The organism is Microcoleus sp. K1-B1, from assembly GCF_036704705.1.
In the GTDB taxonomy this organism is placed as follows: domain Bacteria; phylum Cyanobacteriota; class Cyanobacteriia; order Cyanobacteriales; family Microcoleaceae; genus Microcoleus.
The window spans coordinates 15,133-67,178 of sequence record NZ_JAUBSH010000035.1; the positions used below are offsets into that span (position 1 = coordinate 15,133).

At 45.6% G+C, this 52,046-nt stretch carries 40 protein-coding genes and 1 pseudogene; 21 read left to right on the top strand and 20 right to left on the bottom strand.

Annotation, left to right across the window (positions count from 1 at the left end; translation table 11 throughout):
* The 4 genes from QUA83_RS14985 to QUA83_RS15000 all read left to right on the top strand — a co-directional run.
* The coding region (locus QUA83_RS14985; protein WP_333293914.1) for a S8 family serine peptidase at positions 1–3,975 on the top strand (3,975 nt) is incomplete at its 5' end.
* Between the two features lie 325 nt (positions 3,976–4,300).
* Complete coding sequence (locus QUA83_RS14990; RefSeq protein ID WP_333293916.1) at positions 4,301–5,662, top strand: cytochrome 450; 1,362 nt, start codon at positions 4,301–4,303, stop codon at positions 5,660–5,662.
* Between the two features lie 42 nt (positions 5,663–5,704).
* Positions 5,705–6,466, top strand: coding sequence for a hypothetical protein (locus tag QUA83_RS14995; RefSeq protein ID WP_333293917.1), 762 nt, complete (start codon positions 5,705–5,707; stop codon positions 6,464–6,466).
* A 613-nt stretch (positions 6,467–7,079) separates the two neighbouring features.
* Positions 7,080–8,237, top strand: coding sequence for a matrixin family metalloprotease (locus QUA83_RS15000; protein WP_333293918.1), 1,158 nt, complete (start codon positions 7,080–7,082; stop codon positions 8,235–8,237).
* 561 nt (positions 8,238–8,798) lie between these two features.
* Here the strand turns inward: QUA83_RS15000 and QUA83_RS15005 are convergent.
* Together QUA83_RS15005 and QUA83_RS15010 are read right to left on the bottom strand one after the other, a co-directional pair.
* Positions 8,799–13,952, bottom strand: a complete 5,154-nt coding sequence (locus QUA83_RS15005) for an SdrD B-like domain-containing protein (RefSeq protein ID WP_333293919.1) — start codon at positions 13,950–13,952, stop codon at positions 8,799–8,801.
* A 350-nt stretch (positions 13,953–14,302) separates the two neighbouring features.
* Positions 14,303–14,446 carry a hypothetical protein gene (locus tag QUA83_RS15010; RefSeq protein ID WP_333293920.1) on the bottom strand — a complete coding sequence of 48 codons (144 nt, stop codon included), beginning with the start codon at positions 14,444–14,446 and terminating at the stop codon, positions 14,303–14,305.
* Between the two features lie 38 nt (positions 14,447–14,484).
* Between QUA83_RS15010 and mtnA the strand changes: the two genes are divergently transcribed.
* The 3 genes from mtnA to QUA83_RS15025 are packed head-to-tail and all read left to right on the top strand — an operon-like array spanning position 14,485 to position 16,930.
* Positions 14,485–15,546 (top strand): S-methyl-5-thioribose-1-phosphate isomerase, encoded by a 1,062-nt coding sequence (mtnA, locus tag QUA83_RS15015; RefSeq protein ID WP_333293922.1) that lies wholly within the window; start codon positions 14,485–14,487, stop codon positions 15,544–15,546.
* A 37-nt stretch (positions 15,547–15,583) separates the two neighbouring features.
* On the top strand, positions 15,584–16,069 hold the full coding sequence (locus QUA83_RS15020; RefSeq protein ID WP_333293924.1) for a type IV pilin-like G/H family protein: 486 nt from the start codon (positions 15,584–15,586) through the stop codon (positions 16,067–16,069).
* A gap of 3 nt (positions 16,070–16,072) precedes the next feature.
* Entirely contained in the window at positions 16,073–16,930 is an 858-nt protein-coding gene (locus QUA83_RS15025) for a rhodanese-like domain-containing protein (RefSeq protein WP_333293925.1), read from the top strand.
* A gap of 114 nt (positions 16,931–17,044) precedes the next feature.
* Here the strand turns inward: QUA83_RS15025 and QUA83_RS15030 are convergent, their stop codons facing one another.
* Positions 17,045–17,392, bottom strand: coding sequence for a hypothetical protein (locus QUA83_RS15030; RefSeq protein WP_015174783.1), 348 nt, complete (start codon positions 17,390–17,392; stop codon positions 17,045–17,047).
* A 241-nt stretch (positions 17,393–17,633) separates the two neighbouring features.
* On the opposite strand from QUA83_RS15030, the gene QUA83_RS15035 reads away from it, so the two are divergent.
* Positions 17,634–18,554, top strand: a complete 921-nt coding sequence (locus QUA83_RS15035; protein WP_333293926.1) for a cation diffusion facilitator family transporter — start codon at positions 17,634–17,636, stop codon at positions 18,552–18,554.
* Positions 18,555–18,986: 432 nt separating this feature from the next.
* Here QUA83_RS15035 and QUA83_RS15040 read toward each other — a convergent pair whose 3' ends face one another.
* Positions 18,987–19,127 (bottom strand): hypothetical protein, encoded by a 141-nt coding sequence (locus QUA83_RS15040; protein ID WP_333293927.1) that lies wholly within the window; start codon positions 19,125–19,127, stop codon positions 18,987–18,989.
* Positions 19,097–22,981 (bottom strand): NACHT C-terminal alpha/beta 1 domain-containing protein, encoded by a 3,885-nt coding sequence (locus QUA83_RS15045; protein ID WP_333293928.1) that lies wholly within the window; start codon positions 22,979–22,981, stop codon positions 19,097–19,099. The genes QUA83_RS15040 and QUA83_RS15045 overlap by 31 nt, the downstream gene beginning before the upstream one ends.
* Before the next feature lie 349 nt (positions 22,982–23,330).
* On the opposite strand from QUA83_RS15045, the gene QUA83_RS15050 reads away from it, so the two are divergent.
* Positions 23,331–23,603, top strand: a complete 273-nt coding sequence (locus QUA83_RS15050; RefSeq protein ID WP_333293929.1) for a hypothetical protein — start codon at positions 23,331–23,333, stop codon at positions 23,601–23,603.
* 21 nt (positions 23,604–23,624) lie between these two features.
* On the top strand, positions 23,625–24,158 hold the full coding sequence (locus QUA83_RS15055) for a DUF2726 domain-containing protein (RefSeq protein ID WP_333293930.1): 534 nt from the start codon (positions 23,625–23,627) through the stop codon (positions 24,156–24,158).
* Between the two features lie 96 nt (positions 24,159–24,254).
* Here QUA83_RS15055 and QUA83_RS15060 read toward each other — a convergent pair.
* Positions 24,255–24,386: pseudogene (locus tag QUA83_RS15060) on the bottom strand (GMP synthase (glutamine-hydrolyzing)); the annotation flags it as partial.
* Between the two features lie 389 nt (positions 24,387–24,775).
* Here QUA83_RS15060 and QUA83_RS15065 point away from each other — a divergent pair.
* Positions 24,776–26,239 (top strand): ABC transporter substrate-binding protein/permease, encoded by a 1,464-nt coding sequence (locus tag QUA83_RS15065; protein WP_333293931.1) that lies wholly within the window; start codon positions 24,776–24,778, stop codon positions 26,237–26,239.
* Positions 26,205–26,954, top strand: coding sequence for an amino acid ABC transporter ATP-binding protein (locus tag QUA83_RS15070; RefSeq protein WP_333293932.1), 750 nt, complete (start codon positions 26,205–26,207; stop codon positions 26,952–26,954). The genes QUA83_RS15065 and QUA83_RS15070 overlap by 35 nt, the downstream gene beginning before the upstream one ends.
* 122 nt (positions 26,955–27,076) lie before the next feature.
* On the opposite strand, the gene QUA83_RS15075 is transcribed toward QUA83_RS15070, so the two are convergent.
* On the bottom strand, positions 27,077–28,123 hold the full coding sequence (locus QUA83_RS15075) for a UPF0104 family protein (protein WP_333293934.1): 1,047 nt from the start codon (positions 28,121–28,123) through the stop codon (positions 27,077–27,079).
* A 255-nt stretch (positions 28,124–28,378) separates the two neighbouring features.
* Between QUA83_RS15075 and QUA83_RS15080 the strand changes: the two genes are divergently transcribed.
* The gene (locus QUA83_RS15080; RefSeq protein ID WP_333293936.1) at positions 28,379–30,424 is read left to right on the top strand and encodes a S8 family serine peptidase; all 2,046 of its coding nucleotides are present in this window, start codon (positions 28,379–28,381) and stop codon (positions 30,422–30,424) included.
* Positions 30,425–30,562: 138 nt separating this feature from the next.
* Here QUA83_RS15080 and QUA83_RS15085 read toward each other — a convergent pair whose 3' ends face one another.
* The 4 genes from QUA83_RS15085 to QUA83_RS15100 all read right to left on the bottom strand — a co-directional run bounded on the left by QUA83_RS15085 (position 30,563) and on the right by QUA83_RS15100 (position 36,990).
* Positions 30,563–31,042 (bottom strand): hypothetical protein, encoded by a 480-nt coding sequence (locus QUA83_RS15085; RefSeq protein WP_333243723.1) that lies wholly within the window; start codon positions 31,040–31,042, stop codon positions 30,563–30,565.
* 173 nt (positions 31,043–31,215) lie between these two features.
* Positions 31,216–32,886: a glycosyltransferase family 39 protein gene (locus tag QUA83_RS15090; RefSeq protein ID WP_333293938.1), complete on the bottom strand. Its 1,671-nt coding sequence runs from the start codon at positions 32,884–32,886 to the stop codon at positions 31,216–31,218.
* 125 nt (positions 32,887–33,011) lie between these two features.
* Positions 33,012–35,987 carry an L-glutamate gamma-semialdehyde dehydrogenase gene (gene pruA, locus QUA83_RS15095; protein ID WP_333293940.1) on the bottom strand — a complete coding sequence of 992 codons (2,976 nt, stop codon included), beginning with the start codon at positions 35,985–35,987 and terminating at the stop codon, positions 33,012–33,014.
* An 85-nt stretch (positions 35,988–36,072) separates the two neighbouring features.
* Positions 36,073–36,990 (bottom strand): hypothetical protein, encoded by a 918-nt coding sequence (locus tag QUA83_RS15100; RefSeq protein ID WP_333293941.1) that lies wholly within the window; start codon positions 36,988–36,990, stop codon positions 36,073–36,075.
* A 508-nt stretch (positions 36,991–37,498) separates the two neighbouring features.
* Between QUA83_RS15100 and QUA83_RS15105 the strand changes: the two genes are divergently transcribed.
* On the top strand, positions 37,499–37,672 hold the full coding sequence (locus QUA83_RS15105) for a hypothetical protein (RefSeq protein ID WP_333293942.1): 174 nt from the start codon (positions 37,499–37,501) through the stop codon (positions 37,670–37,672).
* Here the strand turns inward: QUA83_RS15105 and QUA83_RS15110 are convergent.
* The 3 genes from QUA83_RS15110 to QUA83_RS15120 form a co-directional block, all read right to left on the bottom strand.
* Complete coding sequence (locus QUA83_RS15110) at positions 37,662–40,394, bottom strand: protein-arginine deiminase family protein (protein WP_333293943.1); 2,733 nt, start codon at positions 40,392–40,394, stop codon at positions 37,662–37,664. The two genes, QUA83_RS15105 and QUA83_RS15110, sit on opposite strands and share 11 nt — an antisense overlap.
* Positions 40,395–40,496: 102 nt before the next feature.
* Positions 40,497–40,838 (bottom strand): DUF5615 family PIN-like protein, encoded by a 342-nt coding sequence (locus QUA83_RS15115; RefSeq protein ID WP_333293944.1) that lies wholly within the window; start codon positions 40,836–40,838, stop codon positions 40,497–40,499.
* A gap of 3 nt (positions 40,839–40,841) precedes the next feature.
* Complete coding sequence (locus QUA83_RS15120; protein ID WP_333293945.1) at positions 40,842–41,189, bottom strand: DUF433 domain-containing protein; 348 nt, start codon at positions 41,187–41,189, stop codon at positions 40,842–40,844.
* 417 nt (positions 41,190–41,606) lie between these two features.
* On the opposite strand from QUA83_RS15120, the gene QUA83_RS15125 reads away from it, so the two are divergent.
* The 3 genes from QUA83_RS15125 to QUA83_RS15135 all read left to right on the top strand — a co-directional run bounded on the left by QUA83_RS15125 (position 41,607) and on the right by QUA83_RS15135 (position 43,292).
* Positions 41,607–42,338, top strand: a complete 732-nt coding sequence (locus QUA83_RS15125) for a GUN4 domain-containing protein (RefSeq protein WP_333293946.1) — start codon at positions 41,607–41,609, stop codon at positions 42,336–42,338.
* A 134-nt stretch (positions 42,339–42,472) separates the two neighbouring features.
* Positions 42,473–42,673 (top strand): type II toxin-antitoxin system HicB family antitoxin, encoded by a 201-nt coding sequence (locus QUA83_RS15130; RefSeq protein ID WP_333293947.1) that lies wholly within the window; start codon positions 42,473–42,475, stop codon positions 42,671–42,673.
* 316 nt (positions 42,674–42,989) lie between these two features.
* The gene (locus tag QUA83_RS15135) at positions 42,990–43,292 is read left to right on the top strand and encodes a hypothetical protein (RefSeq protein ID WP_333293948.1); all 303 of its coding nucleotides are present in this window, start codon (positions 42,990–42,992) and stop codon (positions 43,290–43,292) included.
* Between the two features lie 20 nt (positions 43,293–43,312).
* Here QUA83_RS15135 and QUA83_RS15140 read toward each other — a convergent pair whose 3' ends face one another.
* On the bottom strand, positions 43,313–44,008 hold the full coding sequence (locus QUA83_RS15140) for a hypothetical protein (RefSeq protein WP_333293949.1): 696 nt from the start codon (positions 44,006–44,008) through the stop codon (positions 43,313–43,315).
* Positions 44,009–44,269: 261 nt separating this feature from the next.
* On the opposite strand from QUA83_RS15140, the gene QUA83_RS15145 reads away from it, so the two are divergent.
* On the top strand, positions 44,270–44,422 hold the full coding sequence (locus QUA83_RS15145) for a hypothetical protein (protein WP_333293950.1): 153 nt from the start codon (positions 44,270–44,272) through the stop codon (positions 44,420–44,422).
* Between the two features lie 59 nt (positions 44,423–44,481).
* Here QUA83_RS15145 and QUA83_RS15150 read toward each other — a convergent pair whose 3' ends face one another.
* Together QUA83_RS15150 and QUA83_RS15155 are read right to left on the bottom strand one after the other, a co-directional pair.
* On the bottom strand, positions 44,482–45,072 hold the full coding sequence (locus QUA83_RS15150; protein ID WP_333293951.1) for a PIN domain-containing protein: 591 nt from the start codon (positions 45,070–45,072) through the stop codon (positions 44,482–44,484).
* Positions 45,050–45,529: a helix-turn-helix domain-containing protein gene (locus QUA83_RS15155; RefSeq protein WP_333293953.1), complete on the bottom strand. Its 480-nt coding sequence runs from the start codon at positions 45,527–45,529 to the stop codon at positions 45,050–45,052. Before QUA83_RS15155 ends, QUA83_RS15150 begins: the two co-directional genes overlap by 23 nt.
* Before the next feature lie 62 nt (positions 45,530–45,591).
* Here QUA83_RS15155 and QUA83_RS15160 point away from each other — a divergent pair, with 62 nt between their 5' ends.
* Complete coding sequence (locus QUA83_RS15160; protein ID WP_333293955.1) at positions 45,592–45,954, top strand: tetratricopeptide repeat protein; 363 nt, start codon at positions 45,592–45,594, stop codon at positions 45,952–45,954.
* A gap of 208 nt (positions 45,955–46,162) precedes the next feature.
* Here QUA83_RS15160 and QUA83_RS15165 read toward each other — a convergent pair whose 3' ends face one another.
* From QUA83_RS15165 to QUA83_RS15175, 3 genes are all read right to left on the bottom strand, one after another.
* Entirely contained in the window at positions 46,163–47,575 is a 1,413-nt protein-coding gene (locus QUA83_RS15165) for an NAD(P)(+) transhydrogenase (Re/Si-specific) subunit beta (protein ID WP_333293956.1), read from the bottom strand.
* Complete coding sequence (locus QUA83_RS15170; RefSeq protein ID WP_106150865.1) at positions 47,572–47,865, bottom strand: NAD(P) transhydrogenase subunit alpha; 294 nt, start codon at positions 47,863–47,865, stop codon at positions 47,572–47,574. The genes QUA83_RS15165 and QUA83_RS15170 overlap by 4 nt, the downstream gene beginning before the upstream one ends.
* A 288-nt stretch (positions 47,866–48,153) precedes the next feature.
* A complete protein-coding gene (locus QUA83_RS15175; RefSeq protein WP_333293958.1) occupies positions 48,154–49,302 on the bottom strand; it encodes a Re/Si-specific NAD(P)(+) transhydrogenase subunit alpha in 1,149 nt (382 codons plus the stop codon).
* Positions 49,303–49,746: 444 nt separating this feature from the next.
* Here QUA83_RS15175 and QUA83_RS15180 point away from each other — a divergent pair, with 444 nt between their 5' ends.
* Together QUA83_RS15180 and QUA83_RS15185 are read left to right on the top strand one after the other, a co-directional pair.
* On the top strand, positions 49,747–50,259 hold the full coding sequence (locus tag QUA83_RS15180; RefSeq protein WP_333293959.1) for a DUF2808 domain-containing protein: 513 nt from the start codon (positions 49,747–49,749) through the stop codon (positions 50,257–50,259).
* A gap of 341 nt (positions 50,260–50,600) precedes the next feature.
* On the top strand, positions 50,601–51,872 hold the full coding sequence (locus tag QUA83_RS15185) for an MFS transporter (protein ID WP_333293960.1): 1,272 nt from the start codon (positions 50,601–50,603) through the stop codon (positions 51,870–51,872).
* The last annotated feature ends 174 nt before the right edge of the window (positions 51,873–52,046 follow it).

The window sequence follows — 52,046 nt, forward strand, 5'->3', positions numbered from 1 at the left end:
ACTCCCACACCTCCAACTCCCACACCTCCAACTCCCACACCTCCAACTCCCACACCTCCAACTCCCACACCTCCAACTCCCACACCTCCAACCCCAACACCTCCAACCCCAACACCTCCAATACCTCCAACACCTCCAACACCTCCAACACCAACACCAACCCCAACCCCAACCCCAACACCAACACCAACACCAACACCAACACCTGCTGGAATTACCGTTAATCCTGTAAGTGGATTAATCACGACAGAATCAGGGGGAACAGCAACATTTGATGTCACACTCAACAGCCAACCTACTGCGGATGTCAAAATAGATTTAGAAAGTTCCAATACAACAGAAGGAACAGTTTCTACACCCTCGCTGACTTTCAATTCTGGTAACTGGAATGCAGCGCAAACGGTGACGGTAACGGGTGTTAACGACAATGTTGCTGACGGCAATAAACCTTACACGATTGTTACTGCCCCTGCTGTTAGTACGGACAACAATTATAACGGCTTAAATGCAGCCGATGTCGCTGTTACCAATAATATCCCAGCCATAGACTTAGCTCCAAACACTGCAAGTACAGCCAAGGAAATCAATGCTGCTTCTAGTTTCAGAAATTACCCCGATGCAGTGAGTAGTAACGATCCCGATTACTACGAATTCACTTTAGGTGCTCAAAATGACTTCAATTTGTCAGTCAGTGGAGTCAATCAAGATGTCAAAATAGAATTGCTTGACAGCAGTCAAAATGTCATTTCAACTGCACAAGATTCTGGCCCAGCCTCCAAGTCAATTAACCGCATTTTGGAACACGGCACTTACAATGTGCGAGTTTCTTCAGTTAATAGTGTAGAAACTCCCTACAATTTAAACTTGTCGGTTATACCTCGTCTTCCAGGTGTTACAACTACAGGATATGAAGGCCCTGCATTCACAGCTTTGCAGCCAGTTGCAACTACCCAAAACTCTTCGGGGAGCAGCAATAACAATGTCTTTTATTCCCCGTCCGAAAACAATTTTCTGTCTTCAGTGCTTTCTAGTTTTAGTGGTGGCAACAACAATGACCTAGCATATTCTTATGGTTTTGACGCCAGCGGCAACGACCCCTATCCCGAGCATAAGCGCGATGCAAGTGTATCCAGTAAACTGATCAATCTGGACAAATTCCGCGCCGCACCGCGTTTTTCCGGTATTGACGGCAGCGGTTTCTCTGTAGCGATATTAGATACTGGCATCAACTTAGATCACCAATTCTTTGGCCCTGATACTGACTCTAACGGCATCGCCGATCGCATCGTTTATAACTACGATTTTGCCGACGGCGACGCAGATGCAAGCGACCAAGACGGACATGGATCGAACATTGCTAGCATTATTGCCTCCCAAGACCCAACCTATACAGGGATGGCACCTGGGGCTAATATTATCGACCTAAAGGTGAGAAAGGATCCTCCAGCTAATGTAGGAGACGAAATTAATAAGTTTCCGTTTGTAGAACAAGCTTTGCAGTGGGTATTGGAAAATGCAGATGCTCAAAACATTGTCAGCGTTAATATGGCATTCGGCAGCGGTGAAAGTTATTCCAGCGCTATTTCACTCTACGGAATTGGAGATGAACTGGCAGAATTGGCGGCGAAGAATATCATTGTTGTCTCTTCATCCGGCAACCGTTACTACCAGTACCAGTACGAGAATCCTCCAGGTGTCAACTACCCTTCAGCCGATCCGAATTCTCTATCGGTCAGCGCGGTATATAACTCCAACATTGGTAGTTTTCAGTATCGAGATTATTTTGGCGATGCGATCGCAAATACCACTGCTGCCGATCGCATAGCTCCATTTTCTCAGCGTAACGGGGCATTAACCACAGTGTTTGCTCCGGGGGCACCCATCACCGGGGCTGGGGCTGGCCTACCTGGCGAGTTCACAACCCCCTCTGGCGCTCCCATAAACATTTATCACGGTAGCAGTCAAGCTACAGCCCACATTGGGGGCATTGCAGTGTTAGCCCAACAGTTAGCACAGCAAGAATTAGGCCGCCGACTGACACCAACCGAGTTCGCCAATCTTTTGAAAGCAACCGGTGTCACCATCAATGACGGCGACGACGAAGACGACAATGTTACCTATTATACCAATTTTGATTACAAGCGCGTCGATGTGATGGCTTTGGCCCAAGCTATTATCGGCAATCGGCCGCCAGAAGAGAAAATTCACCTGGGCAGTACGTACACTGCTCTCAATCAAGTAGTTCCTAACGTCTACACAGACCCGGATGGCGACCTACTCACCTACACGCTAACCCTGACTGACGACAGCTCATTACAGAGCAATCCGAACAGCAGTTGGCTTGGATTGTCGTTTAACTCTGCCGCAAACACCATCCAGTTCACCGGAACTCCCCCAAGCAACTGGGGAGACTTCTACGCTAAGTTAACAGCAACAGACCCTGATGGTGCGTGTGCCAGCCAGATCATCCACATAGTGAACAGAGGAGATGGCTGGGTCATCGACGGTTACATTTCTGGGGCGACAGTCTTCCTAGACGCCAACAAAAACGGCATCAAAGATACCAACGAACCATCCACCATTACCGATGCCAGCGGTAAATATAATCTCAATATTTCCTTCGAGACTTTCGACACCAACAAAAACGGCGAAATCGACCCATCAGAAGGTAATTTAGTTGCTACTGGAGGCACGGACACCGCCACCGGCTTGCCCCTAGAAACGCCAGTCACCGCACCACCAGATTCTACTGTTGTCACTCTCTTAACCAGCTTAGTTGCCGACTTAATCGACAAAGGAGTTGCACCCGAAGCAGCACAATCTCTGGTCAAATCTGCTCTGGCGATTCCCGCTGAATTTGACCTGACTAGCTTCGACCCCATAGAAGCCACCAACAACAATGTACCGGGCGGTGTCCAAGTCTTAGCAGAAATGGTGAAAGTCCAAAACTTCATCACTCAAACTAGCGCTTTGATCGACGGTGCTTCCAGCGCAGCCAATACCGATATTGTCAAGGCTGTTGTCAGTGCAATTACGACTTCAATTCAATCGGGTACAGTTTTAAACCTGAGTTCTTCAGCAGCTTTAGAACCAATAATTCAGCAAGCAGCAACTCAAATTCAGCAAATTGACTCGAATTTCAACAGTCAACAAGTCACCCAAATTATCTCGCAAGTTGCGACTGTAATGGCAACAGCAAATCAGCGCATTGATTCGGCTGTCTCCAACCCAACAGGAACATCCATTCCTGAAGCAGTAGCCCGCGTCCAACAAGTAACTTTGGGCGCAACAACTCAAGACTTCAAAGCAGTCGGTGCGGGAACTAAGACAATTTCCCAGGTAGTTACTGACAATACTGGTGCTGCTTTAGATAGCAAAATTCAAGCTGTGACATTACCTGCTGGGATTGCAACTCCTATCGTCAGCGGCGACGCGGATTTGGGCAGCAATTCTCCCAATGCAATTCTCGGTACAAATGGCGACGATATCCTGACTGGCGACGGCGAAAATAATGTTTTGATGGGAATGAGGGGCAATGATTCCCTCGACGGCGGCCTCGGAAATGACAGTCTTTTCGGCGGCAAAGGTAGCGATACTTTGCTCGGAAGTAGCGGTGATGATGCCTTGTTTGGCAATCGCGGTGCTGACATTTTGAACGGCGGGGATGGCAGCGATATTCTGCTGGGAGGTAACGGTGATGATTTGCTGACTGGCGGCTTGGGAAGTGATAGTTTGACAGGAGGTGATGGCAACGATCGCTTCTTGCTATCTCCCAATTCGGATATCGATATTATCTTGGATTTTGAAGACGGAAAAGATTTGCTTTCTCTAGGCAACAATCTTACTTTCTCCCAACTGTCCTTTACTCAAGAAAACAGTACAACTTTCATCCGTTCCTCAGTAAACGGAGAAATTTTAGCTGCTCTCAATGGGGTATCCTCTACTCTAATTAATGTCGCCGATTTTGTTGGCTAAATTTAATAGCAAGTAGTCGCACATAACTACGGTTTATGTGCGGCTCTCAGAGAGTGGGGATAATACTTTAGATACAGAAAGTAGATATACTTACCAGCAATCGTTAAAAAGTCCACTCAATCTCCGGGACAAGGCTAGACTAGGACGCAGACATATTCAGTAAAACTATATCTATATTGCCACTGTGTTCACAAATAAAGATGGCTATAGTTATACTTACTGATTTGGACAATTAAGTGGGATTCAATACCCGCTCAATACCGGCTCAATACCCTCTTGCTGCTAAATGCGAAGCGCGTTATGGCGAGGGATTCTTGGAGGAATTATGATGAACCTAAATTTAGATACTATTTTCTCATCGTTGATGAACCCGGCACTGAATGAGTTTCAGGCTTGGGCTTTGCAAAACCCGGAAGAAAGTCTCAGCAAAACGATGTTACCGCCGATCGCCCTGATTGAGGGTTTGATTGCCAACGAACCCACCTATTTGCAGATAAAACGGCTGGCTTTCGGAGCGAACTTTTGCTGCGCGGGGCAAGTCGTGATGGGAGAGTTTGACACGCTGGAAAAAGCACTCACATCGCCCCAGGCGCGCGGATGGCGGCTTGGTACTTCTGTACTCGATCCCGATAGCGCCCCCAACCAAGATGTCGGCGGTAGGAACCTTTTCCTGCTGTCTTTGTCCGATCGCGAAACTGACGTTAGCAGCAACCACGCAGCATTCCGAAGCTGTATGCAGAAATATCTGTTCAACAGTGCGACAACGGATCGCCAGGGAGACGAAATCGCCCGACGGTTGCTTGATCGGCTAGCCGCAGATTATGCCGAGATGTCCCACGGTGCGGGGGGAGCGTTTTTTACCGATGTCAAGCGGGGTTGGATGGGATTTTTAGTCCGATATCTGCACTACGTCATCTTTGGGATTAATCCAGACGATTCAGAGTCGATCGAACTCCTCACCGAATTGCATTACACGCGCCAAAGCCCGCTGCACTACTTCGCCGTCATCGGCAACCTGCTGCAAAGCCTGAACCTGTTTGGACACGGGGATTTGTCCACTCTAATCGAGCGTGCAGCGACTATCTATGAAAATTCCCCAGCCTTAGCCGACTTCGAGGAGAGCTCGGAAAACAACGGCATGACTAAGCGGGAATTGGCAAAGCTGATGACATCGATTATGGGGATAGCGGGACTGCAAGGGCCACTGCACCTAGGCTACACGGCAATGGGATACCGCCCTCTCCCTGCCTATAAAGGACAGCAGACGGCCGAAATTAACCCGACTGATTTTTGGGATCGGCTCGATTTGGACGATCGCCAGTCGATCGAGCTGTTCCTCCTAGAATGCGCCCGCCTCTGGGCCCCCGTCAGCGCCACGCACCGAGTCGCGACAGAGCCTTTCACCGCAACGGTAGCGGGCAAAGAGCGCACCTTCCCTGCGGGAACCAAGGTACTGATACCGCTCAGTTTGGGGCTGCTAGACGAGAGTTTCTGGGGCTCTACGGTATACGAATTCAACGCTAAGCGGGAGAATCTGTGCCCTTTTCATATGGGCTTTCATTCCGTGGGCGATCGGAGTGCGGGACGGATTTGCCCCGGTAAAGACGTTGCACTCAAGATGCTGGTGGATGTCGTGAGTACAGTAGGCAAAGTGCGGCGAGCCTCTGAGCCTAACTTGCGGCGGTAATCAATCCAAAAGCTCGATCGGACAGCGGTTGAAACTGAGATATTGCACAATTCTCAAGAACAGGCAAGATGCCTGTTCCACAAGACATCAAGTTTCTTGTGGGGTGTCCCGCCCGCCCTTGAAAAACTTATTGGCAATGGTGCAACGTCTCAGTTGAAACCGCACGCCACACAAACGAAGTCCGATCGATCGACTCAGAAATCAAGGGGGTATCTAATAGGAAACCAAAACACAACTATTTTGAGGATAGACAATACCATGTTAATCGAAGAAAAGCAACTAAAAGACATTGCGAATTGGATGAAAGTAGAACATCCAACGGAGTTACCTGAAGTCCTGCAAGGTATCTTTTTTATGGACGGGAATGTTTTACCAGACGATTGTCTGACGATGTACAGTTCAGACTGGAATGGTGACAAAAGGACGTTATTGCTGCGCGTTTTTGACCCTGTTATCTGGACATTTCATTCATCAATGGCGGGACGGATGTTAATTTATTTAGTCAAATTTTCTCGCTTCAGCTACTTGTTCCGATTCTCTGATGCAACTTTGCAGCACGGACACATTACGCCGATAGTGTTTGGATGGTCTGTACCGCCGTGGCTGGTAGATTTTTTGATCGATCGAGATCCGAGCACTCCGAATGGAGATATCTGGTATCGCAGAAACTCATTTTTCGGCAGCCCTCCTGACAACGGATATACACTCCGCAGGATTGTAGACAAAGATGGCAACTACACCTCAGCGTTTCCAGATATGCTGTCTAAAGTGGAGAGTGATTGTTTAATCGTTGCCAAAGAGTGAAAATCTTTACAAAAACTACAAAACCCGCCTAACGAAGCGGGTTTTGTCGATCAAAGCGGCGGGATTTGAACCGACGACCCCCACTAACACAGTTTTATTTGCTAGCCTATAAAGGCTATGAAGCAAGCTCTAGCAGGCTGTTGTCAATTCTTCCTATCAATAATTCGGATAGTGTTTGATTGGAAACTGTAGAATAAGGGTTTCAGGGCGATTGCACAATCGATATCCCAACGGAAAATCAACGGTTTCCGGCTAGGATCTAAAAACTGTCCTGACTGTCGATCGTTGACAGTGTAAAGCTTGAAACTAGAATTGGGAACACGAGTTCTCTGTAAAGTGCGATCGCCATCTCCTCATGGGATATTGAGGGTAGGAAATCTCTCCGTCCAAACTCATCATTATAACAAAAAATCGGGGTTTCACAAGGATTTAATTCAGTTTACACAAGCTCGAAAGCTCGCATTTATCTAGGTCATTGTTGACAGGGTTGCAGTTTCTCTTTCCTGAATCTACTGTGATCTCACTTGATTCAGGTAGATGAACACAAACATTCTCAAAATAGCTGGTTCTTTGGACTTAAAGTCCCTAGGTATTCACTTTGGAGGAATTTGTCATGACTAAACTTTCACAAATCGACTCTTATCAACTTGAGCAATTACTAAAACGCCTCGAACAAATTGAAGCTAACCTCGGAATCAAAGTTGGCTCAGGTGGCGCAGAATCAGGTAAAGAAGCACAACATTTTTGTGCTTTGCCAAAGGTTCCTCCACGCACTTTCGATCCGAGCGTGTCGCCGGAGCGTGCTCGTCTAATACGGTTACTCGGGAAGAAGTGGGTTAACGGTACAAAATTACGTTATTACTTTTTTGAGAGTGGTCCCAATTCAGGCGGGAATGAACAGAAGGAGATTGTGCGGCAGGGGTTTGAGGTGTGGAAGAAGGTAGGGATTGGTATCAAGTTTGAGGAAGTTCGCAACATCAGCGAGGCAGAGATACGAATCGGCTTTGTGCAAGGGGATGGAGCCTGGTCATATCTGGGCCGCGATACGATCGATATTCCTAAACAAGGCGAGCGAACCATGAACTTCGGCTGGGATCTTCGGGCTGATTCCCGTGGGGTAGATGTCCCTGTTCACGAGATAGGTCACGCTTTAGGTTTCCCTCACGAGCACCAAAACCCGTTTGCAGGTATCGTATGGGACGAAGAAGCCGTTTATAAATATTTCGGTGCTCCTCCTAACGAGTGGGACCGAGATACAACTTTTTATAATGTGCTCCAAAAGCTTGCAGTAGGAGAAGTGGAGGGGTCAAAGTGGGACCCCAACTCAATCATGCATTACGCTTTTGCAGCGGGACTCATTGAGAAACCTGTGGAGTACCAAAACGGATTAAACCCTGCTGGCGGACTTTCTGAGCAGGATGTGTTGCAGGTACGATTATTCTATCCCCCGCTTGATGACTCGAGTTATACAGAACTTAAACCCTTCCATTCCGAGATTCTGTCCCTCGCCCCTGCTGAACAGAAAAACTTTGCCATCAAACCCTCTGCTACCCGAACCTATACAATTGGAACCTTCGGAAAAGTAGATACAGTTATGGTTCTTTTCGAGGATCAGAGTGGTGACCTGAAATATGTTGCTGGTGACGACGACAGTGGCACAGACTTGAATGCACAAATCAATGTTCGGCTTTATCAAGGTCGGCGGTATGTGTTGAGAATCCGCTTGTACTCTAACTTTTCTGGTGGTGAAGCCTCAGTGATGCTTTGGTGAGGGCTGCCGCAAAATTTTAGAGAGAAAAGCGATTTCTCAAAGTAGTGCATAGCCACCCGTAGGGTATATGGGGCAAGCTATTTTCTATTTTGTCTTTTTTCTCCCAATAAAAAGCGGGTAATTTGCTCATCAAGCAGCAGGTTGTGCGCGAGGAAGGCGGGTTTGGGCTGATTGGGGTCTGAAACGAGGTACAGCAGGTTGTGGTGACTTAGGGGGGCAGAGAGCCTCCTGTCTCCTGCCTCAAAACTCCAATTTCTAGCTTGGTTGCAAAAGTGAAATGATCCCCAGGTAGGACACGGCGCTGTGTAACCGAAAATGATATTACTTCTGGCTCATCAGAGTTTATTTGCCATGATTATACAGCGTATTCTAGGTTCATAAAGTAGTAGGGAAAAGGCATTGCCTTTTCCCTACGGGGGGGATTCATGGATCAGGGGTGTACTTCACAAATAACGTGGAATCTGCTGTCAAATGTTTGGTTTCACCCTTTTTTTATTTGCCAACAGTCTCTTAATCCATCGTCCCTACAATATTCTCACCTAATTAATTAGCTCGATCGCACTACAGGAGTGCAAAATCTGTGGCAGTAATCACGCTTGCAGGCACATTGCTGAGAGTTGCCAAAAGTTGCCCGGAACCAGTAACTCGGATGAGGGTAGAACTATTCTCGGCCACAATGCTTAGTTGGGAGAAATCCAGACCACCCATTAAGCCGATGGAATCGAGACCGTATTGAAAATCTAAAATAGTCTCGCTGCCGAGGTCAATACCCAACATAAATCGATCGTTCCCGGTACCTCCAATCAAAGTATCATTCCCTTGATCTCCAAACAAGAAATCGTCCCCAGCACTGCCAAGCAAACTATCCTCATCCTTACCGCCGTAAAGAGTATCGTTCCCAGTCTCCCCGTTAACGGTATCCTGACCTTCATTGCCAAACAACAAATCGTTGCCCAAACCGCCGCATATTTGGTCTTTTCCGCCTGTAGAACCAATGGGGAGGGGGCTACCAATATCCCCGTACACTGTATCTTCCCCGTCGCCGCCACAGATAGTATCACTCCCTTCATCGCCAAATAGCAGGTTGCTGCCCAATTCTCCCAGAACAACGTCATCGCCCTTGCCGGCACGCACTGTATCATTACCATCACCACCTGCGATCGTATCTTGATTTTTCTCCCCACTGAGGAAGTCATCGCCCGCCAAACCGAACACCAAATCGTTGCCAGTCAAATCCGGGTCGAAGGGGTTAATAGTTCCCCCGTAGATAGTATCCTTACCCTGGTCGCCAATTAAAGTATCGCTTTCTTGGTCGCCGAAAATAATGTCGTCATCTTTGCCGCCGTAAACAACATCCTCGTTCTTGCCAGCAAAGATTAAATCATCTCCAGCAACCCCATTGAGGTAATCATTACCCTCATTGCCAAACACCAAGTCGCTGTCTATATCTGGGCCAACCGGGAAAGCACTGTTAAGTCCACCGTAAATATTATCATTGCCCCGTAATCCTGCCAACAAATCATCGCCGTCAAAACCATTTATTTCGTCACCGTTATTAGTGGCGAGAATAGTGTCGTTGCCGTTAGTACCGTTGCGGCTATTAGTGACAGAATTTGGAGCACGAATACTGCTAATGCTGGGTAAAACAATTTGCGAACAAATGCAGTCAGCATCTTGTCCTTCTTGCGGTGGTGGTGGTGTTGGTGTTGGTGTTGGTGTTGGTTGGACTTGGGCGAAGAAATTGCCAAAGTTAATATTGCTAACATTAGTGCCGCTGACAGCAATAATATCAGCAGGATTGGCAGTAGTTTGCGTCCAACCCGGTTGATTAACTTCCCGAACTCGATAAGTTCCCGGGCCTAAATTAGCGAAACTGTAGCTGCCCAAACTATCAGTAGAAGTATTAACTTCTCCAGCATCTAAAGAGTTATTGCTGTTAGCGTCAAGGAATATTTGCCAGTTGGGTAATAGCGGTTCTTGAGCATCCAAAACCCCATTATTATTGAGGTCATTAAACTTGCTGCCGGAGATGCTAATATTTTGGAAATTGCCAAAATTAAGGTTCGATCGACTTTCGCCACTACCCAGATTAACCGCCGCCGGATTAGCAGTAGTTTGCGTCCAACCATTCTGCTGGACTTCCCGCACATTGTAGGTGCCGGGATTGAGGTTGTTGAAGCTGTAATTACCAGAATTGTCAGTGGTAACAGTAGTTTCGCCCTCATCTAAAGAGTTGTTCCCGTTAGCATCGAGGAAAATTTGCCATCCCGAAAGACCAGTTTCCTCCGCATCCTGAGTAGCGTTGCCGTTGCCGTCGTTGAATTTAAGACCGCTGATGCTGCCTTGCTGGACCGGAGTGGGAGGCAGAGGCGGAGTCGGAGTCGGAGTTGGAGGGAGAGGCGATGTCGGAGTTGGAGGGGGAGGGGGAGGAAACGTCGATCGATTGCCAAAATTAACTGTAGCAGGAGTAGTTTGACCTGCTGCCAGAGTCACCGAAACCGGGTTTGGAGTAGTTGGCGCAATGTCCGCCGGTACAAGTTCCTGGACGCTGTAAGTACCTGCAGGCAAGTTGGGGAAAGTGAAACTGCCCTCAGCCCCGGTGTTAACGGAAGTTTCATCTGTATCTAGATTGTTGTTGTTATTGGTGTCAAGGAAAATCCTAAATCCGGAAACACCAAGTTCTCCGGCTGTTTGAGTGCCGTTGCCATCAATGTCGTTAAATGTAATCCCGGTGATGCTGCCTAGTACAGTGGGTATTGTTTGGTTGCCGAAATTAACGGTAGCAGGAGTAGTTTGACCTGCTGTCAAAATCACTGGTGGCGGGTTTTGAGTAGTTTGCCGACTGCCAACTGGCACAACTTCCCGAACGTTGTAAGTGCCCGCAGGCAAGTTGCCGAAAGTGAAACTGCCGTCAGCCCCGGTAGTTGTGGGAGTTTCGCCGGCATCGAGAATGCCGTCGTTGTTCGTGTCGAGAAAAACAGTGACTCCGGGGACACCGAGTTCTCCGGCTGCTTGAGTGCCGTTGCCATCAATGTCGTTGAATTTTATACCAGTAATGCTGCCGAGTACAGCGGGTATTGCTTGGTTGCCAAAATTCACCGTAGCAGGAGTAGTTTGGCCTGCTGCCAGCGTCACTGAAACCGGATTGTCAGTAGTCGTTTGGGTTCCTGCGGGTACAACTTCCCGAACGTTGTAAGTGCCCGCAGGCAAGTTGCCGAAAGTGAAACTGCCGTCAGCCCCGGTAGTTGTGGGAGTTTCGCCGGCATCGAGAATGCCGTCGTTGTTCGTGTCGAGAAAAACAGTGACTCCGGGGACACCGAGTTCTCCGGCTGCTTGAGTGCCGTTGCCATCAATGTCGTTGAATTTTATACCAGTAATGCTGCCGAGTACAGCGGGTATTGCTTGGTTGCCAAAATTCACCGTAGCAGGAGTAGTTTGGCCTGCTGCCAGCGTCACTGAAACCGGATTGTCAGTAGTCGTTTGGGTTCCTGCCGGTACAACTTCCCGAACGTTGTAAGTGCCTGCGGGCAAGTTGCCGAAAGTGAAACTGCCGTCAGCCCCGGTAGTTGTGGGAGTTTCGCCGGCATCGAGAATACCGTCGTTGTTCGTGTCGAGGAAAATCGTAACTCCCGGAACACCGAGTTCTCCGGCGGTTTGAGTGCCGTTGCCATCAATGTCGTTAAATTTTATACCAGTAATGGTACTCAGCGGTACGACAACCGGAACAGGCTGTGCCGAAAACTCAGAAGTGTTGCCGGCGGCGTCGGTTGCTGTCGCGGTGATTAATTGACCTTCGGTGACTGCTGCTGGGAAAGTTTGATTGAAGGCAGCGTTGCCGGCGGCGTCAGTCGTTACCGGGATAGAAGCGATGAAGGTTTGGCCTTGGGTTCCGGGGGGAGTGTTGGCGAAAAATTGGAGGGTGAACGTGGTACTGGGAGTGCTGTTGTAAGTTCCCGCAACGGTGACGCTGCCAGCGCTGGCGGTAGCGGTGGTTAGTACGGGGGTGTTTTGGAGGTTGTTTGCACCGGTGTCGGCGTCGCCCGCATCGTTGGCGGTGATGCCGTCGTTGCCGAGGTCGATGCCGATGCCGGCGTTGGCAAAGATCGAGTTGTTTTGGATGCTGTTACCGGTACCGGCGATGATATTTACTCCCGAACCGAGGTTGCTGGCGATCGTATTTCCTTGACCTGCTGCCGTACCGCCGATCGCATTATTGTTTGCGAGGTTAATTAATACCCCAGTAGTATTGGGCAGCGGAGTCGTACCGTTGGCCCCGACGCCGATGAAGTTGCCGAACAAGGAGTTGGCGACAGTGGTGGGGTCAACAAGGGCGACACCGTTACCGTTGCCGGAAATAATGTTGCGGGCCGCTGGGGTCGTTCCGCCAATGATATTGTTGGTTGCACCTCCCTGGATGGCTACGCCGAAAGCAGTGTTAGGGACAGGGAGGGTGCCGTCAAAATTAGTGCCGATGAAGTTGCCTGTCAGAATGTTGTTCGTGGCACCGGGATTGAGAATGACCGTACCGCTATTGCTGTTGCCGGAAATGACATTTCCGCTAACAGTGTTGTTCGGTACGCCGACGATGGTAACTCCACTGGCGTTGGGCAAGGCGGCGGTGCCTGCAGCGTTGGTGCCGACGTAGTTGCCCAGCACTTGGTTGCCCCCACTACCGCCGACGATGACGATACCGTCGGCTGTATTCCCAGAAATGACGTTGCGATCGCCCGGTGCAATCCCCCCAATAATATTATTGCTACCACCATTCTGAACCGCCACGCCAAATAAGGCGTTGGGCGAGGCTGCTGTGCCGGCGCTGTTGATACCGATGTAGTTGCCCGCTACGGTGTTGCCATTGCTTTCGAGGGAAATGCCGGTGTTGCCGAAGCGGTTAATGATCAATCCGCGTAAGGTGCTGCCACCAGCCAAGACACGAAAACCGCTGATACCAACTGTATTGGCTCCATTGATCTCGATCAGCGGGGTGCCGGCGAACCCCGGTTGGCTAGTGCCGTTGATGATTATGGGAACGCTAATATTTGGCAAGATCGAGAGGGGTGCGATCGTCTGCACGCCAGCACCCGGAATGGCAAAGTTAATATTGTGCGGTGGTGCGGCCGCTGCATTCGCATCCGTAATCGCTTGTCGCAGCGAACCAGGCCCAGCATCGTTGGTATTAGTAACAGTGAATATCGCCAAGGTATGCGCGTAACTTGCCATTACCTCCGGCTCGATCGCCAATCCTGTTTTAATCGCTCCAGTAGCATATTCAAGTACCCAGTTTCCGCCTTTTTTGGCACTCCCTGTAATATCTGAAGAAGCAGCAATATTAGCTTTTGTTAACTTGCTCAGCTTTTGTACAAAAGCCTCTCCTTTTTCACCTGCTGCTACGTTACATCCGTATAGCAGAATTTCAAATCGATTTTTAATTGAGTTGACAGATGACGAAAACCACTGTTTCAAACAGTCGCTATATGTTTCTAAATTGTCGGAATTCAGGATAGTTGGCCCTAGCTGCAAACTTCCAGATTCCCCGTGAGAAATAATGTGAACGCTTTCTATACCTTTGTGGCTCTGCAGTGCTTCGGCAATTTGTTCGATGCCGTCCCGGGAGCGATCGACTAAAATTACCTCCATCCCCGCTTTAACACCAACCGCTAGACTTTGCCAATCTTCAACTGCTGAATCTACGAAGACTATGTGTAGGTTTTTCATAATTACTGTTGCTCCATGCACCTAAGTAGGTTTTCAAAATGTTGTTTCCGCGCGATGATAGTCGCTACTTCAATCCACCACAAATACGGCTACCACAAAACCCGCCTTCAACTCATTAAAAGTTGTACAGACAAAGCTTTACAATTATCTATTTTTGTTCTTCTTGTAAATCTGTTGGAGCTGAAAAGTTGCTCGATCGCACTTTTTCATTCTCAACTTAAAAAAACCAGACCCCAGGTACAGCTAGCTTGTTCCCGATTACGGAAATTTTTCAAATAACGTAAGTATAATTTACACAACTTAATGTACGGTTTTTTACTAAGTACACTTTTGTGAAAAAGAATCGAACTCTACGCAAATTCCAAACCCAGAGAGTGGTTGGTATCCAGCCATTCTTCAATCTCAAATCTCCAGTCTCGAATCTCAAACCGCAGGGCTGGGATTTTGGCAAATTCCGCGTGTCCCTCATAACATAGAGGAATAGTCGCCTTCATGGCATCATAGAAACTTGTCCCTCACATAATTGAAATAGATGACCGCTCCAAACTCCCCCGTTTCCCCCGTCACTTGGATGGAAGACCGAGTTCTGCTAATTGACCAAAACCGGCTGCCGAAAGAATACGGTGTAGTCGAAATTAGCCGCTGCGAAGATATGGCTGAGGCGATTAAAACTATGATAGTCCGTGGTGCTCCGGCGATCGGGGTAGCAGCAGCTTACGGGATGTATTTGGGGGCGCGAGAAATTGAAACGGGCGATCGCACCGAGTTTTTAACTAAATTAGAACAAGTTGGTGAGTTATTGCGATCGACTCGTCCCACTGCGGTTAATTTGTTTTGGGCAATATCGCGAATGCTCAAAACTGCCGAGAGAACTAGCGGTTCTGTCGAACAAGTGCAAAAAACTTTGTTAGAAATGGCCAAAACCATTCAAGCAGAAGACTTGCAAACTTGTAAAGATATCGGCGACAAAGGTTTAGAAGTTCTGCCCGCTACACCCGAAAAATTGAACTTACTAACTCACTGCAATGCCGGTGCATTAGCAACAGCAGGCTACGGTACTGCTTTAGGTGTATTTCGTTCTGCTTGGCGAGAAGGAAGACTCGGAAGAGTTTTTGCAGACGAAACTCGGCCCCGTCTCCAAGGTGCTAAACTGACCACTTGGGAATGCGTGCAAGAAGGAATTCCTGTCACCTTAATAGCAGACAATATGGCCGCTCACTGCATGAAACTCGGCATGATTCACGCAGTAGTTGTCGGTGCAGATAGAATCGCTGCTAATGGCGATGCCGCCAATAAAATTGGCACTTACAGTTTAGCAATTGTTGCCAAAGCTCACAACGTCCCGTTTTTTGTCGCCGCGCCTCTATCTACCATAGATTTTGAACTTTCCGACGGCAGCAAAATCCCCATTGAAGAACGCGATCCAGTTGAAATGTATCAAGTTGGAACTACGCGGATTTGTCCTGTGGGAGTCGAATTTTACAATCCTGCTTTTGACGTAACTCCGGCGGAATTAATCTCAGGAATTATTACTGAACACGGCACGGTTGCTCCTTGGGCGTTGCAACAGTTTCAGGCAAAACAATTAGTTTAATTATATGTTTTTCAACTGCTCATTCCACCGGGTCTCTGTGAAATTAAGCAGGATTTATAGCAGCAACTGGCCGCTCAAAGTTGCGATCGCAGTTCTAACTCTGCCAGTTGTTTTCAGTCCAGTCTCGGAAGCTCAAGTGTCACAAACGCTTAAAGCTAAGGAATCACAAGCGAAAAAATTTGTGGGTTCGATGAATAAAGCTCAGCAACTTTACTATGCTGAAAAAGCAGGCTTTACAAGTTCTGTTTCCAATCTATTGGTTTATCTCGGTCTCCAAGTTAAACCTGACGCAGCCAATTATAGCTACTCGATCGGCATGGTGAAAAAAGGTGCTGTATTTAACTACGGAGTATCGAAGCAAGCTAATTTCAAAAGTTTTGTGGGGGGAGTCTTTTTGGTGGGAAACAAGACCCAAACCATCTTGTGTATAAATGCTGCTCCTGGCAAGACTAAACCAGCTAATCCAACTAATACCAAAGGGGTTTTAGCCTGCGGTGCTAATACAGCCAAAGTTACTCAATAAATTATGTCTAATTTACTGGGTAATTTAGCAAATAACTGGATAGTTAATGCAGATTTAGCTAAGCAATTGCTGGAACAAGAAGCTACTTTACTAGATGCTCGCGCACCCATTTTAAAGTGGTTTTGCCGTCTCCCACCAGCTATTCCCGTAACTTGGCAGGAATTTTCGCGTTCCGACTTTCCTCACAAGGGAAAAATTATCGAAAATAACACAGTTTTAACTCAAAAACTGCAAGCAATTGGCATTTGTCAACACAAACCTGTCATAGTCGTTGCCGATTCGGTGAAAGGGTGGGGCGAAGACGGGCGAATTGTTTGGATGTTGCGGACTTTGGGACACGAAAAAGCAGTTTTTGTCGATGGAGGATATCGGGCTTTACTCAAAGCTGGAATTAATCGAGTACAAGCTGCAAACAATCCCCCGAAAACAGGAGATTTTGTAATATCTCGCCGCTCGAATTGGGAAATTCAGCGGGATGAATTGAAAGCTATTTTAGGAGATGAGAATTTAGTCATTATTGACGCCAGAGAGCCGCGAGAATATGCAGGTAAAACGCCTTACGGAGAAAAGCGGGGCGGCCACATTCCCGGTGCGGTTCACCTGTATTACAAACAGTTAATGGACAAACATGGACAACTGCTGGAACGCGGGGAAATTGTCGCTATTTTGCAGCAAAAAGGAGTTTCGCTGTCAACTCAAATTGTGAGTTATTGTAGTGGGGGAATTCGGTCTGCATGGTTGACTTGTGTGTTGACAAATGTGGGATTTAATGCTAAAAATTATGCAGGTTCAATGTGGGAATGGTCGGCGTCGCCGGCAGATAGCTATCCCCTTTCAATAAGCCTTTCAGGGGCCGGCTAGAAGCCCAACCCCTACTCCCCAAAATAAAATTAACTCTTTGTGGAACAGGCAGGAAAGCCTGTTCTTCTTCAAGAAGTTGGGAATCTAAAACAAGAGCGTTTCAGGTTGAGAATCTCAACCGACTTGTTCGATATACTGAGCGAGATCGTCGCGCAGGCGGCTGAGTTCGGCTTCGGTGGTGACGCGCACGCGATCGTCCCTAACCGTAATCAGCACTTTCGCAGCAAAAGGAGTTGGCCAGATATTCGGGTTGCAGAAAACTTCCAAAAATACATCTCCTGCATACCGATATTCCATCGGTTTTTGGGGAGAAGCTTTAGCGCCAGCGGTTTTGGCTGCTACAGCTTTCAAGCTTTCCATCAAAGCTGCAATTTCGCTTTGCAAATCCCGCGCGGCTTGCGGGGAAAAGCTAAAGGAGACAGAACCTTCGACTAAATTCAGTGTCAGCGGAGAAAGAGACATGGGCAATGAAATTTAACATACTATTGTTAATGATAAAAAATATAGTAACCCAAAAGAAGTACATTCCAGCTCAATTGGACTGCGAAACTGGTATTAATTAAAATTTGTCTCAAGAAGCTAGGCTAAATTAATGAATATAAATCTAGTCGCAAGCTAGATTCAGCAATACTTTTAACCTTTTATGACTTGATAAGCTTTAAACTAGAAGCCAGAAAACTTGACGGCCGAGCGAGGAGATTTTATGGTTGCCGATAACCGTTCCGAAGTCCGCAAGGTTTTAATAATTACCTTATTGCTAAATTTGCTGGTGATGGGAATTAAAGCAGCCGTGGGATGGCTGACTGGTTCCCTCAGTTTGCTGGCAGATGCTTTGCACAGCGTCACTGACAGCGCTAATAATATTTTAGGATTGGTAACTAATCATTATGCCAATCCGCAGCCCGATCGCGATCATCCCTACGGACACCAAAAATTTGATGCTCTCGGAGCTCTGGGAATTGCTGCTTTTCTGGGAATTGCCTGTTTTGAAATTCTCAGCGGTGCTGTCGAAAGGTTGCTCAAAGGTGGCACAGTTGTCAAAATATCCCCCAATGAATTGTGGATTTTGCTGATTGTACTGGGGATTAATATTTTTGTCACTTTTTACGAACGCAGAGTTGGCCAACGTCTCGGTAGCGCGATTTTAGTGGCTGACGCTCAGCACACGATGAGCGATGTTTGGGTGACAATTATGGTCATCGGCGGGTTGATCGGTGTTTGGCAAGGAGATGTTTTAAACATACCTCAACTGCAATTCCTGGATGTGTTTTTGTCTTTTCCTGTGGCTGTTTTGGTATTTAGCAGCGGTTGGAAGGTTTTAAGGGAAAATCTGCCTTGGTTGGTGGATGAAATGGCGATCGCACCGGAGGTTATTCACGCGATCGCAATGGAGGTGCCGGGGGTTGTTAACTGTCACTCGATCGCCTCCCGTGGCCTTGTAGGGCGTCAAGTATTTATTGATATGCACATGATTGTGGATGCTGTTGATGTAGAAACAGCTCACCGGATTACAGAAGAAGTAGAAGCCCGTTTGGAAGAACGTTTCAGCCCTGTACGCATCTTAATTCACGTTGAGCCACCAGCTTACAAGTCCGACCACATTAGCTACGATTCTGAAGAATGAAGGCACAACCAGTGATTTTGACACGGATACACGGATTAATTGAAGAATCGGGAAAGTATTTTTACTTACCGCAATTCCTCCAATTTTTTAAATGCTATCAATCGGGTTAGAGCGATCGCACTTAATTTAGTTGCAGTTTTCCACAGGAAAAGGGGGTTTTTCCACAGAAAAGGGCAAGTTTTCCACAATAGATCGATCGGCTGTCGTCGATTTCTGTCTTTCTATTTGTATAAATTCCAAGTATTTTGAATTTCTGTAGCCATTTCCCCCCGCAAATGCCAAGGTAGCAAAATCTCCACTTTTGAACCGAGAGCTCGCAGCCATCTCAACGGGTAGTGCGGATGGAATTTTTACTTTATTTTATCTGGTGCTAGCCTATCTACTCTCGATCGTAGCGGAAATTCTCCTACTCTGTTTTAGCCGACGATTCTCTTAATTCAGAGACACATGAAGAAATGTTTCGATCCAGTTGGATTTGGGGGTGTGAGTGCGATCGCGCCTGAGTTGGTGAAAAAGCGATCGCCTTCTGCCCAAATCAAAATTCAAGCCTCCAAAATCGATCGATTCAGCCATTTCAAAACTGCATCGATGAGATTCGGATGGTTAGGAGAAATGCGTTTTACATTGTCGCATGGTCGATCGGTGATGATTGCGATCGTGCCTCCAAAAGCACTCAGTGCAGTTAGAAAAGGTTCGCTGAATTCGCGATCGATTTTAGAGTTGTAGAACACCAAAGCAACTCGTTTTTCTAGGTTTCTCAAATTCAGTCGCCAATAGGCTTTGAGCAGTGGCATAGTTGTGGGTATTCCTTCTTGTCGTTCTGGACAACCTTGCTCTACCATTTGGATGTAGATATCAGTGGCAGGATTATCTGGAGGGTTAAATTCGCTACCATCAATACAAATCAGTTGTACTGCTCGATTGAGTTCTTCATTATGGGAAACCGCAGACTGAAGAACTGAAGATTGCTCAACTTTGTTGAGGAGTTGAGGAGTAGAAGAGTTAGCAATAGAGATGTTTTCAAGTGCCTCTAAGTCAGTACAGGATGGTTGAACACAACAAGCGTCATAAAATTCCTTATAACTCAAGTGATTAGCACAATGCCACAGCACTGAATAAGCAATTATATATAAATAAGGGTCTGACTTAGCAACTGCATCTTCTACATAATCCTTTAGACCAAAAACTAACCTTTTTAGTTGTGCTTTGTGAGTAATTTGTTTTAATCCTGTGGCAACAGAGCATTGAATTTCAGGGTCTTTTAAATTGACGATTAAGTTTACTAATTTTTCAACAATCGATTGTTTTAATAATGTTTCAATTTTGAGTAAGATTTCAATACACATATAGCGCAATATGCTATCTTTATTAGTTTGGATAATTTCAATTATTTTATCTATGACTTCAAAATTAGTTTGTTTAATTTGGGCGATCGCAATTTTTTCGCAAGTAGATAATTTCATAGTAAAAGGATTTTGCGTCAAATTTGTAATGTTTAGTTTTTCTGGATTGCTAATTAGTGAAACAAATTCAACATATTGTTTCTCTTGTTGCTCCATGAAATAAGCTTCTATATTTTCTGTGTCGTTACTTGTGGTTGAATTTAAATCGTCGGTTGTATTTTCATTCATATAGTTTTCTATAACTAAACTTATAAAATCAATGAATGTCTTATCTTTGCTACTCTGGGAGCCTACTATTTTAAAACGCTCATACATTGTTGTAGTTTGAGAAAAAATTTGTATTAAAACATAGTCAAAGTCGATTTTTACTTCAACCAAAGAAATCAATTTTTTAATAATTGACGGTTTCTCGAAAATTTTTGGATAGCTCAAGCTTTCCATTACTAACATTTGAGCATAAGCTATAGATTGATATGTGTCTTCTTCATTGGCAATTAATTGGATTAACTTATTAATCATTTCCCCTATAAAACCTTGTGTCTTTAAATAGTCCAATAAAGACATAATAATAACAGGATTTTGTGAATTATCTAACAAATCAATGATTGTTCTGTTGAGTTTTGAAATATCAACATCAAGTCTCTTGATTATACTAACAGCAGAAAAGATACCTATTTGATTGTCTCGATTTAGATTTATGAAATTAATCAAAGCATCCAATACTTTTTGATTGTTAACTAAAGCGTTATCATTTACGCTTAGTTTGTCTAAATGTGAAATAGCTAGCCCTTGAATCGTAGGATTTTGACTATTTAAAAATGATATTAACTTACCAATAACCACTTTGTCCAAAATCTTAGAATCAATTAAAATATTAATAAGTGAAATATTTTGTAATTCGTATTGCTCATCTTCGTTCAATAAAGCATTAACTAAAAAATCAACGGCAACTTGCTTAAAATTATCATTTTTTAAAGCTATTGTTGCTACTTTGATGGCACGTCCCTCATTATCATCTTTTAATAATTTAGGGATTAATACTTTTAAGCATTCATACTGCGGGTTGATTTTAAATAAAACTTCCAAAAGCTTAGATAGTTCGTATATTTCTAAATCTGTATTATTGATGACTTCATTTATAATATCACAGGCTTCTTTGGGAGCGTAATATTTTAACGATTCTATGATGAATTCCTCATAACCAGGAAACATTAATTTGTATTGTTGTATTTGTAGATTTTTATACGAGCAAAACAAATACACCCATTCACTAATAAAATGTATGTCGCCAGATTGACACGAGTAAACTATATTTAATGGTAGAAGCTTAAGCCGATACAGATTTTTCCATTTGTCTTCCTTAAGATTCGTTATTGTGTCGATCAATTCTTTCTTTAGCAGTGCTGAAATTTGGAAAATTTCTAACCATAATATAGCTACTTCTAGCCATTGGGTTTCAAAGATTCGATAACGATCCATGAAAAATTGACAATTATCAATTACTAAAGATGCAAAATATTCCTGGAATGTAGGATGAAAGAATGCGTAAACAGGTTCATCTGTTGCAGCTTCTCGATCTACCAAATTCAGCCAACCGAGATCCCAGGCTAATTTAAACAGCCTATCGCCCATTTCTTTTTCAATTAAACTCAGCGGCAAGCGAAATCGAGTATCGCTATCCAATCCTGCTATAGACAAACGACCGAGGGCTTGATGTAATTCTTCTCGCAAACCTGGTTGATTAGCCCAATCAATAACCGTTTGGGATGGTTTCCACTCATAGAAATAGCCGACAAAGTGTTGATATAGTTCTGCTTTAGTTTCTGGTAATTCGACTTGCTTATTTTTGCTGAATATTTGACACAGTAGAGATAAGCGAAGCGGATTCTTTACGAGTAGGAGGATGCGTTCTTTTTGCGGTTCTTGCAGCTTTTTTTGTAACTCCTGTCCCCGTTGAATATTTTTTGCTTCAGCAAACCACTGCTGAATAAAATCATCTACTTGCTCTTGTTTAAACTCCTGAGTTTTGTAAGTATCAAAGCCTGTGAGGGGATTGTTGAGACGGGCATCCCAAACATTGGTTCGACAGGTCAAAACAACCCGCACATTACCCAACCAATCAGTAAGCTGGTTTCTGATTTCCTCTAAGGACAAACAACTATTCGCCCCTACAGCCATTTCATCAACACCATCGAGTAACAGCCACACCCCACCGTGACGCAACCGTTTCTGTAGAGATGTTTTGTGAGACTTCTCTACATCAATATCAGGGTAAACCAGAGCCATAGCTTCCAGTAACCATTCCTGAAGGATATAGTCTTTCAGTGTCTTTCCTTGCAAACTTGCCAGCGCAATACAAATCGGCAAGTCTCGATTATTTTCCTGAATGTGAGTGGCGATTTTATCTAACAGCGTTGTCTTTCCTGCTCCGGGTTCGCCCACAATAGCAATATGCTGATTTTTTCCAGTAGGGTTTTGTTCAATAACGTCAGTCATGAATTCATCATGTTCGTAAATTCGGGTAACGACTTCCGGTTCTAATTGATGCAACAGTTCCATAGGCACATTGCCACTGCGACGCTGCTGCTGTTTGCGTTCGATTAATCCTAGTGGTACAAAAACATTGATTTCAAATCCCATTTCTGTCGCTCTCCGTCTAAAGCGTTGCTCCTCTTGCTGCTCGTGTAACATTTCTTGGCAAACTCGCTGCCAATCAATGGCAATGTTTGGCTGTGGCTCTAGCTCGGAATTCTGCAAGTTTGAGTCATGTTCGGCAATAAATTTTATGGGTTCAAATCCTAATGCTTTAAGAATTAAGATGACTTTACTGCGATCGCGTGGCGTACCTTCAAGAAAGCGTTTTATGGTACTGAGACTCACATGAGCTTGTTCTTCAAGATTTTCTTGAGACCAGCCCCGTTTGTCTGGATTTTGTGGCTTCTCCAGTTCAGCCATCCGTTGACGAACTTTATCCAAACCTGCGCCATCAATCCGAACACTGCGAGATGCCATAGTTTGACTCATTCCTAACAACTAGAGTGGATGAAATTGAGAATTTTGCATCAGTTGCATAGCCCGCCAGGGGTTTAAACCCCTGGCTAATAGCGAAAGTCCTCTAAAAGAGGACTAAATGCTGAGCCTAAAAAGCGCTCTTCAGTCCACTTAAGTGGACTTTCGCTATTAGCCGTGGACTTGAGTCCACGGCGGGACAACAGCACAGGCGCCAAATCTCAATCAAAACTATCCCTAGCATAGTCAGCATCAAGTTTCTTGACCAGTTCAGATCAGTTCACTTTTTTCTGAACCGTTTTGCTCTGGAGAAATCCAGTTGACCCCAATAGGCTTGAATCATTAACACTCAAAGGTTCAGCTTATGACAGCCTTTCAACTCAGCCTTTTCCCAGACGAGCCACCTACTCCCCTCGACTCCCTTAACAAAAAGAGAAGGGTAAAACTCCAATCCCAACCAACTGTAATAGAGCAATCCTGCACAACCCATAGAGCCGCACAACTGTTGGAGGTATCCACCACAACTCTCTACCGCGCTCGGAAAGAAGGCAAACCTTACGAGAAGGGCGCTTGGACTGCCACCGCTCTTGGTGCAAACGCTTGGACAGTCGTCTACAACCCCCTTAATTCCCACTAACCCTAATCGGAGATAAAACTCATGCTATACGCCTTTGACTGTGACAATTCTTTGTCTTCATTTCCCCAATTCCAAAGCGGAGAAATCATCAACGAGTTAGAAACGATCGCTATCGATATTCTAGAGATTATTTTAGGCGATCGCTTCCGTTACTGTCCCCAAGTTCCCCTAGAAATCATCTGTTCTCGTCGAGAAACTTTCACCCGTCTTCCCATTGAACTTTGGAAATTTTGGGTGAGTTCCAGAGTCGATATCGCCTTGATGGAACGCGGCTGTTGTGCTAGTCGCAAAGCCAAACTCGTGATAGAATGTCAATCTCATTGGCACGATCGCCCAGAGGTGCAGGAGCGCGATCGCACAAAAGCCGAACTCCTTGCATCTGTTGGCGTTCCCTTAGTATACCTGCGACCAATCGATCGAGATCGACGCTTCTATCGTTTCTACACTCCCAATGAACAAAAAGAAGTATTCTACAACTCAATTACCCAACAAGGACGAACAGAACTGGAAGCATTTTTGCAACACTATTCAACACAGTTGACAGTTGACAGTTGACTCTTAGACTATAATTTTTCTGTGTAAGTCCTGTAATTAACACAGGACTTACAGACGGCATCTATCCAAATCGAAAATCAATAATCGACAATGGTATTACTCCCACTCGATCTTTCCCGGCGGCTTAGAAGTAATATCGTAAACCACCCGGTTCACCCCCTTAACCTCATTCACAATCCGATTCGAGATCGGTTCCCACAAATCGTAAGGAACCCGCGCCCAATCAGCTTTTGCCCTGATCTACTGAATACCGTGTCCCACAAATGGAATATGCTGGATGATTACAAATACCGATCGCAACTAGGACAACGGTACAACATGGGTGGGAGTTTTGCGGACAAGCTTTACTTTCTAAAATGTTAAAAACTGTGCATTGCGGACATTTTTTAAATATAAGTTAGTGGCACAATTATCTATCTTTAGCCCTGGGCGCATTAATACCTTTATAACCGAGTTTTTTACCCTTGTTAAAGGCTAATTATGCAGTTTGTTTGTCCATCAAACCCGGTTTCTGGAAACCCGTGCGTCCAGGAATATATCTTCCTTTACAAGGGTGACTTGATTCCGATTTGTGGTATGTTTTCTGGGCGAGGGGATGTTTTAGGACAATGTTCGATATGAAACGTTTAAAATTAAAATCAATGCTGGCGGCGGCGATCGCGATCGCCCTTTGTTTAATTGCGATCGCCAGCTACGCCCAAGCGAACAAGACTTTAACACTCGCGACTTCCCCAGACTACCCGCCCTATGAATTTAAAGATACGGCTGTTAGCGGCAACGAAATTATCGGTTTTGACATCGATATTGCCAAATATATTACTAAAAAATTGGGCTACGAACTGAAAGTAGTGGGCATGGATTTTAACGGCTTAATTCCCGCTTTGCAGGCGGGCAGAGCCGATTTTGTGATGGCTGGAATGACTCCCACCGCAGAAAGGAAAAAAAATGTTGATTTTTCTGACCTTTACTACGAAGCTCAAAATACAATTGTCGCCAATAAAGGCAGCAATTTGACCAAAGCTGAAGATTTAGCCGGCAAAAAAGTAGGCGTTCAACTCGGAAGCATTCAGCAGGAAGCTGTGAAAAAAATGCCCGGTGTGCAACTGGCTGCTCTCAATAGAATTCCTGACATCATTCAAGAAATTAAATCGAACCGCATCGCGGCAGGAGTGATCGAGGATACTGTCGCTACGGGTTATGCAGCAGCGAACCCGGACTTGGAATTTAACACAATTCCCAATACTGAAGAAAGCGGTTCGGCGATCGCCTTTCCGAAAGGTTCAAGATTAGTTCCAGAATTCAACCGAGTCCTCCAGCAAATGAAAGCCAGCGGTCAAATTAAGGAACTAGCTACTAAGTGGTTTTCTCGGCCAATTCCGCAAGAACCTGCTCAAGCAAATCAGCCTGCGGTAGCCTCTAAGTTCGGGTTAGATTTTGGCAAAATCTTGCCGAGTTTGCCTTATATTTTGTCCGGGATTTGGGTAACGCTAACTTTTACCTTGCTGTCGGCATTTCTCGGATTTATCTGGGGAATCGTGCTGTCTCTTTTTAAGATTTCTAGCATTAAACCGCTGTTCTGGTTTGCCACTGCTTACACCTCAATTTTTCGCGGAACGCCGCTAATTTTGCAGTTGACTTTAGTTTATTTTGCAACGCCCCAGCTTACGGGCTATAATATATCGGCGCTGCAAGCTGGCGTGATTACTTTTTTCCTGAATTCTGGGGCTTATATTTCCGAAACAATCCGCGCGGGAATTCAAGCCGTAGATAAAGGTCAAAAAGAAGCCGCAGAATCCCTTGGCGTTCCCTACAAACTGATGATGGGCGATATTATCTTGCCGCAAGCCTTGAAAAATATTTTGCCTGCATTGGTGAATGAAAGTATTGCTTTGCTGAAGGATTCAGCTTTAGTTTCAGTAATTGGCGTAGAAGACTTGCTGCGCCGCGCTACAATTGTGGGAGCAGAAAAGTATATTTACTTTGAACCTTTGATATTTGTCGGCGCAATTTATTATTTGATGGTGCTTAGTTTAACTTGGGGGGCCAATGTACTCGAACGCAGACTCCAAACTAGCAGTTAAGGTCGATCGCCTGTATAAATCTTTTGGCAATCTTAAGGTTTTGCGCGAGATAACTACTGAGATTCATAAAGGAGAAGTGATTGCCATTATCGGCCCTTCGGGGTGCGGCAAGTCTACTTTTTTGCGGTGTTTGAATTTACTGGAAGTTCCGACTTCGGGACACATATACATTGACGGAGTGGATATTACTTTGCCGAAGGCAGATATTATGAAAATCCGCCAGAAAGTAGGGATGGTTTTTCAGCATTTCCACTTGTTCCCGCACATGACTGTGCTGCAAAATGTGATGTATGCGCCTGTAAAGGTGAAGCAAATTGCTAAGGATGAGGCGCGTCTGAAGGGGTTAGAATTGCTGGAAAAAGTGGGTTTGTCAGATAAGGCAGAGGTTTATCCTTCTAAGCTTTCGGGGGGACAAAAACAGCGGGTGGCGATCGCCCGCTGTTTGGCTATGGAACCGGAAATTTTGCTGATGGACGAACCGACTTCTGCACTTGATCCAGAAATGGTTAAAGAAGTGTTAGATGTGATGAAAGCTTTGACCAAAACGGGAATTACAATGGCAATTGTAACTCACGAAATGGGTTTTGCGCGGGAAGTCGCCCACCGGATATTGTTTCTCGATGGCGGAAAGGTGGCGGAAGATGTGCCGCCGCAGGAGTTTTTTAGCAACCCGAAGTGCGATCGCGCCAAGCAATTTCTGGAAAAAATGCTTTAATCTGATATCGCATCCCCAATCAAACAGGTTTGTAGTTCGATCGCACATAATCTCACATTCTCAGCCCCGCACCCTACAATCACGACAATATGCGGTTTTAAATTCACCTTTTTTTACTGTTTTTAACGGTGCCGATCGCGCTGGCGATCGAGCTTTGCCAAAGCGGCACCCGAAACATCCGCCAAAATGCTAATTATCCGATACAAAGCCACCGCACCCAGAATTATACCCGTAGAAAAGCGATCGGACAGCAGGGCGATCGCCGTTGCTTCAAATACTCCCATTCCCCCCGGTGCTCCCGGTACAACTAAACCGACAACAAACGCAAAACAAAAAGCACCTAACAAGTTGGGAATATTGCTAAATTCCACCGGAGTTAAAGCCATTACCGTTAGCAAAAAACCACAGCCACGCAATCCGATAAAACACATTTGTCCGATTAACGGCACTAAAGGATAGCGTTTAATTGGCAAATTAATTTTGCGGTTAGACTTGACATTCGATGTTTTTTTAGGTACATTTGAGGTAGACTCTGCACGAAAATTATGTGCCTCGCCCCCAGCCTCCCCAGTATTTGAATTTTCCCCATTGTTCTTTGATAACTTCAACCGCTCTACAAATAGAACGATCGGATTTAAAATGCGGGGATGAATCGCCGTCAAAATAGCAGCACAACCGACAAGCCGCAACAACCAATTGAATTTGTCAAAACAAATCAACCCAATCAAAACGCCCGCAGAAGCCATCAGCAGCGGTTCCAGCAATACGCTGAGAGTAGCAGCTTTGGGAAAAATACCGGCTTTTTTCGCGTCCAATATTCTACCCCAAAAATGCCAAATATTCCCCGGTAAATACTTGGCAATATTAGTTTTGAGAAAAACTTGAATCGCCCACGCCGCAGTTACAGGTTGACGGAATTCCCGCAAAATCAACATCCACACCCAGCCGACAAAAATTAGAGACAATAAAGTGACGCCAAGGGCGATCGCCAGCAAGGGAAAACTTTCGGCTCGAATTTGGATATTCGCGACTTCTCGCCAGTGAGTTAAAAAAGCTTTGGCAATAAATAAAAACGTCCCGCCCAAAATCAAATAGCGCAAATAAGGCTTTAAATGCGATTTCGCGAGGTTGAAAAATTTCTGAATTCGATGCAAGTGTTGTTTTCCCATTTTCCGATCCCGATTTTGAATTTGGGATTAAGTTATACTGTTTTAGATTTTATATTTTAGAGGGGGTAAGGCGGAATTGTGCTTGATTTACACGGCATGATATGACGGAATTAAATCTGTTTAACCTAACCTATGCAGACCTCTACAGACTGTGCGTAATGCGCGCATTACAGACTATTTAGGGCGTTTTTAACCACAAACTTAAATTTAAAATCTAAAATTTAGATCGATATACCTCACTAGGAGTACATTTCTATGCCCGGCCCGAGCCCTGACGGTCTTTCCTATCTTTTAGATGATAGCCCCAATAGTTTCGCCTTGACTCCGGGCTTTTTGACTCCTTATCCTAACGGATTTTTTGCCCTCAGCGGCAACGATTTTATTGTCGGTGCGTCGGATGCCGATCGCATTAGCGGTGATAATGGTAACGATCGCATTCTCGGCGGCAGCAATTCCGATACGCTGTTAGGGGGTGCGGACAACGATGTACTTAACGGCGGTGTCAGCAGCGACATCCTGTTTGGCGATGCCGGCAGCGATACCTTGCAGGGAGGTAAGGGAGAGGACGCCCTCAACGGCGGCGACGGCAGCGACGTTTTAGTGGGCGATGGGGGCAAAGATATGCTGACAGGGGGTTTGGGCCCAGATACCTTTGTCCTCCGCAGCAACTCCGCAGTCTCCGATCCCGCTGCTGCAGACGTGATTACTGACTTTAACAGTTTTGTGGATTCGATCGGACTGACTGACAATCTTACCGAAGCTGACTTGATTCTCGAAGAAATATCGATCGCCCCCGGTATTTCCAATACATTAATTAAAATTCGCCAATCCAATGCTATTTTAGGCTTGGTAGCCAACGCATCTCCACAAAACCTCGCCAATACATTCATCTCTGCAACTACCGTATTGGGCAACCAACTGGATCAAGCTCGCGATTTAGGCGTTTTGGGCGGCACTCAAACGATCGCCGACTCTCTTAACAACGCCCGGCCAGACGGCCTTTACCGCTTTACTTTGCCTGCAACTAGCGACTTTAAATTAACTGTCAGCGGTTTGACGGCGGATGTTGATGTTGCTCTAATTAAAGATCTTAACGGCGACAATTCTATTGACTTCACCGATATTATTGCTTCTTCTCAACAACCGAATTTATCGCCGGAAGCGATCGACATCGACGGTTTAGCCGCAGGAACTTACTTTGTCCGAGTTTATCAATACCAAGGCAGTACAAATTTCACCCTCAATCTGTCTGCAACCCCTGCAACTGTTTTGACTAACAATGCGAGCAACTTGCAAGGTTTTGACTCTCGTTTTGGGTTCGGTTTGGTGAATGCAGCAGCGGCAGTTGCTAAAGCTCAAGGTACTGCAACTTTTCCTGATGTTCCCGATTTGGGCGGCGACGAGTGGGGCAGAGATTTAATTAAAGCTCCAGAGGTTTGGGCCCAGGGGTTGACTGGAGACGGAATTGTCGTGGCAGTTATCGATAGCGGAGTTGACTACAATCACCCGGATTTGACGGGGAATATTTGGAGTAATGCGGGGGAAACCGGTGTTGATGCGATCGGTCGGAATAAAGCTAGCAACGGGGTTGATGATGACAATAATGGCTTTGTTGACGATTTCCGAGGATGGGATTTTGTCAACAACGATAATGACCCGATGGATGATAACAATCACGGCACTCATATATCGGGTTTAGTTGCTGCGAAAAAAGATGGGGTTGGGATTACTGGCACGGCTCCGACTGCGAAGATTATGCCTGTGAAAATACTTGATGGCGCAGGGGTGGGTAAAATTCGGGATGAAATTAATGCGATTAATTATGCGGTGGCAAATGGAGCGAAGATAATAAATGTGAGTTTGGGCGGCCTAGAGTTGAATGCTCAAGAATTGGATGCGATTCGAGCGGCTGAAGCTCAAGGCGCGATCGTGATTTCGGCGGCGGGAAATTATGCTCGCCCACAAGTAGATTATCCGGCTCGGTTTGCCAATGAGGTAGGAATTGCTGTCGGTGGTGTTACCCGAAATGGCTTGTTTGGGGATTATTCTAACCGGGCGGGTGCGGAGACAATTAATTATTTTGTTGCTCCGGGCGGCGACGGTGGTAGGGCGGATTCTGGTGATATTTATTCAACTGTGCCGCTGTCTCAACCGGGGATTCCCTATCGATATTTTGCCGGTACTTCAATGGGAGTGCCACAAGTATCCGGCGTGATAGCTTTGATGTTGCAGGCGAATCCGAGTCTGACTCCTGCTGATATTAAGAGGATTCTTGCGGAAACTGCGAATCGAGCGGTTTGAATTGGATGTGGTGCGATCGATCTACAATCCTCAATCTTCTACCAATTATTAAAAGCAAACCGTAGGGACACCGCAATGCCGTGTCCTACTCCCCGCGCCGCACACGCAATGCCGTGTCCCTACTTTTCAGAATTGGTATTAAAAATTGGCGGCGTAAGTTAAGTCAAATTGGCGGCACAGAGTGATGCAGCAGTAGCTTGGTCGATCGAATACTAACTCGTAATTCATCTGGCCGTCTATTTTGGTGATCGGCTGCTTTAAGGGGATGCCTTGAATGTCGTATTGGCGGCGTTCTAAGGCACTCCAGTCGATAATTTTGAAGTCGATTTGGTTCTGTAACTCACTTGCGATCAGATATAGGTGCATCTTGTCTTGAACTTTCCCAGTCAAGGGAACTTTTATTAACACTGACTGGGTGACGAGGGGTTTTTGGTCGTTGGGATGCTTCTGGGTATGGCAGCTTTTGAATTCTATATCGTAAGGTTCTACCTTGAATTTCTCTCCACTGGCGATCGCAGATGAGTGCAAATCTTTCAGGCACTTTTCTAGGTGAGGGATCAGCCCTAAGTCTGGATCACACAGCAGTTTACGAATGTTGGAGGTTTCAGTGACTGTCATTTGAGATTTTTGATGTTATTTTTTTATTCTTAACTTTTAGCTTACCACGAAAAGCCAACCAATCGAACTCTACTTGCGACATACTTCCACGAATGCCGTTTAGGGCCAGTATATCGCAGTGAATAAGACATTTTTTGGCAGCAAACCCGTGTTTTTTGCCTTAATGTTTTAGATTATTTCTTGGTAAGTTTCCACAGATTAAGCTCGACATTAGTATCAGCAGGATCTATTTGATAGTTTTGTTGCTGAATTGCCGATCGCAAAGTAGAGGAGGGTCGGTATAAAAACAACTCATTGAAACCGGCGGGAATTTGCGGGGGTTGGGGTTTTTTCTTTGCCAATTCTCGATTTTTGTAGCAAGAAGTGTAACAGCGGGGTTCTATTAGCAGTTTGACTTTTGGTTCTAGGTAATAACTTAAAGGCATGATATATGCAATATTGGCATCGCTGATAAATAGGGGATTGCTGGCTTGATTGACAGTCTCAGCTACTTCCAAGGCACCCAACCAACCGCTGCCTTTATTCCACCAAATATCTGCTTGAGAACTAACTCCACCGGATATAATACCTGCGGAAAAAATTGTAACTATAACAATTTTCCACATTTTTTGCTGTTTGAAGTTCTCCAAATTGCTACTAATTTTCGCAGACAGCAGGTAAGCCACTGCTAGCTGAATTCCCACATAACAAGGAACTAAATATCGCGGATTTGCTGAGCGCCTTCCACCCTTGATTAGATCAGGTACTGCTAAAAACAAAGCAGTTGTTGCAATCAATAACAATACAATCAACCACACTCGCTTTGGTGTTTGTCGGCATAGATAATAAAGGGCATAGCCGACTAAAGCTAGAATCATGATACCAACTGGAATTACCAAGGCTAGTTCTGTGGCGTTGGCAGTTCCATCAATGCCTATATCAAAAAATGCTATGGTGATGGAACCAACCCACCTGCTGACTAATCTTAAGTAATTTGTTTGTTCTGCCCATGCTGTTGTGCTTCTAACTTGATTGAAGTTTTCTACCGTATTTACGAGGGAAGGCATGAAGCAGATCAAAGCGATTAAACCTGCTACATAATAGGAAATGAATGTTTTCACATCGCGCCAGTTGGCAATAACTGCGACGTAGATTGCGTGGGCGGCAGCGACACAGACAAATAACAAGTGGGTGTACAATCCCAGTGTTGCTGTGCCTGCATAAAGCGCCCAGGAAAGAACGAGGGCGACAGGATTTTGATTTTCGTCAGGGCGCATTGCTCGCAGCAAGGCTGCACTGGATAAAATAGTAGTTAATGTCCACAAACTGTACTGTCTTGCTTCTTGGGCAAACAAGATGTGGTAGGGAGAAATCGCGAAAATGGCGATCGCCATCCACGCTACGGCTGAAGATTCAAATAACTCCCAAGCCAGCCAATAAATTGCGGGAAATACTAGCAGGCTAATCACGGCGGCAAAACTTCTCATTGCTGCAACGGAACTGCCGAACCATTGCGCCCAATATCGCGCTAGTACGTAATACAGAGGCGGATGTTGGGGGTCTTCTGTTGCTAAAGAATTCAGCGTATCGCTTAAAGTTTTTTCGGAATTTATCTGCTGATATTTTTGTAAATCCGCAGGCGAGGTTATTTTCTGGTACGAAATTTCTTTGATTATTTCGACTTCGGTGTAGCCAGAAACTCTCAAAGAAGTATAGGTTTCGTCGATCCAGTAAAATTTGCGATCGAGATTGGCGAACCGAAATAAAATACCGATGACTAATACGGCGATAATTAAAAATCGCAGCCACTTGTCAAGTGAAGGGTTGTGAGAATTTAGTCGATCGCGATCTTTGGTAGATTCCATTTTATAACTAGCTAATCTCGCACAATTTTTTTCTGTCACCCCACCCGTAAGGTGCGCGCTTACGCACCCTACTAACTTAACAGCCAAAGAGAGGAATTCAGTCCTCCCTACGAACAAAGAAATGATTAATCATCCACTCCTTCTATCGGCGCAAAACCCTGTCGCTGAATATTTTCGGTTATGGTGCGGGGTTCGAGGAATTGCAGCAAATAATCCGGGCCACCCGCTTTAGAACCAACTCCCGAAAGTTTGAATCCTCCGAAAGGTTGCCGCGATACCACAGCGCCGGTAATTCCGCGATTGATGTACAGGTTTCCGACTTCAAAATCGGATGCGGCTTGATCGATATGCGAAGGCGTGCGAGAATACAATCCGCCGGTTAAAGCAAAATTCGTGCCGTTAGCAATAACAATCGCTTCGCTGAAATTCTTTGCCCGAATCACCGACAAAACCGGGCCGAAAATTTCTTCTTGGGCGATAGTTGCTGTGGGCGATACTTCGGTAACAATGACTGGGCCGACAAAATAGCCGGTTTCCGGTGCCGGCATTTCTAAAGCTATTTTAGCTTCGGCACGGCCTGTTTCGATGTATTCACGGATTCGCGACTGGGCATTTGCATCGATCACAGGGCCGACTTGAGTGCCGGGATTTTCTGCTGCGCCGACATTGAGCGATCGTGTCGCTTCTACCAATCTTGCTACAAAATTATCGTACACCGATTCGACCACAATTACTCGCGAACAAGCGGAACATTTTTGGCCGCTGTATCCAAATGCCGAATAAACAACGCCTGCAACTGCTTGGTCTAAATCCGCACTTTCATCGACAATAATTGCATTCTTACCGCCCATTTCCGCAATTACTCGTTTCAGGTGTTTTTGCCCTGGCTGCAAAATCGCAGCATCGGCATAAATCTGACAGCCCACTTCCTGAGAACCCGTGAAAGTAATCATGTGAACATCAGGATGTTTCACCATGTAAGCGCCGACGGTTGAACCTTTGCAAGGCACGTATTGAAATACCCCTTTGGGGATTCCGGCTTCTAGCAATATTTCAGCTATTTTCGCTGCAATTACTGAGGAAACTTCCGCAGGTTTGAGCAAAGTGCAATTTCCAGCAACCAGCGATGCAACTGTCATGCCGACGGGAATTGCGAGGGGGAAATTCCAAGGTGAAATGATTAAACAAATGCCGCGTGGCTGATAGCTATAACGGTTAGTTTCTCCGGGAATGTCGTAATTTTTCCCTTGTTCTAACCGTTCCATTTCGTCGGCATAGTAGCGGCAAAAATCAATAGCTTCGGAAACTTCGGCATCGCATTCTCTGACAGGTTTGCCGACTTCAAACACCATCCAAGCTGATAGTTCGTGCCGCCGCTGTTCCATCAATTCTGCGGATTTGCGGAGGACGCCGGCGCGCTGTCGGACGGGGGTTTTTCGCCAACAGGCGAAGGCTTCTTTTGCTGCTTCAATGGCTTGTTTTGCCTGTTCTTCGGAAAGCAATCCGATGGTGCCAACTACTTCTGTAGGATTGGAAGGGTTGAGAGAATTAACGGTTGCTTCAGTATTTTGGTACTCGCCATTGATTAGCGGTAAATAGGTTTTGCCTAAGTTGGCGCGCACTGATTTGATGGCTGTTTCTGCTTGTTGCCGCAATTTGGTATTGGCGTAGTCGGTATCGGCAACGTTGGGAAATACTTTGCTGTAAACTAGCTGGTCATTTCCGTTAGCAACTGGTGCGGCTAACAATTGTTCGATCGGCATTTCTTCGGAACTTTGCCGGATGAAAGAACTGTTGGCGGTATTTTCCAGCAAACGGCGGATCAAATAAGCCATTCCCGGCAGCAAATCGCCGTAGGGGCAGTAGACTCGGACGCGATAACCCCGATCGACCAAAAGCTTAGCCAATTTGTCGCCCATGCCATACAGCACTTGCATTTCAAAGCGGCGGCGCGGTATATTGAGAGTTTCGGCAATGGCGATCGCCCTGGCTTGCGATCGTACATTATGACTGCCAATAGCTGCATACAAATATTCGTGATTTTCTAGCAGCAACTGCGTCATTTGCTCGAAATTAGCATCAGTAGCAACTTTGTCATTGTAGACCGGCTGTGGCCAATCTTTCTGCATCGCTTTGATAGTTTCCTGATCCCAGTAAGCGCCTTTTACCAGCCGCACTGTTACTGGATTTCCACGTTTTTTTGCCCAGGAAATCAGGTTTCGCAAATCTTGAGCACTGTCGCGCAAATATGCTTGCAATGTAATTCCAATATCCGTGCGACTGCGAAACTCTTCCTCTAACAATAAGTCTTTGAGAATGCTCAGAGTCAAACTCTTGTAAGCATACTGTTCCATATCGAAATGAACCGCCGCGCCCAACTCCTTAGCGCGGCGCAGTAACAGGCGAATTCTCTCGCTTACTTTCTCTTCGCTACCTTTAGCATCCAAAGGGTCAAACTGAGAATAAAAAGCCGTTAACTTTACCGATACTTGCACTCGTGCCAGAGTTTCGCCGTCTGCTTTGTCAATTGCATCTACCTGCGGCCAATTCTTCGCTGCATTGGCGAGTTCAGCCATCAATTCCAAATAGCGGTTAAGATAAATTTGCGCCTCAGCTTCAGTGATGACAGCTTCCCCCAAAAGGTCAACTGTAAAACCCATTTTATCTTTGCGAAGTCGCTCTAAAGTTTTAACTACCTGCTTGATATTTTCCCCAGAAATATACTTGTGCGCCAAAGTTTCCACCGCAGGCGCAACCGTCGTCGCAGCCAATTGTCCAGGAATCGAATCAGCGTTAGTAAAATTGAGCAATTTTTTCAAAGCTTCGGGCAATTCTACCTCTTGGGCGGTCAGGTATTCTTGCAGGTGGCGGGCAATTTCCGGCTTGCTGCGGAGTGCCGGCAAACAGTCGATGAATCGAAACAATTGCACCCGCAGTCCGGGGCTAGCCATCGCCCAATCCATTAGTTTGTCGTCCCAGCGCATTTGGTCTTGCAGTTGACCGAAAAAAGATCGCTTTTTGTCTTGAGTTGCCTTCAGTATTTCTTTGGCAATTTCTTGGGTTTTTGCTTCGTAGATGCTTGGAGATATTTGTGCAACCATTGGTAATTAGTAATGGGTAATTTGTAATTGGCAACCAGGGCGGGTTTATGTATTGTGTAACTACCCCCTGATACAATTATAGTTGCTATTTGACTTCAATCTTAACTTGGTAGTTTGCTTGGCGATCGCCTGAAATTTCAATAGTATAATCGCCGCTACTGGCTAATTGACCTTGCCACTGACCTGTGCTATCAGCAGTACCTAAATTTTCACCGTTAGGAGCAATAATTGCGGCGCTAACTTGACCTTCTTGAACATTAATTGTCATGCTTTGGCCGCTATTGCACTCCAGTAAGTAGCGCCTGGATATGTTGGCTCGCAAACTATTGCTCAAAGTAGTTCCCGTAGCACCAGCTTGAAAGTAAACTCGCTCGGTTACAGGGGTTTCAACCGCAGCGGGAGTTGGAGAAGGAGAAGGCAACGGCGACGGCGAGGGGGAAGCTTGTTGCGGAACACCAGACAGAGAGGGGATTTGAGTGGGACGGGGCGACGGAGGGAATGTGGGGGGGAGTCCATTTCCAGGGGCTGGGGGAAGTCCGGGCCTGCGGTTGACGGGCGCTGTGGCGACAGGCGGAGGGCTTTCGGGGAGGGGTACGTCAGCGGGTAGTTTGATTTGAAGGTTCGCTCTTTCCTGATACATTCTCCACGCTAGCAAACTGCCGAGACTAAGGACGGCACCGACTAACATTCCGCTGAGAAAAACTGCTAATATTTGCCAAGATCTGGCTGGTTTGGGTTCGGGGTTGGCAGTTGGAATTGTTGGAGGCGGATAACTTGTAAGTGGAGTTGTTTCCGGCGCGCTATCGGCGACAACTGGAATTGTTTCGGCTGCGTCGATTGGTGCTGAAATATCTTCGGGTGCGGCAATTTCTGCGGGAGTTTCTGCTGATGCGGAAGTTGAATCAGCCCTGGCAATTTCACTGCGATCGAACTCATCGCTGGCAGGGGAAATTATTTCCGGTTGCTGAGTCAAAATTTGTTTTTTTTCCTGTTCGTCGCTCATGGGGCTAAATTTATTTTACAAAGACCGCTTTTAGACATTTTACCAAGAAATTGGGTCTAAAGCCCCGTCCTTCTAGGACGGCTTTAATTAATTATCAACTTTTGTTAATTGTTTTCTTGAACTTTCTTGCATTGTGTTCATTGTAGAGTACAATAACTATACTACAGGTAGAATAACCGCCGATACACATGAGACACCACGCTCAAACGACTGGTCGGAAAACAATAATGGTTAGTGGGTGGCGAAAACCACGAAAAACATAGCTGGGCTAACTAATGTAAGCCAAAATCAGAGACTAAACTTTTTATTTCTAAAATGTACTGTGGGGCACACAGAAACAAGAGAAGCAATTCTCGAAAGCTTGGGGAGACAAACCCTCTGAGGCTATCTAAATTAAGCTCGATATTTGGTTTTTTTGAACGGATACCTGGTTTAAACACTGCCGCAAGGATAGATAGTTTTAAGGTATGTCGCAGAACCAAGAATCCCCTCGCCTTCAGGCAGGGGAGTGTCAAGTTACTGGTGCGATCGCCCCCGCAGCACCCAGACGGCACGGCTGTTGACAAAATGCCGTCCGTGTCGATCGAGAAATCTCTCTGCTGGGGCGATCGCAATTTACCAATTTTCGGTAAATATTGAGCACAAATTGCGATCGCAACTTACTACCGGACTCAATTATTAGGCAAAGACTGCCAAAAAGGCCGATCTTCTGGCTTCCTCACAGTATTCGTCGCCGACTGCACGTTTCCTTTCAATTCTTGATAATACCTGTCATCCAGAAAACTAACGCTGACGCCAGCAGGAAGCAGCAGTTGGCGCAATCTTTCCTGAGTGTAATCTACCCCGTCAATCATTGGCCCGCGCGGATTTGAAACTAACAACTTGCCGTTAACTGGCACCGAATTGACCATATTTGGCCACCAAGCATAACCGCTGTAGCCAAACATCACCGGAACTTGAATAATTTGATCGTCTCCGAGTAAAAACTCTCTTTTCAACTTCTCTATAATCGGATTAAGTTTCTGATTTTGCAAATAGAGATTGTGTTGAATTAAAGCACGGTTTTTCAAGGCAGCGCTGACTGTTGTTTGAGTGCTCAAACCACGATTGATCGCCACATCGCCGTAACCTCTTCCCTCCAATTCTTCCAACAGCTTAACTCCAGCTTCGGGACTGGCGATCGCCATTACATATTGTCCGGGAGTTTGAGTGGGAATAAAATTGATAATTTCATCGACTTGGCGAGTCAAAAGCCAAGAAGTATCAATATCCACTGGCGGCCCTTGAATTCTCTGAGCTTGAATAAAATCAAGTACCTCTGGGTTAAAACTAGCATTTCCCGAATTCCCGTAATAAACTCGACCCATTGGGTGTCCGGGAATCGGCGGTGTCACCTGCAAATTGCCGTATCCGTCAGACCACTGACTTACGGGGTCTAAAGAACGAGGATTGCCAATTTTTACTACTTTCAAATCCCGGTCTTGAGTTGATTTAACAGGCGGGTTTTTGTCTGGCTCGCTATTGCTTTTTAGGGCTACATTAAACTGGCGTATCTCCGATTTTTCGGGGAGTTGAACGTAGCCGTTTTTCTGGGTATCTTGCATCCAAGTGCGATCGCCCTGGAGAATTTTTACTTTAGCGCCCGTGGGTTCTACTGCTTGTTTCAGTTGCGAGATAAATTCGCTGTTTACCGCGCCTCGGTCGCTGACCTGAACTTCGGTTACTGGTGCTGTATTGGGCGCTATCATCCAAGGACTAACGCCCATTTGGATTGTTGTGGAGGCGATTTCTTGACCGTTGTTTTGGGCTGTTGCTTTGAGATTAACAGTGCCGTTCCAATTGCGATCGGCAAATTGTTTTGCTTCCACACCTAAAACAATATTGGTGCTGAAAACTAGAGGTTTAGCACCGGATATATCTACAGATTGCCAGCCGTCGCCCGTCTTTTGGAAAACGCTGATGTGAGGGCTAGCAATGCTGTCAGCAGTGATAAATAATTGAGAGGTTTTGAAGTTTTCCGACAGTGTTAAGTTAACTTGAGAAAGCATTGCTGCACGGCGGGGAGCGCTAACTTTGGTTTGTTTCCAAGTCGGTATCTTGCCGCGATCGTTAAATGAAATTAGCGCGCCCTTGGACAAAGACCATTGTTCTTTTCCGGCGTCGTCTTGCTGATTAATTTGGCCATCTCTGTTAGTATCTCCCGCAAAGAAAAAGTTCGGCGGGGACGCGGCGGGTGTAACTGGGGTGGGGGTTGGTGTTGCAGTTGATTCAGGAGTTTGTTGAGGAGTTGCTTGCTGATTTCTCTCTAACTCTTGTCTTTCAAGTTCTTGTCTGGCTAATTCTTGTCTGGCTAACTCTTGCCTTTCAAGTTCTTGTCTGGCTAATTCTTGCCTTTCAAGTTCTTGTCTTTCCAGTTCTTGTCTGGCTAACTCTTGCCTTTCAAGTTCTTGTCTTTCAAGTTCTTTCCTGGCTAATTCTTGCCTTTCAAGTTCTTGTCTTTCAAGTTCTTTCCTGGCTAATTCTTGCCTTTCAAGTTCTTGTCTGGCTAACTCTTGCCTTTGGAATTCTTGCCTTTCAAGTTCTTTTCTGGCTAATTCTTGCCTTTCAAGTTCTTGTCTTTCAAGTTCTTTTCTGGCTGATTCTTGCCTTTCAAGTTCTTTGCGGACTAATTCTTGCCTTTGGAATTCTTGCCGTTCAATTTCTTTTCTAGCCCGGTCTTTTTTCTCTTGCTCTTTTCTCTCTATTTCTCGACGAGCAAATTCTTTTTTCTCTTGCTCTTTGCGGGCTCGCTCTCTTATCTCTTCTTCCTCGGCTCTAATTTTCTCAACAGAACGTGCGACTTGCATTTCATAGGTAGCGACACTGAGGTTTCCTTGATATTCGATGGTTTTGTCGATCGCCCGATCGGCCAAAAAAGAATCGTGAGGAATGAGTCGCAGCGTATTGATAGCTAACTGCCACAGCCGCTGGGACTCTTCCCAGGTAGCAGAAGAAGGATTAGAAGTGCGTCCAATTAAGACTGCTTGGGCGGCTAATTTAGCAGCATCGTCCCAATTATATTTGGCTCTTTCTTCTATTTGAATCTGACTTTGAACGTTTTGGAGTTGCTGCGTCAGAGTTTGGGATTGCTGGCGGTTGATTGCTGATTTCCAAAGTTCACCAGGAAACGGGGCGCTGTCGGGAGTTTTGGCAAGGTTATCTAATTGTACTTTGAGGCGATCGCGCAATTTGTAGAGTTCGGAAAGGGATTGCGGAGTTTGGGGCTCTGGCTGTCGCCCAGAGAGTGCGAGTTGGTAGTTTAGGGAAGGTTGAGCCACTGTTGTGGGGACTGCAACCCAAATAATACCGATGACGACACCGAAACCATTGACGATCGCGATCGCAATATATCGAACCCAGCGCATATAGTTTATCCTCAGACACGCCAATAATTCTACCTAATCTTGGGAGCAATGGGGGATTTAATTGTAAGATTTGTAGGATGGGTTTGGGCGATCGGCTTTTTTTCATGTCGAAGGACGGTTAACTCGAATCAATTTACCGTTCAAAGTATCGATCGCAGAAATAGCCTCATTAATTCGCGTCGCCAGCCTTTCAAAATTTGGGTCTTCCGTGCAAACAACAATACCACTATGGTCAGAGTTTTGAATGTGTAATCGCATGAAATGACGGCGATTTCGCGTTAAAACTGTTCGGGAATTGCTCGCAGCAAAAGCTAACACATCTTCGTCAGGAATTTGAAGATTTGCATTCCCTGCTTCCCTCGCTGTTAATACATCGTGACCCAAACCCCGCAGTAATTCTACCACTGCTAGCGGGAAGTTTTCATCTGTGTAAAAACGTGCCAACTTTTAATAAACCTCGCTTTCTTCCATAACTTCATCGTTTTCTCTAATTGCCTGTTCAATTTCCTCTGGGTAAGCATCAGCATAAGCCCACGCATTTACCAAGTCAGCGGCGGTTAGATCGGGAAATGATTCTAGGATGATAGCATCGGAAGCACCTAAACGTCGATCGCACACCAGCGACCAAACTGGTATGCGAGTATTGCCGATACAAGCATCGCCTCCGCACACGCCGGGAGTTTTTTTTATGCCTAGAGAACCGTTGGTTAAAGTTTGAGTTAGGATGCTGATTAGTTTAGCTTTATCAACCGCATTTAAGGTTAAGACTTGAGTTTCTAATTCTTGTATAGTCATAAGTGCGATCGCCGGAATATATTATCTACATTATATAGGACTCACGCATGGGGGCCCTGAAACCGGTTTTTTTTTACGAAAAGACGCGTTGCTGCCCGCATATTCGGTAAAAAACCCGGTTTCTTTGTCGGAGTGCGTCCAGGACTGTTATGGCAAATTCGCGCCATGTTTTAGCCTTCCTCAATTTATTTAATCGCTGCTTCAATTTTCTCTGGGTGTGCCTCAGCATAAGCCCAAGCATTCGCTAAATCTGCTGCACTCTAATCGGGATAGCACTTCAAAAGTGATAAACGGGTAACTACGATCGCCCAAAAATGGTATACTTTCATGATTAGTCTCCTACCTGGAAAACAACACATCACTGGTGTATAAATTATTCATTTACTCCCTTATTCCCTAAAACAATCAGCAAAATCTATGAAATCTCGCTCTTGCTGGCTAATTTTTACCGTCTTCGGACTCTCATTAACAAGCTGCGGACAGCAGAAGTCATCTCAAGAAATTCAAGCGGCGCTGCCACAAGCAGCGACAAAAGTTGCTGTAGTACAAATTAATACTTTTCAGTGGGGAATTCCTCCTAAAACTTATGTTGCAAATCAGTCGAATTTAGCAAGTCAACCAATTGCTAAAGCAAACTATACTAAACTTGAACAGTTATTGGCTGCTGGGAAGTGGAAAGAAGCAGATGAGGAAACTTATAACAAAATGTTAGAGGTGGGGGGGAAACTACAACAAGGTCACATAATTAGGGGTGAGCTAATAGCGATAGGAGATATCAGAATTTTTTCCTGTCCAGATTTGCGGGCGATGGATCGACTGTGGGTAAAATACAGTAATGGACGGTTTGGCTTTTCCGTGCAGAAGCACATCTATCAAAATCTGGGTGGCACTAAAGAGTTTAATGGACAAGTGTTATTAGCTTATTATGAAGCGGTCGGCTGGAAACAGAAAGGAGAGAAAGAAAAATGGTTGCTATACTCTCAACTAACTTTTAATAGCAATGCACCTTCAGGCCACCTGCCGGCAGGGTATAGTGCGCCGTATTGTGTGGCGAAGACGGAATGGGAAGCGAGGAGGTGCGGTGAGAGGAAGATCGAAATGGCGAGACTAGATTTATTATTTTCTCGTGCAGAAATGTGTAAAATCTAATCTATAAAGCCTTCAAATTTGGATTTAGAATTGTGAGGAAGTCAAAATCCACGAAGCCATAAAGAATGAAAGATGTGATATAATCTCAAGTAAAACTATAATTGTTTGAGCTTGGCAGTCCGCCACTTCAAATTATGAAGTCAACACAACAGTTTACAGCAATTATTGAACGAGAAGGCGACGGATATATATCCCTTTGTCCAGAACTTAATATTGCCAGCCAAGGTGACAATAGAGAAGAAGCGCAACAAAATCTGATAGAAGCGTTGAAACTATTTTTTGAGACAGCATATCTTTCTGAAGTCAAGAATCGCGTGCATAGCGATCGCCCTTAACTACAACTTACGAAAATCATACACCGCTATTGTATAAATTATTCGCAGGAATTACGCACTCAGACCAAAGAAACCGCGTTTTTTAGAGAATCGGTCGCTGTGTACGAAGTATTTCGCAAAAAACCGGTTTCTGACCGCGCACTCAGACCAAAGAAACCGGGTTTTTCAGGGAATTTGTGGCTGTATACGAAGTATTTTCGCAAAAAACCCGGTTTCTGCCTTCCCACGAGTCAGTCTTATATTCATTTAGTCGCTTTCTCCATAAATGGAAGTAAAAATCGTGAAATCGCCCTGTTATTTCCTAATTTTTATCCTTGTGGGATTATCCTTAACAAGCTGCGAACAGGCGAAGTCATTTCAAGAAATAGATCGAAAATTTAAAAATAGTAATGCGATTGAACAACACAATTTTAACTTGCAAGCGGGCGATCGAACTAACAACATCCAAGCAAGTCCGAAGAGTGGGAAGTTCGATAGAACTACCCACTCACCGGAAGAAAGTGCGATCGTGTTAGGAATCTTCTGGTTTTGTTTGATGTGTTATTTATTAGTTTGGAAGTTTCGCGGGAGGGAAGAAGCTAACAAGATGCTGAGAAGAATCCGAAGAAGAGTGAAGTGAGGATAGATACTTGCTAAACCTCATTTTTTCTTAGTGCGGTTGCGTTTTCTCGATTCAGCCGCCGTATTTTTTGCTTTTTTTTGTTTTTCTTTACTTGCTTTAGATTCATTTACAGCACTACCACTTATCGGTTTGCTGGAAAATCCCGATGTATCGGAGTTTTTAGCTGCCATTATAGGAGCAATGCTAGCATTATATATCTCCTGAAATTGTGTTAGACCTTCCCCCGTACTCATATCAAACCCTGCTTGATGACCTAACGTTACAAAGGATTTGGCAAATCCAAATTTAGAGGAATCTTCCATAATCTCCTTAAATTCCGGCTCGATATCCCGCAGGTATTTGATAATTGAAGTGGCATTTCGCAGTTTAAATTCTCGCTTCAAAAATTGCCAGAACGCCAATAATTCCGGGATAGCATTTTCACCTTCTTCCGGCGAAAGCAAACTCACTTTCCTGGGAAACAACTCTTCGACTACAGTTGCCACATCTTCCGCTTTCATGCGAGGCAGCGTAAAACCTTCATAGCCGAAACCGTAATAAATGAACTGCGAGATCCAAAATCCCACGTCTGGATAAGTTTTACAGTATTCTTCTCCTTCGGGAGAATTGACAAATAGCTCGATTAGCGTTTCCTGATAATCTTCCAGGAGTGGTTCTGCTTCGTCATAATCTAGGCCATTTAGTTGGCCGATATTAAAAGGTTGATCTGACATACTTGAAAAGTTTTTAATTTAATTGACGTTAGCTCTAAGGTTAGTACAATTTTTGCATTTCTATTAATTCTTTAGGATTTCATTATATTTAAAAAATCTCCGATCGCAGGTATATTTGACTAGCACCGATCGCCCGTGACTATTTAAACCAAGCTAGCATTGTATAGGGCGATCGCCCGTCTCCACCGAACAGCGAAAGATGGGATATAATCTCAAGTAAAACTATAATTGTTTGAGCTTGGCAGTCCGCCACTTCAAATTATGAACTCAACACAAGAGTTTACAGCAATTATTGAACGAGAAGGCGACGGATATATATCCCTTTGCCCGGAACTCGATATTGCCAGCCAAGGTGACAATATAGAAGCAGCGCGACGAACGAAATCTGATCGAAGCGTTGGAACTATTTTTTGAGACAGCAGATCCTTCTGATGTCAAAAACCGGCTGCATAGCGATCGCCCTTAACTACAACTTACGAAATATTTTCATAATAACGTTGAATCTGATCTGCAAAAACCGGAACTTCTTCCCTCAACCTGACAAGTAATTCATCAACTGTCAGGGGTGGATTTTTCAAATCCTCAACTTGTTGGCTGACTACATTAGCCATCAAATCCGGTGCAACCTCATAAAGACGATTCAGAAAAACATCGGGGTGCATAGCCGTAATTGCCCAAGGATTTAAAGACTCTCGTGGAAAATCTCTCAGGTTGGATGTAACAATAACTTGAGCTTTAGCAACTACCGCAGCCGCAGCGACATGGCGATCGCCTGGATCGTTAGTCATCTGTTCAATCACATTCTCTGGAACTTCAACCATTGCATTAGGAAAAGCTTCTTTAAGTGCAGCCTCAAAACGCGCCGCCCTCTCACTTTTCATCCTTCCAGTATTAACAAGATTGCGAGTTGCACCGTCTAAAATTTCTTGCGACCAATATAAATCATACAACCCAATCTCCGCAGCACGAAAGAGCGTATCACGCAAGTGCATAGGAAATATCACGCAGGAATCCAAAACTACAGGATAAGGAATCAACCTGCTAGCTGTATACTCTAGTCTCATGCAATTCCTCTTCTTGGCTAAACTCAGCTAATTCCTTGAGAATTTCACGGCGCTTAACACTACGCTGCTGTTTATAGGCGATCGCACTTGCCAAACTTATCCGCCGCTGGTTTCCTACTTTTCCATAGGCAATTTCCCCATCATCGAGCAATTTGACTACAAATTGTGGCGACACATTGAGCAAAGTCGCAGCTTCTTCAACAGTCATATCTTGCTCAATTGGCACTAAAGACACTGCTTTACCAGCCGCCATTAAATGTGCAGATTGACACAACAATTGATAGAGGGATTCAGGAAGTGCGATCGCTTCCCCGCCAACTTCCACCAATTTTACTTTGGATGTCTCAGCATCACCATTTTCTGTCTTGAGACATAGCATTTTCTCCAACAATTTGATAGCTATTGTTTCTTCCTCAGTCGGTAAAACTGGATCTAGGAGTATTTTTTGCCTGTTCATGGAAATGTTTCCTGAATTGGTTTAATGCTATTATAGTATATTGAATTTATTAATGACCGTTAATGCCTGACTTAGAAAAAGGTCTAGCCGCTTTTAATAACCAAGATTATACCCAAGCCTTTACCTTGTTAAAACCACGAGCAGAACAAGGAAATGCCGAATCCCAGTGCATAATTGCCAGTATGTACCATTTAGGATTAGGTCGAGAAAAGATGATATTAGAAGCAATTAAATGGTACATCAAATCCGCTGAGCAAGGCTATGGTGTTGCCTCAAACAACTTAGCAGGAATTTATCTTTGCGGTGCTGATGGTGTAGCAGCCGATCGCACTGAAGCAGAAAAATGGTTTCAAAAAGCCAGAGAACAAGGATTTTCACATACACCGATTTCCAGTGAATATGTGAACCAAGCTAGCATTGCATAATATCAAGTCCGGTGGCATCCTTCTAGCATGGGGGGCGGGTTTACGAGATTATTAATTTTAGTCAATTATTGTTGGTAAAACCCGCCCCTACAACATTGCAAATCAACCAGACACAATCAAAAACAACCCCAAAACAAAAACCCGGTTTATCCAATAAACCGGGCTCAATTATCAGCGTTAATCCGCGTTCATCTGCGGTTGCAAAATCCTACAACTGCTTCACCTCAGAAACCAATTTCGCAACCACATCCTTAGCGCTACCAAACAACATCATCGTCTTATCCTTGTAGAACAACTCATTATCTACACCCGAAAAACCAGCACTCATCCCGCGCTTAATTACGATCGTATGCTTGGCCTTATCAACCTCCAAAATCGGCATCCCGTAAATCGGGCTCGCCGTATCGTGACGCGCCGCCGGATTCACCACATCATTCGCACCAATCACCAACGCCACATCCGTTTCTTCAAACTGCGGATTGATGTCATCCATATCGTACAACTGCGGATAAGGCACGTTTGCTTCCGCCAACAGCACATTCATGTGCCCCGGCATCCGCCCAGCCACCGGGTGAATCGCGTATTTCACGTCAACACCCATTTTTTCCAAACCGTCGGCTAACTCGCGCACAGCGTGCTGTGCTTGCGCTACAGCCATCCCGTAACCGGGAATAATTACAACCGATCGCGCATAACCCAACATCATCGCACTTTCTTCGAGATTGATGCTGCGAACAGTTTTGTCGATCGCACCACCAGCAGCCCCAGCAGCAGCCCCAGCACTAGCACCACCGCTACCAAAGGCGCTAAACAGCACACTAGAAAGCGATCGATTCATCCCCTTGCACATGATTTGCGTCAAAATAATCCCCGACGCGCCCACCAATGCACCAGCGATAATCAGCATATTGTTCATCAAAATGAACCCAGCCACACTCGCCGCAATCCCCGAATAAGAGTTAAGCAGCGACACCACCACGGGCATATCGCCACCGCCAATCGGGAGCACAAACATGATTCCCAGAATATTGGAAATCGCCACCAAACCCAGGAATACCGGCACATCCTCCGGGTTAAACAGCATATAACCGCTGCCGGCTAAAAGTGCGATCGCCAGCATGGCATTAAACGGCTGTTGCAGCGGAAACGTCATTGGCGCACCCGGTAGCAATTCTTGCAGTTTCGCAAACGCCACAAGGCTACCAGTGAAAGTAATTCCGCCAATGAGCACACCCAAAAGGATCGTGATTGTCGCGTCTGGAGTTGGCGATTCCGGGATGCTGAGATAGCGCCAGAATTCGCCCACAGCAACGAGTGCAGAAGCCGCGCCCCCGAAACCGTTAAGCAAACCCACCATCTGTGGCATATCCGTCATCGCGACGGTTTTCGCCATAATTGTTCCCAAAATGGAACCGATGATGATTCCGACAGCAATCAATTCGTAGCTGATGACTTGCTTTTCCAGCAACGTACCGACGATCGCAATTAACATCCCGATCGCAGCTAACACATTCCCTTGACGCGCAGTTGCAGGGGAACCCAACTGTTTCAAACCGATAATAAACAAAGATGCGGCAACTAAATAACCTAGTTGAATGCCACTGGGCAGAAAATCGCTCACGCTTTAACCTCTTTTTTCTTGAACATTTGCAGCATTCGATCGGTTACTAAGAAACCGGCGACAACGTTAATTGTGGCCAGGGCGATCGCGATCGTCCCCAAAATCGAAGTAACAGTCACATTGCCTTGGCCTGAAATCAGAATTGCACCTAAAACCGCAATTCCCGAAATCGCATTCGAGCCCGACATCAAAGGTGTGTGCAGCGTCGGCGGGACTTTATTAATTACTTCAAATCCCACAAACGACGCCAGAGTAAACACCACTAAACCTGCAATCAATCCTTCTGCCATAACAATTGGTAATTGGTAATTGGAAATAACTCGTTCCCGGTTGCGTCCGCCAGTCCCCAGTTGCGTTCCCCAGTCCGCCAGGGAATGAATTCCCTGGCTAATAGCCAAAGTCCTCTTCAGAGGACTAAGGAGTTCTTCAGTCCTCTTCAGAGGACTTAAGCTTTGAGGCAGGGGTTTCAACCCTTGCCGGACTATCGGACTAAGGAGTTCTTCAGTCCTCTTCAGAGGACTTAAGCTTTGAGGCAGGGGTTTCAACCCTTGCCGGACTCTGGCTTGTAACGATAGAATCTAACTGACGGCTGAAGCCTGAGCCGTCAAAGCATCGCGAACTCGCTGATTGCTAATCTCACCATCGCGGGCAACACAAGCACCAGCAATGATATCGTCTTCAAAATTCAAATTGAGTTCCTTATCCTTCACCATCAACTGAAGTAAAGCCGAGATATTCTTCGAGTAAGTTTCGCTAGCGTGGACAGGCATCGACGAGGGCACATTAATCGGGCCGATGACATTAACGCCGTTCCATTCAACATCTTTCCCCGCTTCCGTGCATTCGCAATTGCCGCCTTGTTCGCCCGCGAGGTCAACAATTACCGATCCGGGCTTCATTTGAGAAACCATTTCTCTAGTAACTAAAATAGGTGCTTTTCTGCCGGGAACTTGAGCCGTTGTAATCACTGCATCGGAAGCGCTGACGTGTTGGGTGAGCACTTGGCGGGTGTATTCTTTGGCGGCTTCTGATAGCTCTTTAGCATAACCTCCGGCGGCGACGGTTTCTTCCTTGAGTTCGACATCAAGGAATTTAGCGCCCAAACTTTGCACTTGTTCTTTTGTTTCCGGGCGGATGTCGAAAGCTTCGACTACCGCACCCAAACGACGCGCCGTAGCGATCGCCTGCAAGCCCGCAACGCCCACACCCATTACCAATATTTTCGCGGGGCGAATCGTACCCGCCGCCGTTGTCAGCATTGGGAAATATTTGGGCAAAGCAGCGGCTGCGATTAGTACCGCTTTGTAACCGGCAACGTTGCCCTGAGATGACAGTGCATCCATGCTTTGAGCCCGGCTGGTGCGCGGGATCATTTCCATGCTGAAGGCCGTTACTTTGCGATCGGCTAAATGCTGCACTAAAGCTGGATCTCCCAGAGGATTCAAAAATCCGATGAAAACGCCTCCTTCCCGGAGTTGATGAACTTCTGATTCTTGCAAGGCCCCGATTTTCACGACGACATCGGCTTCGCCCCACAGCCTAGCGGTATCGGCGACAACCTGAGCTCCCGCTTCTTCGTAAGCAAGATCCGAGAAAAAGGATTTTGCCCCCGCACCGGCCTCAACCCAAACTTCGACCCCCTGTTTGACTAATCGGGCTACAGCGTCGGGTACTAAAGCCACCCGGCGTTCTCCTGCTGCTATTTCTTTTGCGATCGCTAATTTCATACACTCTCCTTATTTAAGCCTTCCTAGGACGGTTGAAACCGCGCCTACACAGACAAAACCTGCCTCCGCAGGTTTCTTGAAGTGCGATTTTTAATCGCCCCATGCCTTGCTTTACATTGAAGCAGCCGTTCCCCTAAACTTGTCTCGTTGATACTAAAGCCGATCGCCCAAATTCGACCCGTATCTTTAACTTATCTTATACATTCAAATTCGCTAAATTGTTAAGTTGGCCACCGATTATGATATAATTTTATGTCGCCTAACTCTGTAGTTTGAATGTCAGTTATCAGTATTACGCAAAAATTACGCAAAAAAAAGTGACCTCAGCCGGCGATCGCTCGCCCTCATCAAATTGCTGAGACATTCGATATATTGTAGGCACGATCCCAAATTTCGGGCGAGCAATATTTAAGGTTCACCAAGAGTTTAATTAGAGGAGTTGTTATGCGACGATTATTTTCAGCACTAGCGGTTACAGGTTGCTTGGTGGCTGGATTACCCGCCATCAGTTTAGCCCAGTCGATGCCAGGATTCACGATTTTCGGCGGCCCCGAGCGCGCCAACCAATTAAGCTATCGCTTGGATTACGGCAAAGCGGGGATGAGCGGCGATAGATATCGGCTGCGAATTCCTTCCAAGAAAGTAAGTTTGGCGATCGCCCAACTCAACATATCCTATCCAGACTACTACAAAGGCGAATTTGACCAAAAAGACATTAAAGTGCGCGTCAAAGACAAAACAATAGAATTGCAAGAAGTCATCTGGGACAAAGAAAATCGTTTCATAGAAATTTATCCCAAAGATCCAATTGCCGCCGGCAACAATGTTGAGGTTGTACTCTCCAACGTCAGAAACCCATCTCCCGGCGGAATGTACCATTTTAACGTTCGCATCCGCACCCCTGGAGACGTTCCCTTGCTGCGTTACCTCGGTACTTGGCTGTTGAGCATTGATTGAGGGAAGGGTTGGGGTTCGGGGAACGAATTTCTCGTTTCCAGTCTCTAGCGTGCCTGTATGTAACAACGGGCGAAAGATCGATCCCGCACTCAAGCGATCGCCACAGTTAAATTTAACTGTGGCGATCGTTTTGCTACGCGCAAAAATTTAACAATACTCAAATCCTGGTTTTCGGGAGTTGTAAAATAGAACCTCCGGCTCATATCGCAATTGTCAAGGATTCGTAAAATAAGTTTAGGGGCAGTCCCCCGATGGTTGCCCTTCGCTAATTAGGGGTACAGGGGCGCTACCCCTAAAAAATGTTTACCAATCAAATAGGATTGCTCTAGCCGCACTCTCGCATGAATCTACTAGCAAAAATCAAAACAATACAACTTCCTCCAGCGCTGCGAGCGAGAAATTATCGCCTGTTTTTTGCAGGACAAGGCATCTCCCTAATTGGCAATTGGATGACGCAAGTCGCTACTGTTTGGCTTGTCTACAATTTGAGCGATTCACCTTGGATGCTCGGTGTGGTGGGATTTACAAGTCAAATCCCCACATTAATTTTACTGCCTTTTGCAGGAGTTTTAATCGATCGCTGGAACCGCCACCGAGTCCTAATTGCCACTCAAATATTAGCAATGGTTCAATCCTTAGCGCTAGCATTTTTAGCCCTAACAGGAGTCGTTAACATTTGGCAGATCGTGGTACTGAGTTTCTTTCAAGGCGCAATTAACGCCTTTGACGCGCCGGCACGGCAAGCTTTTGTACCGGAACTTGTAGAAAAGAAAGAAGATTTAGCAAATGCGATCGCCCTCAACGCTTCCATGTTCAACGGCGCCAGATTAATCGGCCCAGCAATAGCAGGTTTGCTGATAGCTACAGTCGGCCCAAGTTATTGCTTTCTCATTGACGGACTCAGCTACATCGCTGTAATTGCAGGCTTATTAGCGATGCAGATCAAAGCCCGTAAAATTGCCGCAACTAATACCAAACCCTTACAAAGATTAAAAGAAGGATTCGTTTATGCCTTCGGGTTCCCCCCGATTCGAGCAATTTTACTGCTATTAGCATTAGTCAGTTTTGCCGGAATGTCCCATACAGTTTTAGTCCCAATTTTTGCTACCAAAATTCTGCAAGGCGGCCCACAAACTCTAGGCTTTTTGATGGCATCTTCGGGAGTCGGAGCCTTTGCGGGGGCGATTTATTTGATTTCTCGCAAAAGTATAGTTGGCCTCGGCAAATTGATTGCGATGTCACCGGCAATTATGGGATTCGGACTGATAGGTTTTGGTTTGTCCCGCATCTTGTGGCTGTCATTAATCATGATGTTGTTTGTGGGGTTTGGTTTCATTATCCAATTTGCAGGAGGAAACACATTTTTGCAAACAATTGTGGAAGACGACAAACGCGGAAGAGTGATGAGCATATACACGATGGCATTTTTTGGAGTGACACCGTTTGGGAATTTAGTTGCCGGCGGATTGGCAAATTATATCGGCGCTCCCAATACAGTCATCATTGGAGGTATAATTTGTGTTTTAGGCTCGATAGTTTTTACCAAACAGTTGCCAGCTTTAAAAAACATAGTCCGACCACTTTATCAAAAAATGGGTTTAATTCCGCAGTAGCGATTTAGCGTAAAATCACAAATGCCAACATTAAACAACATTCCCACAGCTAATATCTGACTGTATCTCTAGCAATCCTCAACAATTTGTAAATTTCTCCTGGCGGGGTGACAACTCCGCCGCAACCGAGATAGAGTGAGGTGTTGACCAACTTGTGGTAAAAAAAGATAGGTC

Bases quoted from the DNA above. Each gene is read 5' to 3' on its own strand.
- QUA83_RS15070 (WP_333293932.1), top strand. From the start codon at position 26,205: ATGTACTCGAACGCAGACTCCAAACTAGCAGTTAAGGTCGATCGCCTG.
- QUA83_RS15005 (WP_333293919.1), bottom strand. From the start codon at position 13,952: ATGAAAAACCTACACATAGTCTTCGTAGATTCAGCAGTTGAAGATTGG.
- QUA83_RS15040 (WP_333293927.1), bottom strand. From the start codon at position 19,127: ATGGCTGAATCGATCGATTTTGGAGGCTTGAATTTTGATTTGGGCAGA.
- QUA83_RS15130 (WP_333293947.1), top strand. From the start codon at position 42,473: ATGAAGTCAACACAACAGTTTACAGCAATTATTGAACGAGAAGGCGAC.
- QUA83_RS15045 (WP_333293928.1), bottom strand. From the start codon at position 22,981: ATGAGTCAAACTATGGCATCTCGCAGTGTTCGGATTGATGGCGCAGGT.
- QUA83_RS15055 (WP_333293930.1), top strand. From the start codon at position 23,625: ATGCTATACGCCTTTGACTGTGACAATTCTTTGTCTTCATTTCCCCAA.
- mtnA (WP_333293922.1), top strand. From the start codon at position 14,485: ATGACCGCTCCAAACTCCCCCGTTTCCCCCGTCACTTGGATGGAAGAC.
- QUA83_RS15150 (WP_333293951.1), bottom strand. From the start codon at position 45,072: ATGAGACTAGAGTATACAGCTAGCAGGTTGATTCCTTATCCTGTAGTT.
- QUA83_RS15120 (WP_333293945.1), bottom strand. From the start codon at position 41,189: ATGACTATACAAGAATTAGAAACTCAAGTCTTAACCTTAAATGCGGTT.
- QUA83_RS15160 (WP_333293955.1), top strand. From the start codon at position 45,592: ATGCCTGACTTAGAAAAAGGTCTAGCCGCTTTTAATAACCAAGATTAT.
- QUA83_RS14990 (WP_333293916.1), top strand. From the start codon at position 4,301: ATGATGAACCTAAATTTAGATACTATTTTCTCATCGTTGATGAACCCG.
- QUA83_RS15025 (WP_333293925.1), top strand. From the start codon at position 16,073: ATGTCTAATTTACTGGGTAATTTAGCAAATAACTGGATAGTTAATGCA.
- pruA (WP_333293940.1), bottom strand. From the start codon at position 35,987: ATGGTTGCACAAATATCTCCAAGCATCTACGAAGCAAAAACCCAAGAA.
- QUA83_RS15085 (WP_333243723.1), bottom strand. From the start codon at position 31,042: ATGACAGTCACTGAAACCTCCAACATTCGTAAACTGCTGTGTGATCCA.
- QUA83_RS15050 (WP_333293929.1), top strand. From the start codon at position 23,331: ATGACAGCCTTTCAACTCAGCCTTTTCCCAGACGAGCCACCTACTCCC.
- QUA83_RS15030 (WP_015174783.1), bottom strand. From the start codon at position 17,392: ATGTCTCTTTCTCCGCTGACACTGAATTTAGTCGAAGGTTCTGTCTCC.
- QUA83_RS15010 (WP_333293920.1), bottom strand. From the start codon at position 14,446: ATGAAGGCGACTATTCCTCTATGTTATGAGGGACACGCGGAATTTGCC.
- QUA83_RS15110 (WP_333293943.1), bottom strand. From the start codon at position 40,394: ATGCGCTGGGTTCGATATATTGCGATCGCGATCGTCAATGGTTTCGGT.
- QUA83_RS15065 (WP_333293931.1), top strand. From the start codon at position 24,776: ATGAAACGTTTAAAATTAAAATCAATGCTGGCGGCGGCGATCGCGATC.
- QUA83_RS15080 (WP_333293936.1), top strand. From the start codon at position 28,379: ATGCCCGGCCCGAGCCCTGACGGTCTTTCCTATCTTTTAGATGATAGC.
- QUA83_RS15100 (WP_333293941.1), bottom strand. From the start codon at position 36,990: ATGAGCGACGAACAGGAAAAAAAACAAATTTTGACTCAGCAACCGGAA.
- QUA83_RS15170 (WP_106150865.1), bottom strand. From the start codon at position 47,865: ATGGCAGAAGGATTGATTGCAGGTTTAGTGGTGTTTACTCTGGCGTCG.
- QUA83_RS15140 (WP_333293949.1), bottom strand. From the start codon at position 44,008: ATGTCAGATCAACCTTTTAATATCGGCCAACTAAATGGCCTAGATTAT.
- QUA83_RS15155 (WP_333293953.1), bottom strand. From the start codon at position 45,529: ATGAACAGGCAAAAAATACTCCTAGATCCAGTTTTACCGACTGAGGAA.
- QUA83_RS15000 (WP_333293918.1), top strand. From the start codon at position 7,080: ATGACTAAACTTTCACAAATCGACTCTTATCAACTTGAGCAATTACTA.
- QUA83_RS15035 (WP_333293926.1), top strand. From the start codon at position 17,634: ATGGTTGCCGATAACCGTTCCGAAGTCCGCAAGGTTTTAATAATTACC.
- QUA83_RS15090 (WP_333293938.1), bottom strand. From the start codon at position 32,886: ATGGAATCTACCAAAGATCGCGATCGACTAAATTCTCACAACCCTTCA.
- QUA83_RS15145 (WP_333293950.1), top strand. From the start codon at position 44,270: ATGAACTCAACACAAGAGTTTACAGCAATTATTGAACGAGAAGGCGAC.
- QUA83_RS15125 (WP_333293946.1), top strand. From the start codon at position 41,607: ATGAAATCTCGCTCTTGCTGGCTAATTTTTACCGTCTTCGGACTCTCA.
- QUA83_RS15175 (WP_333293958.1), bottom strand. From the start codon at position 49,302: ATGAAATTAGCGATCGCAAAAGAAATAGCAGCAGGAGAACGCCGGGTG.
- QUA83_RS15180 (WP_333293959.1), top strand. From the start codon at position 49,747: ATGCGACGATTATTTTCAGCACTAGCGGTTACAGGTTGCTTGGTGGCT.
- QUA83_RS15185 (WP_333293960.1), top strand. From the start codon at position 50,601: ATGAATCTACTAGCAAAAATCAAAACAATACAACTTCCTCCAGCGCTG.
- QUA83_RS15075 (WP_333293934.1), bottom strand. From the start codon at position 28,123: ATGGGAAAACAACACTTGCATCGAATTCAGAAATTTTTCAACCTCGCG.